The sequence below is a fragment of the Burkholderia sp. MSHR3999 genome, assembly GCF_000833595.1.
GTDB lineage: Bacteria > Pseudomonadota > Gammaproteobacteria > Burkholderiales > Burkholderiaceae > Burkholderia > Burkholderia ubonensis.
Genome location: NZ_JRFO01000007.1, coordinates 2,450,592 through 2,508,262 on the forward strand (window position 1 = coordinate 2,450,592; position 57,671 = coordinate 2,508,262).

Here is a 57,671-nt window from a genome sequence, read left to right on the forward strand (position 1 = left end):
CCCGTCCTGGCCGTAGTCCGTCCGTTCGACAAGATCGCCCGCCGCGTTGTATTTGCAGCTCTGCCGACGACCATCGAATCCGATTTGCTCGATCAGTCGCGACCTGCTGTCGTAAAGGAAGGTAGCAACGTCGCCATTCGCATTGGTCAATTTCGTCAGCCGACCGGATTCGTCGTATTCGAACCGCCGTTCCCCATTGGCCGGATCGACAATCTTCACACATTGGTCGTATGCATCCCACTCGGTGAGCGTCACGCGTTCCAGCGGATCGACCTGGGCGACCATACGCCCGGCCGTATCGTAGCGAGCTTTCCAGGAGCCCATACCGGCGGGCTGCACGCCCGCGATCCGCGCCGCCTCGCTATTGGTCAGTCGGGTCACATTCCCGAGCGCGTCGGCGATCTCCGTTAGCTGACCGAACCGATCGTACGTGTAGCCGGTCGTGTTCCCCGAACAATCAGTATGCGACACGAGCTGACCGACAGGGTCCCACTGCAACTTCGTTACGTTGCCAAGCGCATCAGTGCGAGTCACCGGCAAGCCGTTCTCATAGGTATATGCCGTCACATTGCCAAGTGGATCGGTCTCGCTCAGGAGATGCCCCGACTCATCGTAGGCGCGTAGCCATATCTGACCTGCCGGATCGATGATCTGCTCGGGCTGATTCAACGCGCCATAGACGAGTCGCGTTAATTGCCCCGCGGGATCGATAATCGTAGTCGGATTACCGCGCGCATCGTTGACGATTCGCGTTTTTCGCCCCAACGCATCCGTATAACCGGCGAGACTTCCCGTCTCATCGAAGTGAGTCTCTTCAACGCTGCCATCCGGATGAACGATTCGGTCAACTGCCCATAGGCCGTTATAGTGGTATTCGGTTGTGTGGCCCAATCCGTCCGTCATGCGCGTCGTACGCAATGACGGTGAATAAGAGAAGCGCACGTCGCGCGTCACTTGCTGGCGGCCGTTCGAGTCCTCCGTATAGGCGTAAGTTCTCGAACATCTGGATTGCGGCGTGTCACTGTCCCACTCTGAAACATGCACCGCCCCCGACGGCGTGCGATACATCGTCAGCAGATGGTGCTCGTAGGCATAACGCCACGTGAGATCCGAGCGATCGGTCGCTTCCACCATATCCCCGTACTCGTTGTACACGTAAGCGGCCAAGCGACGTTCCGTGCTGCCCGAGTCCTGCACGCTCACCACCGCAACGATGCGTCCCGTGTCATCCAGATTGCAGCGCACCGCATGCTGGTCGTTGCGGACCTCGCAAAGCCAACCTTGCGGTGTGTATCCCAGTTTCAGGCTCTGGCCGTCGCGCGTGGCAATACGATGCAACTGCCATCGATCTTCGAAAATCGGGTGCCGCGCATAATGTTCTTCGTAGCCGTCGGTGAATCGCACTACGTAGACGGCCCCGGCATCGTCATCCTCTGGCCGGGACAAGATGATTTTCTCGATTGGATGAAAGTGCTCGTCACCGGCCGCAAGAACGGGAAACTGCAACTGGCGTCCATCGGCATCAAAGTAGATCAACCCTGCATCCGTCGAGCGCACCTCGGTCGCATACGGCAATTTCCAGGCGACCCCGAGACTACCCGTTCGCTGATCGGCACTGCGGTAGCTTCGCGTCCAGTTGATTGGCAGGCGCCCCGGCAGCATGAAATCCTGATGGGCCAGCACTTTTTGCCCAGTCGCCACGTCAACCGGATTCGCACTGGTCGTTTTCTTCGCGCACTCCGCGCAGTCTGCCTCGGTCACGGGCGCCAGACTACCGGCATCGCCGTCTGTCATGCTTATCGTCGGCGCCTGGAGGAAGATTGCACTGCCCTTCAGGTGGATGCCCGCTTCATCGATCGTGACGGTTCCGCCGGGACCGACGAGTTGAGCTTGCTTCGCGCCGGACAGGCAGCTTTCTCCAGTGTCAGCGAGACGCAATTGATTGGCGTCCGAACTCGATACGGGCGCAGGCAGTTGCGGAGCGAAATCCGTCGATGCTTGGATCGGATTCTGTTGGTCCGACTTCACCGCGTCGCCGACCGCTTTCCCGCGCACCGTCACGGTGTACGTATGGCCGACGTCAGCCGTCCAGTTCTGCACGACTCTGTCCGTGCGATTCAGGCCAACCGTACTCGCCATTTCCATTGCGACATTGCGCAGATACAGGCCGCCGACATTGACGTTGTAGGCCATGCCGACATTGACCATCGCGCCAAGGCCGACATTGTTGACTGACGCAAGCGCCACGGTCTCGAACTTGTAGCCCCCGGTACTCAGGGTCCAGTTCCGCCCGACCCTGCCGTGCTCGTCATTGCCGACGGATTTGCTTCGATCGTGGCCGACGCTCAGTGACTCGTTGTGCTCGACCTCAATGCGCTGGTCCTTTTCGGCATGAATCCAGATCTCCTCCTCGCCCCTCTTGTCTTCGATCCGGATGGCATTGGCCGTGTGGACGTTGCCCCCCTTGGTCGACCGCGAGAGAATCCCGCTTTGCGTCGAATTGGCCGGTAACGCCCAAGGCGGCATATTTGCCGAGTTGTAGACGCTCGAGATAATCAGCGGCCTGTCCGGATCCCCATCCAGGAAAATGACGACCACCTCGTTGCCAATTCTCGGTATCTGAACCATCCCGAACCCTCGCCCCGCCCACGGCTGCCCGACTCGAACCCAGCACGAACTGCCCTGATTCCGCTTGCCGATGCGATCCCAGTGGAATTGCACCTTCACGCGGCCAAGGTTGTCGGTATAGATTTCCTCTCCGTCCGGGCCGACGACGATCGCCGTCTGAGGCCCAGTGATGAGGGGGCGCTCAATCGTGAAGGCGGGACGATAAGGGATCTTCTTTCGAATGCACGTAAAGCTGCAGCGATACGTCGCCGCGCCACCGGCGGCCTGATAGTTGTTCGTCCCGCTGTGCGTGACCGTGGTCAGCAGAAACTGCCGGTCCTCGGGCTTCGCGCTGTCGTAATCGTAGTGATCGAACAACTCGAAGTATCTGCAAGGCGCCAACCGCCGGCTGGTCGTCGTCCCGATGAAGACCTTGCTGTGCGCTGCCAGCGCCTCCGTCCTGAATCGAACGAGCTCTTCCCCGCGATCGCTGTCAGGGAAACCGTATTCGCCGAGATAATCGTAGATTTCATACGCCGGCACCTCCCCTTGATTCGCATCCGTCCCTCCGGACACGAAACGACGCGCATGGGGCGCCTTGTAGTCGAACGTCTTTAGTCCAACGCTGCCGGATTCCAACTGACGACTCGCCTGGAACGACGTGACGACGGCCATGTCGTCGAGCGCCTCGCCTTTCGAATACTGCAATCGCGAATAGGGGCCCTCTATCGGTTCTGCCACCACCGAATTGTCTGCGAGGATCAACGTGTGCCCGTCTGTTGCATGCTCGAAGAAGAAGTACAAGCCGTCTTCCCTCATCAAACGCTCGATGAACTCGAGATCGGTTTCCCTGTACTGGGTGCAGTAACTACGATGCTTCGTCGGCTTCGACAGCCGAAATTCGAATGACGCGATGCGGCCGTATTCCTTGAAGACGCTCGATAGAATGGCTTCCGTGGTCTCTTCCTGAAAGATCCTGACATCGCGACGGCGCGAGAGCATCCACAGCCACGGCTGAATCGTGGCGTGATAGAGGGCAAAGCCCCCGTCGTTGTCGAGATGCGAAAACGCCGTGACGTAGCCGTGGAAATATCTCTCTTCCGAGCTCGCCAGCGCATCGCTCAATTTCAGCGTAATCGTTACCGCCTGTCCGATCAGCCGTTTCAATTCAATGTTCGGGTCTCGGGATGCAAGACGGGCGCGGATCTCGAAGTTTTGGGACAGGCCTTCCGAACACTCAAAATCAACGAGCACAAGATCGGACGCTCCATCCAGTGGCGTCAGAATCGTAAAAAGCCGGTTGTTTTGAAGCTGAAAAAAGCTCGCGATTTCAGACATTTGCATGGCAGCCTCGGAATCTCCGCAGAGGGAAATGCGTTTGCGTTATATATTTGTAATATACTTAACACATTGTAACGTTTCGCATGCGCACAAACAAGGCGATTTCCGCGACTCGAATGGTGAATGGAAGAACTGCTGCCCCACTACGAATACGAGGTCGGCCTGCTTTCACGTGGCCTGATGGAATTTGCCGAGCGCCATCCCAAGATCGGTGCGCGGCTCGGTGTGACTGCTCAAGGCGACCTCCATGCCGAGCGGCTCATTCAAGCCTTCGCTCTGCTTGCCGCGCGTGTTGACGCAAGACTCGAGGACGATTATTCCGAATTCACCGAAGCGCTGCTTGAAACGCTATATCCGCAGTACCTGCGTACGGTTCCGGCCTGTGCGATCGCCCAATTCGACCCGGCCGCCCTCTTCGGCCAACAGACCGAACCCATCGCGGTACCGCGCGGCACGATGCTCGACGCCAACGCTGAACCATGCCGGTTCCGGACCGTCTATGACGTCACACTATGCCCGCTGCGGGTTCATTCGGCACGCGTCGGCTCCGCGACATCGGCCCCGGCGTCCGTCAAGTTGCCGGTCGACACAACCGACATCATCTCGGTCACTTTCGGCAGTGACACGCTTTCGGGCACATTCGATGGAACGATTCCTCCCGGGCCTCTACGCATCTACCTGTCTGGCAACCGGCCACTCGTCGCCGCGCTCACCGATTCGTTGTTATTGCGCGCATGCGCCGCGTACGTCGAGGTCAACGAAAATGGGCGGTGGGCGACGCTATCGAAGGTGCCGATCAAAGCAGCCGGATTCGACGAAAAGGATGCGCTGCTACCGGAAGAGCCGGCCGCCGCCCCGGCCGCATTTCGAAGTCTGATCGAGTACTTCGCATTCCCGGAAAAGTTCCAGTTCCTCGATATTGACCTGGGGCGGATTCAGCGTGCGGCGCGCGCGACCGATGTCAGGTTGCTGACGCTGCACATCGCGACAAGAGGCGGACAAAACCGGCCGGCCACGACACAGGCGCTGAGCGAACTGGACGTTACAGCTTTCAGATTGTTCTGCACCCCAGTGATCAATTTGTTCAAGCGCGCTGCGATGCCCATCCAGACGACCGGAAATGCCACGGGTTACCCCGTCATCCCTCGGCCACTGACATCGGCCCATTCGCTCGACGTGTACTCGATCGACACCGTCCGCCTGGGCGAGCGAACGCCGTCCGGTCAGGTGGCGTTCTCGCCGAGGCCAGGACGTCATCCGGACATCGCAGTGAAACCGTACGCGGATTTCAGTCACGGCAGCGCGCCCCTGCCGCCGACCATCTACTGGAGAACCTCGAGAACGCCGTACTCGGAAGATCATGCGACTCGTCGGGGGCTCCTGTTATCGCTGATCGACATACACGGAGAAATTGCCCGCCCCGATCATCCACAAATTGATGTCGACGTCACCGCAACCAACGGGGATCTGCCGTCCCGGCTACCCATCGGTGCGCCGGACAGCGATCTGGTGCACGAAGGCTCGGCACTTGCCTGCCCGATCACGCTGCTGACACGACCGACCCTTCCCAGTTCCCTGCCGCGCGGACGGAACATCTTGTGGCGTGTGCTCGCCGCCATGACGGCACAACCACTCGATCTGACGCAATCGGGCCTGCACGCACTGAAGGAGTTTCTCGGATTGCACTTGCCGCGCACAACTTCGATCGCGCGACGCAACGTAGACGCAATCTCGCGGCTGGAACACAAGCCTGCCGTCAGATGGATGAGCGTCGACAGTCATTTTCCGTCGTTCGTGCGGGGCATCGAAATCTTCCTGTTCGTGGATGAACACACCCTGCGCGATATCGCGCTCAGTACGTTTGCACAGGTACTCGACAGGCTTTTCGCGCCTTACGCGCCGGCGAACAGCTACATCCAATTGATCGTCCGCTCCGTGCAGACCGGCGCGGACCTTCTTCGCTGCCCGCCTCGCCCCGGGACACGTGCATTGATCTGAATCACGACGGATATCCGGTGAACGGCGGGAATCGCGCCAACGCACTTCCGGCACATTGGCAACACACTGTGCGTCTCTGGCACGATCGGCCGCACTCGATGACCGGTCATCCACGATCCCGTGGCTCCGGTTCGCAGGTGGATCCAGCGCCCGTCGCGCGTATCGATGCTCGTGAAACGCGGTTTCGTCGAACATCCCCGAAATGACGCGCAATGCCCGGCCGTTGATTTCCCCCTATTGCGCCGGACTCTTGTACCCGCCACACCACCACTATTGCAAATGATTCTCATTACCAATATCATGCCACCGCCATCCACGCCGAAGCCCCGCTTCCGGCCGCGCATTCCTTAGCACTCCATCGGTCATCGATTCATGCATTCACGCCGAACGCCCCGCCGCGCCCAGACGCTCCGTCCATGGCGCGCGAGCCTGCACACCCTGATCACCCTCTGCGTCGCGAGCGGCGCGCATGCGGCCGCCGGCGACCGCACCGAATTCGAGCCCGCCGCGCCGGCATCGCCGACGGCGCGCTCCGCGTCGACCGCCGCCCCCGACCTGCCGACGATCAGCGTCAACGCGTCGGCCGTCGCCGACCCGACCATCGGCTACCAGCCACGCACCTCGTCGGTCGCGGGCGCGCAGGACACGCCGCTTTCGAAGATTCCGCAATCCGTCGCCGTCGTCAGCAGCAGCGTGATGCAGGACCAGCAGGCCCGCTCGCTCGACGACGTGCTCGGCAACATCAGCGGCGTCACGCAGACCAACACGCTCGGCGGCACGCGCGACGCGTTCATCAAGCGCGGCTTCGGCTCGAACAACGACGGCTCCGTGCTCGTCGACGGCATGCGCACGCCGGTGCTGCACAGCCATCTCGCGACGATCGACCGCGTCGAAGTGCTGAAGGGCCCCGCGTCGCTGCTCTACGGCATGCAGGACCCGGGCGGCGTGATCAACCTCGTCACGCGCAAGCCGGAAGACACGTTCGGCGGCTCGATCTCCGCGACGCGCACGAGCCACGGCGGCGCGGGCGCGGCGTTCGATCTCACCGGCCCGCTCGGCAAGCCCGGCCAGGTCGCGGGCGGCACGCTCGCGTTCCGCCTCACCGGCGAATACGACACGAGCCGCTACTGGCGCACCTTCGGCCGCACCCGCGATGCGCTGATCGCGCCCGCGCTGTCGTGGCGCGACGCGAATACGTCGATCGACGTCAGCTACCAGTACGTCGACTACACGACGCCGTTCGATCGCGGCACGGCGCTCGTCAACGGCCGCCTCGACGATGCGCTGCGCGATCGCCGCTACGAGGAAGCGTGGTCGCAGAGCAGCGGCATCCAGGAGACGTTGCGCGCACGCGTCGAGCATCGCCTGTCCGATGCGTGGCGGCTGCGCGCGACCTACGGCTGGGGCCGCGACCGCTACCAGCAGTTCATCACGCGCGCCACCAGCCTGAACAGCACGACGGGCGCGATGATGCGCTCGTCCGACGCGAACCTCGGGCGCAACGATTCGGACCAGATCGCGACGCTCGGCCTGCTCGGCAACGTGACGCTCGCGGGGATGAAGCACGCGCTCTACGTCGGCGGCGAATACGAGCGGCAGCGCAGCTTCCGCGGCGACACGATCCGCGGCAAGGCGACGCCGGGCTTCAACCTGTTCGATCCCGTCTACGGCCTGCTCGCGCCCGGCGGCACGCCGAGCAAGACGCAAAGCGACAACCTGTCTAGAGCCTGTTATGAACCTATATGAATGAGGTCGATGATTTTGGGCAGCATTAGACAGGCGAAGGCGAGGAAATGGAATCCGGCCAGCGTGTGAGGTAAGCGTTCATAGTCGCGCGCGAGGCGTCGAAAGCGCGCGGCCCATGCGAAGCTGCGCTCGACCACCCAGCGTCTGGGCAGCAACACGAAACCGCGTTTGGCCTCGGTGTGCTTGACCACCTCCAACTCAATGCCGTGGCTTTGTGCTGCCTGACGAGCCGCTTCGCCGGTATAGCCCTGATCCACGTACGCAAGCGCCACGCTCTGGCCGGTCAATTCTTGTACCGCATGCGCCAATTGCTCGACCTGTTCGCGATCCTGCTCATTGGCCGGTGTCACATGCAGTGCCAGCAACTGACCCAGAGTATCGACCGCCAGATGCACTTTCGAACCCTTGCGGCGCTTCGCGCCGTCGTAGCCGGCGCGTGCACCGGATTCCGGTGTCGATTGCAATGTGCGGCTGTCCAGGATCATGGCACTGGGTTGCGCTTTGCGTCCATCGCACACGCGCAACAGTTCTCGCAGATCATGCACGATCGCCTCGAAACAGCCCGCTCGCATCCAGCGCTGCGTCTGTTGATAGACCGCTTCCCACGGGGGCAGGTCATTAGGCAACATGCGCCACGGCGCGCCGCTTCTGATCAGCCAGCGCAGCGCATTGAAGACCTCGCGAAGCTCGTGGCGGCGTTGTTCACTGTCTTCTCGCACCAGCGCCAGATACGGCACTACGAACGACCATTCTTCGTCGCTTACATCGCTCGGATAAGGCTTGCGGGTTTTCATCCCGACATATTGCCTTATCAGCGGCAAAGTTCATAACATCCTCTAAGGTGCACGCGTATTCGATCGTCCTGCAGGACTCGGTGAACCTGACCGAACGGCTCACCGCGGTGGCCGGGCTGCGCTGGGAGGACTGGCAGCAGGAATCCGGGATGGGGCGGCCGTTCGTGTTCGCGGACCGCTCGCACGGAAACGTTTGGCTGCCGCAGTTCGGGCTCGCGTACGCGCTCACGCCGGCGCTGACCGCGTATGCGAACGTGAGCCGCTCGTTCAAGCCGAACGTGTCGTCGAACGCCGCCGCGCCGCTCGCGCCGGAATTCGGCCGCGTGGTCGAAGCGGGCCTCAAGTTCAGCCTCGAGCCCGCGATCACCGGCACGCTGGCGGTCTACCAGATCGACAAGCGCAACGTCGCGGTGACCGTCGACAACGTGACGTCGACGATCGGCGCCGCGCGCTCGCGCGGGATCGAACTCGACGTCGCGGGGCAGCTCACGCGCCACTGGAGCGTGATCGGCAGCTATGCGTATACGAACGCGAACGACCGCGAGGCGAACCAGCCGCTGATCAACGTCGCGCACCACACCGGCAGCCTGTTCGCGGTGTACGACACGGCCATCGCGAACCTGCCGGGCCGCTGGCGCTTCGGCGGCGGCGCGCGCTTCGTCGGCGCGCGGCCCGGGGATACGGCGAACCGCTTCACGCTGCCCGGCTACGTGAGCGTCGACGCGTTCGCGGCCTACGAGACGACGATCGGCAAGTTCCCGACGCGCATCCAGCTCAACGTGAAGAACCTGCTCGACAAGACCTACTACCCGTCGAGCAACAGCAACCTGATCGTCGCGGTCGGCGAGCCTCGGCTCGTCACGCTGACGACGACCGTGTCGTTCTGACGGTCTCGAATGGCGCCCACGCGCCATTCGTCCGAACAATCATCGGGCCCTCGAATAGCTTCCATCCGATCTTGCGATTTCCGCTCGCGATCGCGCCCCTCTAGACTGGCTACGCAGTAGCGACTGCCAGACAACCACCTCATCGGGGGATACGTCATGTCCGAGCGGCATGCGCGCCGCAGCGCGCTGAAGACTTTCGGCCTCGCGGCCGGCACGGCCGTCCTGGCGGCGGCGAGCCGAACGCGGGCAGCGCAGTCCGACACCGGATCGCTGCTGCCCGGCGGCGGCGCCCGCCTCGCCGGCCTCACGCGGCGGCTCGCCGCCATACCGAGACGGCGCGACTTCAAGACGGTGCCGATGATCCTCGAGCACCCCGACCAATGGGACCACGCGGCATTGTCCGAAGTAATCGGCTATCGCGGCGGCCCGAAGCAGGTCTGGGACAACACCGAGCTCGGCGGTTCTTGGCTGAACCTGATGCGCAATGCGCTGAACGCGCAGGTCTGGTCGTTCCGGCACCCGGATTTCCTGGTCGTGTCGGCAACGCACGGCAGCGCGCAGCTCGCGCTGTACGACCAGGCCGCGTGGGACAAATACGGGCTCGCGAAGCTGGCCGGCCACGCGTTCCCGGCCAACACGCTGCTCGACGCGAAGCCGGCGCAATCCAAAGGCGCACAGGATCACGAAAGCGCCGGCGGCGCGTTTTCCGCGCACGACAACAGCATCGCGACGCTGCTGCAGCGCGGCGTCGTGTTCCTCGCGTGCCACAACGCGATCTGGGAACTCGCGGAACGGCTCGACGACGCGAACGCGAACCCGGACAAGCTGCCGCTCGACGCGCTCGCCGCCGACCTGACCAACCACGTGATCCCGAGCGCGATCGTCACGCCCGGCGCGGTCGGCACGCTGCCCGAGCTGCAGCGGGTCGGCTTCTCGTACGCAAAGTGAGGATCGACATGGCATCTCCTCTCATGACCGCACGGCCGCGCCGGACCCGCCGCATCCTGCATGCGATGCTGGCGGGCTGGCTATGCGTCGCCGCCCCTGCCGCGTTCTCCGCACCGGCCGACATCTTCCCGCCGTGGCAGCACGGCCGGAACAACGACGCGCTGCATCGCGGCCTCGAATTCACGGTGCCGCAAGTCGACGTGCTCGCCGATTTCCACGGCGACCTGACCGCGCCGAAGCTGGTGCTGTTCGTCGGCGGCAACTACTTCTTCGTGATGGCGCCGCTCGTCGCGAAGTTCGAGGAGGATCACCCCGACTATCGCGGCAAGATCTTCTGGGAAACGATTCCGCCCGGCCTGCTCGTCACGCAGATCAAGGCCGGCGGCACGATCACCGTCGGCAACATGACGTGGACGGTCAAGCCCGACGCGTATTTCGCCGGCCTCGCGCAGGTCGACGCGCTGATCGCCGACGGCACGCTGACGGGCCCCGCCGTGCCGTACGTGACGAACCAGTTGACGATCATGGTGCGCGCGGGCAACCCGGAGCGCATCGCGTCGCTGAACGATCTCGCGAAGCCGGCGCTGCGGCTCGCGATGCCGAACCCCGCGTTCGAAGGCGTCGCGCGGCAGATCAAGGCGTCGCTCGTGAAGGCGGGCGGCGACGCGCTCGCGCGCGCCGTCTACGAGGACAAGGTGCAGGCGGGCACGGCCGAGCTGACCCGCATCCACCATCGCGAGACCGCGCTGTTCCTGATGCAGGGGCGCGCCGATGCGGGCGTGCTGTGGAAATCCGAAGCAATCTTCCACGAACAGGCCGGGCATCCGCTGGCGCACGTGGACATTCCCGCCGGCCAGAACACCACCGAGATCTATGCGGGCGCGCTGGTCAATGGCGCGCCGCATCCGGAAGCGGCCCGCGAATGGCTCGCGTTCATCCGGTCGCCCGACGCGTTCCGGATCTTCCAGCGGTACGGCTTCGGCCGGTACGATGCTGCATCGGCCACGCGCACCGGCCCGGGGGCGAGCACGGATACGGCTACGGACACCGGCACGCAAACATCGCCGCGCAATCAAGCCGACTCGAACTGAGCGCCCCTCGCCGCACAACAACACAACGCGACCCCGCAATGGAGGAGACTTGAACGATTCGATCGTGAAGCCGCGCCGCCGCTTCGCCGCCGCGTGGCTGACCGCGGCGGGCCTGCTGTCGGCCACGCCCGGCGCCCATGCCGACGATGCGGCGCTCGGCAAGACCATCGCGGCCCAGGGCACGGCAACCGGCGTCGCCGCCTGCATCGGCTGCCACGGCGCGAACGGCGAAGGCAACGCGGCGGCCGCGTTCCCGCGCCTGGCGGGCGTGCCGGCTGCGTATCTGTCCGCGCAACTGGCCGCGTTCGCGGACGGCAGCCGCCCGAACCCCATCATGCAGCCGATCGCGAAAGCGCTGTCCGCCCATGAGCGCGACGCGGTGGCCGCGTACTTCGCGTCGCTGCCCGCGCCGCCCGGCATCTCGGCCAGGGACGACGCGCCGGCCGCGCCGTCGGACACCGGCGCATGGCTCGCGACGCGCGGACGCTGGACGCAGGGGCTGCCCGCCTGCGCGCAATGCCACGGGCCCGGCGGCATCGGCGTGGGCAGCGCGTTTCCGCCGCTGGCCGGCCAGCCGGCCGCCTATCTCGCGAACCAGTTGCACGGCTGGCAACACGGCGCGCGCCCGCCCGGGCCGATGGCGCTGATGCCGCTCGTCGCGAGCAAGCTGTCCGACGCCGACATCGACGCGGTGACCGCCTACTACACCCGCGCCGGCGCGCCGTCGGCCGGTTCGGCATCGCAAGGAGGCCAGCCATGACCGATCGATTCCGCCCGGGTCGCCATCCTTATCGGCACGCGCTTGCCGTGCTGCTGAGCGCGGCCGTCTGCGGCCCGGTGTTCGCCGCGGCCGATCCGTCGGCCGCGGCCGCACCCGCTGCGACTACCGCAGTCGCAGCCGCAACGCCAACGACCGCGCAGCCGTTCGCCCCACCCGCCGAATCCGCGCTGCCCGACGACGACTTCGGCAAGACCGTGAAGCTCGGCGAACGGATCTTCATGCACACGCCCGAGTTCGCGGGCAAATACGTCGGCAACCCGCTGACCTGCGCGAGCTGCCATCTCGACGCCGGCCGCCGCGCGGATTCGAGCCCGATGTGGGGCGCGTATCCGCTGTATCCGGCCTATCGCATCAAGAACGGCCACGTGAACACGTTCGCCGAACGCCTGCAGGGATGCTTTCGCTACAGCATGAACGGCAAGGCGCCGCCGAACGGCGACCCGATCCTGGTCGCCCTCGAAACCTACGCGTACTGGCTCGCGCAGGGCGCGCCGATCGGCGGGAAGCTGCCCGGCCAGGGCTTTCCGAAGCTGCCGCCGCCCGCGCAGAAACCCGACTATGCGCGCGGCGCCGCCGTCTACGCGCAGCATTGCGCGCTGTGCCACGGCGCGGACGGGCAGGGGCAGTCGAGCGGCGGCAAGACGGTGTTCCCGCCGCTGTGGGGCGCGCGCTCGTTCAACTGGGGCGCGGGCATGGGCGACATCCGGAATGCGGCCGGCTTCATCAAGGTCAACATGCCGCTCGGGCTCGGCGGCACGCTGACCGACCAGCAGGCGTGGGACGTCGCGACCTTCATGGACAGCCACGAACGGCCGCAGGACCCGCGCTTCACGGGGTCGGTCGAGGCCACCCGCGCGCGCTTCCACGACAACCCGGACTCGATGTACGGCCGGACCGTGAACGGCCGCGTGCTCGGCGCGCCCGGCCCGCGCTGACGCGGCCGCATGGCCGCGCGGACGCGATCACGGAAGCCAGCGATACACGACGATGCTGGAGCCGTTGTAGTTGTCCTTCGTGATCACGTACTCGCCGGTCGAGCGGAGATACGCGCGGATTCCGTACATCGAGTCGACGTCGTTGCCGACGTCCATCGCCGCCGGGTTCGAATTCGTCAGCGTGGCGACGAGGCTGCCGGTATTGAGATCGAACACGTCGATGTTCGGCACCGTGTGCACGTAGCCGACGAACAGGTAACGGCCGGCCGCCGCAATCGATTTCGGGTTGGGGCTCGTGAGCGTGATCACCGGGTTCGGCGCGCTCGTGTTGCCGGCCTTCCAGCCGTGATAGACCTCGATGTAGCCGTTCATCGCCGTCCAGTCCCAGTTCCCCGCGAGGCCCTGCGCGAGGATCATCGTGTCGCTGTCCGACTGGTAGACGATGCGCGTGACCGGCGCGACGGTGGCCGGCACCGGAATCGTCGTCGGCTTGCCCCATGACGGCTTGCCGGTCGCGTCGAAGCCCGTCATCAGATAGTGGGTGATCGCGTTCGTGCCGTTGAGGCCGGCCCACACGTCGCCGTTGCCGTCGATCGCGAAGCCCGCGGTGACCTGCAGCGTCGTGTTGAACGGCTTGCCCGGCAGCGAGCCGGCCGGAATCGCGATGTAGCCGCTCGCCGCGTTGAAGTAGTAGAAGTTGAAGTTGGCGGGGTTCTGGCCGGACGCGACGAGAATCCGGTTGCCGCCGACCGTCACGAGCTGGCCGAAATGCTGGCCGCGCTGATAGTCCCTTATGTCGAGGCGCGGATCGCGCGGATAGGTGAACGGATCGATCGTGTTCGCGACGAACGTGCCGCCCGCGGTGCCCGTATAGATGTTGGCGCCGCTGTAGAAGAACGCGCCGTCCGTCGCCGGGTCCGGCGCGGCGACCGCCTCGAAGTTCAGCGCCTGCAGCTTCCACTGCAGCGCGCCCGCCGGGCTGTACGCATGCAGGTCGGTGCTGCCGTTGCGCCCGAGGTCCCAGCCGCCGCCCCACGCGTTGTTCAGCACGTACAGGTTGCCCGCGGCATCCTTGCCGATGCCCGCGACCCGCGTGAAGCGCTTGTCGCCGACCTGCCCCTTGATGCCCGACGTGGTGTCGAGATAGCCGCCCTGCACGCCGAACGTGCCGACCTGCGCCGGGATGCCGACCAGGCCGTAGCTCTTGATGTTCATGTCGGGGCCTTCGTCGCCGACCATCAGCAGCCCCGTCGACGCGTCGAAATACAGCGCCGACGGCCGCGATGCGGCGCCCATCTGAATCGTGTTCATCAGCGTGCCCGCCGGGCTGTACTGCACGACCACGCCCGCGCTCTTGCGCGCGACCCACAGGTTGCCCGCGGCGTCGAGCGCGAGCGCGCCGGGGCCCGTCACGTTGATGTCGCGCTGCCAAACGCCGTTGGTCGTGAAGACGCGCACGCGATTGCCGTAGAAATCGCTCACGTACAGCAGCGTGCCGGCCGTCGCGAGCCCGGTGATCACGTCCGCGTACTGCACGCCCGTCCACACGCTGACCGGAATGCGCAGGTCGCGGGTGTTCGTCGACCGGTTGTAGCGCCCCACCGACCCGCTGCCGAACGTCCGGTTGTAGCCGAGCGCGACGAACAGCGACGACGCGTTGCCGGTAATGGCCCCGCCCTGGAACTCGTCGTGCAGCCCGATCGTGCCGATGCCCTGGCCGTTCTGGTACATCGCGACGCCGCCCGCGTTTTCGTCCCAGCGCGACGACGTATAGATCACGCCTTCCGGCGCGACCCACATCGACCGCGCGCCGTTGCCGACGTGCGCGGCGATCGTGCCGAACGTATTCGCGATCCAGTCGGTCGAGTATTGCGCGTGAACGGCCGACGCGATCGCCGCGAGCCATGCGCCGAGCAATGCCGCGCGAATTAGTTTCATGGACATGAATAATTCTCCCGTGACGACCGTCCCTCGACAATGTAAAGCGCAGGACATGAACCATCGGTGATTGGCCGCGCATCACGCGCCGGTGGCGCAATGCATTGTTCACCATGCGCATCCGGCCATGCCAGGCTTTTTCGTCCGGCCGCCGGGCAGCCGCATTTCAATGCCGATTTTTCGGCACTTTCTCCCGGATCGTTCGAAAGCGACGCGTCATTTTTTCGCACTGCCACGCGCTTTTACGATTTCGACGAAGCCTGATTCAATCATTGCGGATTGAAATTCGAATGCAAGCAAAAATTGATCTTCGAGTATTTTTATTTCTTGCGGAAATGCATTCTGCTGCGGCCGGTGACCGGCTGCGAAGGGGGCGGGAATCGCGTGCGAGCGCCGCGACGGCATCCCGCCCCGGGGACGATCAGCTCGCGGCTTCCAGCGTCGGGCCGTCCCAGCCGTCGAGATACTTGGGCAGCGGATCGACGACGTCGATCACCCGCTGGCGATAGAACAGGTGCATCGTCGGCTGCAGTTCGCCGGGCAGTTGGCCATCGTGCGCGCGGGCGTTCAGGCTGTTGGGCACGACGCGCATCCCGAGCCGGTTCGTGCCGAACACGATTTCGCCGCACGACGCGCAGAACGTGCGCGACATCGCTTTCGTCGGATGCGCGAACGTCGCATTCGCGCCGGCGACGGCGAGTTGTCCGCTGCCCCACGCGGTGGCCGACAGCATGGATGTGCCGTAGAAGTCGCGGCACGTCTGGCAATGGCAATTCGCCCTTGCCGCGGGTTCGCCCTGCAGCGTGACGGTCACCGCGCCGCACAGGCAGCGCACGGAACGCTCTCGAGTCATTTCGCCTCCTTGTGAAGAGGCCCGAGTATAGGCCGGCCGTCAGAACCGCTGACGCATGCCGACGCTGACGATCGCCTGCGAACGCGCATCGGACGAGTGGCTGTTCGCCTTGTCGGACACCGACGCGGTCGCCGCCACCGGCCGCCCTTGCGCGTCGAGCGTCGTGCCGCACGCGTGCTGGTAGGCGCCGAGCAGGTACACGCTGGTCCGCTTCGACAGGTCGTAGACTGCGCCGAGCGTCACGTTGTGATACTGCGCGCGGCCGTCGGCGCCCTCGATCTCGCTGCCGCGCGTGTAGCTGTAGCCGGCGAACAGCTGCGTCTGCGGCCGCACCTTCCAGCGCGTGAAGACGCCCGCGACGTTGAAGGTCGCGTGACCGGAGAACAGCGAGCGATCGCCGCCGCGATACTGCACGTTGCTGTAGTTCACGCCGACGAGTGCCGGGCCGAAGTCGTAGGTCGCGCCGGTCGCGATGACCTGCTGCGACTGCGCGCTCGCGTAGCCTTCGTTGATCGACGAATTGAACAGGCCGTCGTCGGTGCTCTGCCATTTGCCGACCGTCTTGTCGTTCGCGCCGGTCTTGCTGTTGTCGGCGCGCTCGTAGCCGATGCCGACGCGCAGCGGGCCCGCCGCATACGCGGCGCCGACGCTCCACGTATTGCGCTGCTTCATGCTGCCCGGCTGGCCGCCGAAGCCGTACAGCGCGCCGAACGTGAAGCCCGCGTAGTTCGCGCTCGTGTACTTGATCGAGCTGTCGACGCGCGCGGTCTGGTCGAGATCGTCGATGTCGCCCGGATGCGCGCCGAACCCGCCGATGTAGGCCGACGGCCCGACCGGGCTTACGAAGTCGTCGAGCGACGTGTACTGGCGGCCGAGCGACACCGTGCCGTAGCGGTCGCTGCCGACGCCGACGAACGCCTGGCGGCCGAACTGGCGGCCGCCCTGCCCGGACGTGCCGTTGGCGATGTCGAAGCCGTTTTCGAGGACGAACAGCGCGCGCAGGCCGCCGCCGAGATCCTCCATTCCCTTGATGCCCCAGCGGCTGCCGGACAGGTTGCCGGTCGTGAGCCCGACGTTCGAGTGGCCCGCGTAGTTGCCCACGTAGTTGCCCGCGGCGCCGACCCGTTCGTTGCTGCGATAGGTGATGCCCGCATCGACGATGCCGTACAGCGTGACGGCGCCCTGCGCGCAGGCGACGCCCGCGAGCGGAAGCAGCAGCGAGGCTGCGACGAGTTGCTTGTTCATGGTCATGGCTTGTCTCCGGGCGTGAAACCCGTTGTTCCAAGTGCGAGTTGACAGGGTGCGCGGCGATGCTTGGTCGCCGGCTTCTACGAACGTGACGCGCGTCAGGCATGCGGTCGCGCGCCCGAAACGGCTCGCAATGGTAAATGGAACCGATTTCATTCGAAAGCAAAAGAATGAAAAGAGTTTCTTGTGGAAAATGAGATAGTCCGCAGCGACGCGCGGGCGCGACCGATTTCACAGCGAATTCGATTGAATGGGCGCGATCGTTTTACGTATGGCGGACAAATCATCATCGCCATCCGCCGATAACGTTTACCGCAAGAAATGACGGGTTTCGGCGGACGCGGTGTCGAGTACACTGGCTGGCTCGTCGATACGTCCTCGATACCGTCCATTACGCGTCGAATAAAAGCGGGCATTGAGCCGCGCGTCGACGCTTATACCAATCAATCAAAACCGCACGTTCACGCTGGAGCCGACATGCCGCAACTTCTGGCTGATATTCCCGCAGGAAAGAACGCGATCCAGGGGCCGCACCATCGCATCGCAGCGACCATCGCGACGCTGATCAGGAGTTGCAACGGAGGCCAGAGCATCCGACTGGACGGCAACTGGGGCGTCGGCAAGTCGACCGTCGTGAGGCTGCTCGCGCACGAGTTCGAATCGCAGCAGGCCAATCCCCCCGGCGCGAACGATCCGGATGTCGTCGTGTTCGAATACGACGCGTGGGTGCATACGGGCGACCCGCTGCGGCGCGCGTTCTTCGAAGCACTGGTCGCAAAGCTGCGCGGACGATGGCTTCCCGACCTCCAGTCGCACGACGAAGCCGACGAATGGACCGAGCGGATCGAGTTCCTGGCGAAGCGGCTCAAGAAAACGTCGAAGCACAGTGAACTCGTCTTCAACGACAGCGACCAGACGATCATTACGTCGCTGCTCTGCGTCGGGCTGCTCGCGCCGCTGCTGAATTCCGCGATCTCGTCGCTGGCGCAGGGCAAGGGCTTCTTCGCTTCCGTCACATGGGCCGCCGTGCTGGGCTTCGGCGCTTACAAGCTGCTGCGGCCGCTGACCGGCCGCACGCTGAGTCTCTTTCTGCGACGGCAACCGGACCGCGAAACCGTGACGGTAACCGAAGCCGGGGAACCGACGTCGCTTGAATTCCAGAGCGCTTTTCTCGCGCTGCTCGGCTCGGTATTGGGCAATCCTGCACGGCCCAATCGCAAGCTGGTGATCGTCGTCGACAACCTCGATCGCGTGGACGCCGCCGAAGTGCAGGCGACCTGGGCGCTGCTGCGTTCCTTTCTCGACAATCCGACGTTCCGGAAGGAGCCGTGGTACGAACGGCTGTGGCTGCTCGTGCCGATGGCGCGGGCCGACAAGGTCAATCCGGAACGCGCGGGATCGGAGCGGGACCAGGCGAGTGCGCTCGAGAAGGTGTTTCAGGTTCGCTTCACGGTTCCCGACATGACGACGCATTTCTGGCGATCGTTTTTCGAGGATCGCATGGCTATCGCGTTCGACAAGCTGAACAGGAAGAGCCGGAACACCGTCATCGATCTGTATGCGGAAGATCTGGACACGAGCAAGCTCACGCCGCGCGCGATCATCAGCTTCATCAACAGCCTGGTCGCGCTCTATGTCGAACGCGGCCTGCAGGAGGAGCAGGAAGGCTCCGACAAGGATGCGATCAGCATCGAAGTGCTGGCCGCCTATCTGCTTTGGGAGCGGGGCTTGAACGCCGACGGCACCGCGCTGGACGTATCGGACTCCATGAAGCGCCTGACGGGCCGCGACGACCTTGAATCGACGTTCAACGTCATTCGACTCGGCGTGCCAGACCGGAAGCATATCGGCTACATCAATGCGCAACAGAACCTCGCGGAAATCTTCTCCGGCGAGTTGACCAATGAGGCGCTGGATCTGCGGCTCAGAAACGTCGAAGCATTCATTGACGACACGCTGAACGCGGACCGTGAGTTGCGGCGCTTCGCGGTGCATGAATGCACTGCGTTTCCCGGCCCTCTTGCCGCATTCGCCCAGACTGCGAGGACGTTCATCGATCAGAAGCGCAGTGCCGACGAAGCGCTCAATCAGGTATTCGAAGACATTCTGATCACGCTCGCGGACAACGCCATGCGGGCTATCTTGCCATACAAGAATCTGCCGCTCGCGAACGCGTCCGCAATCGAGTCCGTGACAACAGCGCTTTCATCGTTCGCACAACCTGAATCCATCGCGCAGGAAATTTGCAGAAAACTGGAGGCCGAGGGTGCAAATCCTCCAGAATTTTTCAGCGGCGATTTGCTCACCCTGAAAAACCTCGCCCGTCTTTTCTCGAACACGGCCGTCGCGGATTCGATACTCGACCATCCTCGGCTGATCAGCCTTCCGCTCAGCTCGGAGGCTTATGCGTCGCTCGTCAAGGAATTGAACGGAACGCAAGATCATCGAGAAGTACTCGAGAACTGCACATGCCGAGGCGGTGATCGCGAGCTCGGCAGACTTCTGCTCAATTCCGCCGATGATCGTCAATGGAACAAGGATTCCCGATACATTCTGCGCCTGCTCGGCATGCGCGATCATGACGAATTCCGCAGGGTGAGTGAGAGAGTTGTCGAATATTTTAAGAATGTAGGCGATGACAACGATCGAGCCGCGATATCGTGCATCGAGTTGGTGGGCGCACTTGTCCGTGCGAATCCCGAGCTTGCCAAGCCCTTGATCCGTTCACTTTCCAAAGAGGGATATCTCACGAAACTCGTTGGACTGATTGCCCCCCGCTCGACCGACAGAAGCGCATGTTTCACTGCGGCATGGCTCGTGCTGTGGTCCTGGAACGATGGCGTCGCGAACGGCCAAACGGAGGATGATGGCTTGCGCCACATTCGCGATTGGCTAGCCAATGCGGCCAACCTGGAAGTGACCGACATCGATTCGATGTGCGACGCATTGGTCAACCTCACTGTATTCGAGACGCTGAACGGGCTGACCGATCACATCGCGTTCGTTCACCGGATATTGGACCGATTGCCGTCGACCATCCAGTTCGAATACCGTTCATTCCACGGCGAAGGCAGCAAGCAAGATCAGGCTGAACGCTTCGCCGCGGAGAGGTTCGCAAACGAATCGCTCCGCGACTATTTCCTGGAATCCTATTCCAGGCATCAGCGTGACAAATCAACGAACGTTGCCGACAGAGAAGACAGCGCGCAGGTCGAATGATCTGCCCGGCACGAAGATGCTCCACCATGCAAATCGATACGCCGCCACGATTGCCCTGTCCGGGCCTGTCGCTCCGCCAGCTCGCTCGCCCGGACCTCGACGCGTGGTACGCGTATCTGTCGACCCCTGACGTCGTCCGGCACACGAGCTGGAACCTGCGCTCGCGCTACGATCTGCTGCCGCTGTTCGACGGCTTCGAATCGCCGGCCCTGGACTCGATCCGGCGCCTCGCGATCGTCGACGACAACGCCGGCGGCGCGCTCGTCGGGACGATCGGGCTGCACACAGTTTCCGACGTGCACCGCTCGGCGGAAATCGCCTACGATCTCGCGCCGTCGCATTGGGGGCGCGGCATCGCGAGCGCAGCATGCTCGGCCGTCACTGAATGGGCGTTCGCCGAGTACGGCTTCGTGCGAATCCAGGGCGTCGTCCTCGCGACCAACGCGCGCTCGGCGCGCGTGCTGCAGAAGTGCGGCTTCCGCTACGAAGGACTGTTGCGCGCGTACCGGATGGTCCGCGGCACGCCCGGCGATTTCGCGATGTACGCGCGTGTCGCGAGCGACTGACGCGCGGCGCCCGCCAGCCATTGGACGGCCCGCACCGATCTCACGGCCGGATGTGCTGGCCAGGCATCGAACCGGCATAACAATGGCCAGCGGACACATATTGAGAGAACACGATGCACATCGATCACCTGGTACGACATCCTGAACTTGTTCCAACTATTGCGGCATGGCACCACGAACAATTCGGTTACCTGAATCCTGTCGTCACGCTTGAACAACGGGTGGCGCGCCTTAGTCAACTTACCGACGATTCGTTACCCTTGACGTTTTTGGCGCTGTCGGACCATGGCGAAGCACAAGGAACCGCCAGCCTGGTTCAGAGTACATTGACGCACAAGCATCTTGGCCCCTGGCTATCCGCGGTGTTCGTTCCACCCGCTCATCGCGGCAAAGGCATCGCTTCGGCATTGTCGATGCGAGCGCGTATCGAAGCATCACGCATGGGGCACTGCAAGATTTTCCTGTTTACGCCCCGCAATGAGTCCCTGTACGCGCGCCTTGGTTGGCGAACCATGGACACGGCGCAGATTGGCGTCACTTCTGTCGTCGTGATGGAGGCGGACACCGGCGCCTGATGGACGGAGCGAACGACACCCGCGCAGTCCTCACATCGCTTCAATCATCGGAGATCAAACCGACATGCCGATTCCATCGCAACTGCTTTTCCTGCCGGGCGCCTCGGGCAGCACCGCATTCTGGCAGCCGCTGATCGACAACCTGACACATCCGGCCGAGCGGCGCGTCGTCGCCTATCCCGGCTTCGGCGACGAGCCCGCCGATCCGGACGTCCGCGACTTCGACGGCCTCGTGCGGCGCGTGCTGCGGCACATCGACCGGCCCACCGCGGTGATCGCGCAGTCGATGGGCGGCGTGATCGCGCTGCGCGCTGCGCTCGATCGGCCCGAGCAGGTCACGCACCTGGTGCTGACGGTCACGTCCGGGGGCCTCGACATGCAGGGTCTCGGCGCGCAGGACTGGCGCACCGGATTCGTCGCGGCGAATCCGCGCCTGCCCGACTGGTTCGTGTCGTTTCACGCCGACCTGTCGGCGGAGCTGGGCCGGGTCGCGCAGCCGACGCTGCTGCTGTGGGGCGACGCGGACCCGATCAGCCCGGTCGCGGCCGGCCGCCGCCTGCTCGAACGGCTGCCCGATGCGCAGCTGCACGTCGTGCCGGGCGGCCAGCATGATCTCGCCTCCGTGCATGCGCGCGCGCTCGCACCGCTCGTCGACGCGCATCTGCCGCGGATCTGATCCGCTGAACGGCCCGCGCTAGAGGATGTTATGAACTTTGCCGCTGATAAGGCAATATGTCGGGATGAAAACCCGCAAGCCTTATCCGAGCGATGTAAGCGACGAAGAATGGTCGTTCGTAGTGCCGTATCTGGCGCTGGTGCGAGAAGACAGTGAACAACGCCGCCACGAGCTTCGCGAGGTCTTCAATGCGCTGCGCTGGCTGATCAGAAGCGGCGCGCCGTGGCGCATGTTGCCTAATGACCTGCCCCCGTGGGAAGCGGTCTATCAACAGACGCAGCGCTGGATGCGAGCGGGCTGTTTCGAGGCGATCGTGCATGATCTGCGAGAACTGTTGCGCGTGTGCGATGGACGCAAAGCGCAACCCAGTGCCATGATCCTGGACAGCCGCACATTGCAATCGACACCGGAATCCGGTGCACGCGCCGGCTACGACGGCGCGAAGCGCCGCAAGGGTTCGAAAGTGCATCTGGCGGTCGATACTCTGGGTCAGTTGCTGGCACTGCATGTGACACCGGCCAATGAGCAGGATCGCGAACAGGTCGAGCAATTGGCGCATGCGGTACAAGAATTGACCGGCCAGAGCGTGGCGCTTGCGTACGTGGATCAGGGCTATACCGGCGAAGCGGCTCGTCAGGCAGCACAAAGCCACGGCATTGAGTTGGAGGTGGTCAAGCACACCGAGGCCAAACGCGGTTTCGTGTTGCTGCCCAGACGCTGGGTGGTCGAGCGCAGCTTCGCATGGGCCGCGCGCTTTCGACGCCTCGCGCGCGACTATGAACGCTTACCTCACACGCTGGCCGGATTCCATTTCCTCGCCTTCGCCTGTCTAATGCTGCCCAAAATCATCGACCTCATTCATATAGGTTCATAACAGGCTCTAGCCGGCGAGATTGCGCAGCGTCAGCCGCGCCTCGAGCCCGCCTTCCGGCCGGTTCGCCAGCGTCAGCGCGCCGCCCATCGCGAGCGCGAGCTGCCGCGCGATCGCGAGGCCGAGCCCCGTGCCGCCCGTCTCGCGATTGCGCGACGTCTCGACGCGCCGGAACGGCTCGAACACCGCGTCGAGCTGATCGTCCGGAATGCCGGGCCCGCGGTCCAGCACCGCGATGACCGCGCCGCCGTCGGGGGCTACCGTCACGTCGATCTCCGCCGCGCCCGAGAACTTCAGCGCGTTGTCGACGAGATTGCCGACGATGCGGCGCAACGCCTTCGGCCGCGTGACGAGCGCGATCGGCGCGCGGCTGTGCAGCGTGACGGCCTGCCCCGCGTCCGCGTAGTCGCACACGATGCTGTCGAGCAGCGCATCGAGATCGGTGCGCCGCGCGGCTTCCTCGGTGCCGTGCAGCGTCTTCGCATACGCGACGCCCTCCTTCACGAGATGCTCCATCTCGATCAGGTCCTGGCGCAGCTTCGCGCCCTGCGCGTCGTCGTCCATCACGTCGACGCGCAGCCGCATCCGCGTGATCGGCGTCTGCAGGTCGTGCGAGATCGACGCGAGGATCTGCATGCGCTCCGCCATGTACTGCGCGATGCGGTCCTGCATCGCATTGAACGCGCGCGCCGCGCGCGCGACCTCGGACGGGCCGTCCTCGCTCAGGCGCTCCGCCTTCAGGTCCGGGCCGAGCGCATCGGCGGCCTGCGCGAGCTGCTTGAGCGGCCGCGTCGCGAGCCGCACCGCGAGCCAGCAGCATGCGGCCAGCACCGCGAGCTGCAGCGCGAGCACGAACGGCAGCCAGCCCGACAGCGGCACCGTCGACATCGGATGGATGTCGATCGTCAGCGGCGACCCGTCGGTCAGGCGCAGATGCACCTGCAGATGCTCGCGGTCGCCGGGCATCGCGTTCGCCGTCAACGGGTACTCGCCGCCGATGCCGTCCGAGATCGACCGCTCGACGCGCGCCGACAGCCGCGCCTGCGGCGGCGTGCCGGTCTCGCCCGGCCCGAGGATGAACTGATAGCTGCGCCGCGCGAGCCGCGGCAGCCACTCGGCGCGCTCGGCAGGCGACAGATGGTCGAGCAGCGCCACCGAGCTCGCGACTTCGCGCTCGATGTACCCCATCATCAGGTTGGTGGTGGCCTGGTCGCGCTCCGTCAGCGTCAGCCAGAACGACAGCGTCTGCGCGAGCGCGAGGCCCACGCACAGGATCAGCGCGAGCCGCGCGAACAGCGTGCGCGGCCACCGCCCTATCGCGCGCGGCGTCATGACGTGCCTTCGATGACGGTCACCGCCGCCGAGAACACATAGCCCTCGTTGCGCAGCGTCTTGATGTAGCGCGGCTCGCGTGCGCCGTCGCGCAGGCGCTGCCGCAGGCGGCTCACGAGCAGGTCGATCGAGCGGTCGAACGGATCGGACTGCCGCCCCTGCGTCAGGTTGAGCAGCTGGTCGCGGGTCAGCACCCGCTGCGGATGATCGAGGAACACGCGGAGCAGCCGGTACTCCGCGCCGCTCAGCGCGACCAGCGTGCCTTCGGCGTCGAGCAGGTGCCGCCCCGTCGTATCGAGGCGCCATTCGCCGAAGCCGAGCATCCCGGCCGCTTCCGTCACCTGCATGCCGGGCGGCAGCATCCGCGTGCGCCGCAGCACCGAGCGGATTCGCGCCAGCAGCTCGCGCACCGCGAACGGCTTCGCGAGATAGTCGTCGGCGCCCATCTCGAGGCCGACGATGCGGTCGGTTTCCTCGCCGCGCGCGGTCAGCATCAGCACCGGCACCGCGCGGAACTTGCCGACGCGCAGCTCGCGGCACAGCACGAGGCCGTCCTCGCCCGGCATCATCAGGTCCAGCACGATCAGGTCGGGGGCGCCGCTGTCGAGCACCGCGCGCATCTCGCGGCCGTTCGCGGCCAGCGACACGCGCATGCCGTTCTTCTCGAGGTAGTCGGCGATCAGTTCGCGAATGCCGCGGTCGTCGTCGACGATCAGTACGTGGTCGGTCTTGTCCATGAAGGCGATCGAGTGTGCGGCGCGTGCCGCGGGATTCCGGATGTTCGCTTTATACCGCAAGCCGCGCATCGGTTTGTATCCCAGTGTATCCGGCCCGGGCGCGGACACACGACATTGCAAACAGGCGGGGTGACGGACACATGCCGGATACGGCCGCACGGCCCAATACGCTCTGTCGAAACCCGAACGACCGCGGCCCGCACCGGGCCGGCCGGGGCCCCGATCCATGGAGGATTCACCATGTTCAGCCGATTCAAGACCGCCGCCGCCGTTACCGCCTTCGCCGCTGCCGCCGCATTCGCGGCGTTCGCCGAGACGCGCGGCCAGACCGTCCCGCCGATGGCGGAAGCCGGCGCGCCGGCGCCCGAGCTCGCCGGCATCGAGCGCTGGCACAACAGCGCGCCGCTGACGCTCGGGCAGTTGCGCGGCAAGGTCGTGCTCGTCGATTTCTGGACGTATTCCTGCATCAACTGCATTCATACGATTCCGTATGTCAACGATTGGTATCGCAAGTATCGGGATCAGGGGCTGGTCGTGATCGGCGTGCATACGCCCGAGTATCCGTTCGAGCGCGATGCGCGCAATGTTGCGGATGCGTTAGGTCGCTTCGGTATACGTTATCCGGTTGCGCAGGACAATCGTTACGACACCTGGCGAGCATACGGCAACCAGTACTGGCCTGCGTTGTACCTGATCGACGCAAGCGGGAAGGTCGTCTATACGCGGTATGGCGAGGGCGGGTATGACAAGACCGAGGCGGCAATTCGGAGCGCGCTCGCGCATGCGGGAGTGGCGCGGACGCAGTAGATGGTTGGCACACGTTCGTCGGAGCAGCTCTCGTCGAACCGGCTCACTCACTCCGTCTTGCCGGGCGGAATGTATTTCTTCACGTCGAATTTCACATCAAGCCCGTGCCGCTCCGCATACGCGACAAGGCCGTTGTCGAGCAGGCGAATGCGCTGCCCGGGTTCGATGCCCGGGTAAATGTCCGAATAGGAGAAGTCGAGCTCGTACGCAGCCAGCCGGGTTCACTGCAAAGATCCTCACTAGTGGACGAAAAGATGAAGTCGTTGCCACGCCCAGTATCGAAACGACACACACAAACGACAGGATGGCGCCGACAACGACACCCCACCCTATCGGGATGAAAAGGACAACAAACAGTGCCACCGTCACGTCGAACGACTGCGGCGGCAATTGCACGACCGCGCCGACGAACTGGCGAGCAAGTCCCAGGCAGATCGGCGCAAGCAGCGTGCTCACCACAACGATCGGCATCGTCCCGATCTGTGACCGGCCGAACACAAGCAGTTTCGGCACGAACCAGATCAGGAATCCGGCCATGAACAGCAACAACGGGACCGCCATAAACAACGTCAGCGCGCGTTGTGCCGTCCACGGGATCGTCATGAGCACGCCCATGACGAGCATCAACGCGGCGTTGCCTGATGTGTAGAGTTTCCCGGAAATCGATTGCGCCTTCCATTTGTCGAGCAGATTCTTGAGCAGGGTCATGGTGCAGGATGAAGGTGTGAAGTTCGAGCGCGGAGCGCCGCCTTCCGTCACGAAAGGCGCGCGGCCGCGCGATCCCACGATACCCCCCTCCCCGGTACGGGCAATATCGCCGCGACGCGTCAACTCTCGGCGAATCCCATGTCACGCTCCTGGCCGCCCCGGCCATCGCGCGATCCGCGACGACCTCACCGCACTACCCACGCCGCACCGCTCATTCGCGCTTCGCGTCGGCCGCCGCCAGCATCGCTTCGCCGATCTTCGCGTTGCCGCCAGCGACCAACGCCTCCCCCGCCCCGCGAATATCCTCCACCGCCTTGTTCTGCCCCAGCTTGCGGTTCCCGACCAGCCGCGTGATCTCGATCTGCAGCCCGACGATCGACTGCAGCATCGTATCGATGTAGTCCTGCGGCGCATCCCCCATCTTCCACGGCTTGGGCAGCGCTGCTTCGTGCGTGCGCGTCAGCCGCGCGACCACGCCGCGCACGAAGCGCTCGTCGTCGCGCACCGTGACGCGCCCGTGCGCATGCACGGCGACGTAGTTCCACGTCGGCACCTCCCGGTGCGTCGCGTGCTTGCTCGGATACCAGCTCGGCGAGATATATGCATCGCCCCCACGGAAAATCACCAGCACCTCGTCGCCGTCCGCGACGTCCTGCCAGACCGGATTCGCGCGCGCGACGTGCGCATGCAGCTCGCCGAGCCCGCCGTCGCCGGCGATCAGCTCGAACGGCAGGTGGTTCGCATCGAGCCCGCTCCTGCCGTGCGTGACCAGACTGCCGAACGGGCGCTGCGCGATCAGCGCGTGCAGCGTCTCGATGCGGGGTTCGTCGAAATGGGCAGGGACGTACATGGCGGCTCCACGGTCGGGTAAAGGTCAAGAGGCTCACGGGATCGCCCCGTGACGCCCGATTGTGGCCGCAAACTGGTTTATGCTGTAGATCCGGTTTGACACAATTTCAGCGAACCAGAATCATGGCGCGAACCACCCGCCACATCGAAATCCCTTCGCTCGGCGCCCTCGACCGCGCCGCCGGCAACCTGAGCCGCCAGCTTGCGCAGGCGCTGCGCGATGCGGTCCACAACGGCGACATCCGGCCGGGCGACGCGTTGCCGTCCACGCGCCTGCTCGCGGCGTCGCTGCGGATCGCGCGCGGGACCGTGGTCGACGCCTATGCGCAACTGGTCGCCGAGGGCTTCCTGGAATCGCGCGGCGGCGCAGGCACACGCGTCGCGCAGGCGCTGGCCGAGCCGCCGCCGCTCGCCGCGCCGGCCGCCGCTACTGCACGCGGGCGCCCGGCCCGCGCCGGCCGCACGCGCGGCCTGCCGGAGCCGGCGGCGGCGTTCGCGCGGATCGCGCAGGAATTCAGCCCGCTGCCGGCGGTGCCGTTCGCGATCTCGGTGCCCGTCGGCCCGACGGCGCCCGACGACATCTGGCGCCGGCTCGGCAACCGGCTGCGCGCGCGGGGCGCGGGCGCGCCGTCCGGCTACGCCGATCCGCTCGGCGCGCTGCCGCTGCGCGAAGCGATCGCCGACCATGTGCGCAAGTCGCGCTCGGTGCGCTGCGAACCCGGCCAGGTCGTGATCACGAGCGGCACGCAGCAAGGGCTCCATCTCGCGTGCCAGGTGCTGCTCGGCGCGCACGACCAGACCTGGGTCGAGAACCCCGCGTACCGCGGCATCACCGCGCTGCTGGAAAGCACCGGCCGGCGCGACGCGATGGTGCGCGTGCCGGTCGATGCGGACGGCATCGACGTCGAGGCCGGCATCCGGATGGCGCCGCACGCGCGGGCCGCGTTCGTCACGCCGTCGCACCAGTATCCGCTCGGCATGCCGATGAGCATGGCGCGCCGCAACGCGCTGCTCGCGTGGGCACGCGAGAACCACGCGTGGATCGTCGAGGACGACTACGACAGCGAGCTGCGCTACGAGGGCTATCCGTTTCCTTCGCTGCAAGGGCTCGATCCCGAGCGCGTGGTCTATCTCGGCACGTTCAGCAAGATCCTGTTCCCGTCGCTGCGGCTCGGCTACGTGATCGCGCCCGACGACCTGATCGCCGCGTTCTGCGGCGCGCGCGTGCTGATGGATCGCCACGCGCCGACCGCGGACCAGCACGTGCTCGCGGCGTTCATCGCGCAAGGCCATCTCGACCGCCACATCCGCCGCGTGCGCGGCGTCTACGCGGACCATCGCGCGCAACTGATCGACACGCTCGGCGCACGACTGCCGAGCGCGCTCGCGTGGCTGCAGCCGGGCGATCAGGGGATGCACATCGTGCTGTGGCTCGCCGCGCATCTCGACGATCGCGAGGTCGTCGCGCGGGCGGCCGACGCCGGCGTCGCGGTGCGCGCGGTGTCGCCGATGTTCGCGCCGGGCACCGGCCGCCCAGGCCTCGTGCTCGGCTTCGGCGGCTTCGACCGCGCGCAGATGGAGGCCGCCGCGCAACGGCTCGCCGACGTGATCGCCATGGTGGCGGCGGCCAACGCACAGCCGTCGCGGCGCTGACCATGGCGGGTGCGGCGCGCGCTCGCGAACCCGGCAATTCGTCAGGCAAATCGCCATCGATCGCGAGCCGAGACGTTGTCGGCGGGAAACAAGTGTAATCGTCTGTAAATCCTGCAAGCGGGAGCCGGTTTTGGCCGTCGGCGCGCCGGTTCCGTTTGCTACGATCGCGCCTTTTCCGCCCGCGCCCCGCCAACGTGAATCGCCGAACCGTGACGTTTTTCCGCGAGCAGTGCGCAAGGTGGCTCGCCCGCGTCCGGCCGCCGGCAGCCGCCTGCGCTGCCGCCGTCCGCTCCGCCCTCGCCGCCGGCCAGCGCCGCCTGCGGCATCCGACGCGGCGCGGCATCGCGCTGACGTTCGCCGCGATGCCCGTGCTGGGGCTGCTGGCGTTGCTCGCGTTCGTGCCGTTCACGCCGAGCATCGGCGACATCCGCAAGGCGCGCATCGACCGCCCCGCGCAAATCATGTCGGCGGACGGCCAGGTGATCGCCGAATTCCGGCCGGTGAACCGCGAATGGGTGCCGCTGTCGCAAATCTCGCCACACATGGTCGACGCGCTGATCGCGACCGAGGACCGCCGCTTCTACGATCACCACGGCATCGACTGGCGCCGCACGCTGGGCGCCGCGCTGCATACGTTCTCCGGCGACCGCCAGGGCGGCTCGACGATCACGCAGCAGCTCGCGCGCAACCTGTATCCCGACGAAGTCGGCCGCGCGCCGACGCTCACGCGCAAGCTGAAGGAACTGGTGACCGCGTTCAAGATCGAGAGCGTGTACACGAAGGACCAGATCCTCGAGACCTACCTGAACACGGTGCCGTTCCTGTACAACGCGTACGGCATCGAAATGGCCGCGCGCACCTACTTCGACAAATCGGCCGCCCAGCTCGACATCCTTGAAAGCGCGACGCTCGTCGGCATGCTGAAGGCCAACAGCTATTACAACCCCGTGCTCAACCCCGAGCGCGCGCTGCAGCGGCGCAACACCGTGCTCGGCCAGATGGAGAAATACGGCAAGCTGCGGCCCGACGCGTATGCGGCGCTGACCCGCCGGCCGCTGCGCGTCGATTTCGAACCGCAGGCCGCGTCGCCCGGCCTCGCGCCGCACTTCACCGTGCTGTTGCGCAAATGGCTGATCGCGTGGGCCGACCGCAACAACTACAACATCTACTCGGACGGGCTCGTCGTGCGCACGACGATCGATTCGCGCCTGCAGGAGATCGCCACGCAGGCGGTCGAACGGCAGACGGACCGGCTGCAGGAAATCGCGAACGACGCGTGGCGCGGCCCGAACGGCTGCGGGCTGCGCAACGACCTGTTTCGCAGCTTCATCCGCCAGACGCCCGACTACCGCAGCGCGCGCGATGCCGGCCTGACGGACCCGGTCGCGCTGCACAGGCTCGGCGCGAATCGCGACTTCATGCGCGCGCTGTGCCGGAGCAAGACGCAGGTGCAGGCCGGCTTCGTCGCGCTCGATCCGCGCAACGGCCAAATCCGCGCGTGGGTCGGCAGCCCCGACTTCGGCGACGAACCGTTCGATCACGTGCAGCAGGCGCGCCGCCAGCCGGGCTCGACGTTCAAGCCGTTCGTCTACGGCGCGGCGTTCGCGGACGGCCTGCGGCCGGACGACACGTTCGTCGACCACAATGTCGCGATCCCGCTCGACGCTCACGCGGTGTGGCGGCCGACCGACGCGGAACCGCCGACCGGCTTGCCGATGACGCTGCGCGACGCGCTCGCGCATTCGCGCAACCGCATCACCGCGCAGCTGATGCAGCACGAAGGCCCGGCGAAGGTGGTGCGGCTCGCGCGCGCGATGGGCGTGCGCGAGAGTCCGCTCGACGCGGTGCCGTCGCTCGCGCTCGGCACGAGCCCGGTCACGCTGAAGGAGATGGTGTCGGCCTACGGCACGATCGCGAACCGTGGCATGTACGTCGAACCGCAGATGGTCACGCGCATCGAGGATCACGACGGCAAGGTGCTGGCCGCATTCGCGAGCCCGCCGCCGGAACGGGCGCTGCCCGCGAACGCGGCGCTGACGCTCGTCGACGTGATGCGCGACGTCGTCGATCGCGGCACCGGTGCGGACATCCGCGCGCGCTACGGCATTCGCGCCGACGTGGCCGGCAAGACGGGCACGACGCAGGACAGCGCCGACGGCTGGTTCATCCTGATGCATGCGCAACTGGTAGCCGGCGCGTGGGTCGGCTTCGACGACGGCCACGTGACGCTCGGCAGCGACTACTGGGGAGAGGGCGCGCACAGCGCGCTGCCGATCGTCGGCACGTTCTACGATGCCGCGTTGCGTGCACGCGTGATCGATCCGCGCGCGCAGCTGTCGCCGGATTTCCGGCCGAGGACCTACACGCCGCCGCCGAAGCGACATCCGCGTCCGGGTCTGTTCGACTGGCTCAGGCTGTTCCGGTAACGCAACGTCACCGGTGCGGGTCGGCTCGACCGTCCGCGTACAGCCACACCGGCACGCCGTCGTCGCGCAGCGCGGCGACCGGCTCGTCGACGCTCCAGCTCTGCGCAAGCTCGACGCGCCGGACGAACCACGGTTGCAGCGTCGCGTCCGCTGCGTGCTGCCCTTCGTCGTCGAACAGCGCCGCATCGCCGATCCGCGTATAGCGCGCGGGATGCAGCACCGTGCCGTCCGCACGGAACACCGCCGCGCGCACGTCGTCGCTGCCTTCCGCGTATCGGCAGGCGAGCCAGCCGTGATCGGCGCCCCAGTGCAGGCCCGCCACTTCGTCGTACTGACCGAGCGCGATCGTCGCGCCGGTGTCGAAGTCGCAGACCGCCAGCGACGCCGGTTCGCCCGGCATCACGCCGACCGCATGGCGCGTGAACAGCTCGGCCGGCACTTCTTCGTCGTCGGGCAGCCACTGGAGCGCACCCGCGTTCGTGAAATCGAACGGCGTCAGCGCCCGGCCGTCGCCGTCGACGATCGCGCAGCGCGCGTCGTCGCGTTGCACGACGTAGCGCATCGCGCCGAGTTCGTGCAGCGTCTCCATCCGGTTTATATCCGCCAGCGGCGCCACCCGTGCATAGCGCGGCTCGATGACGACCCGGCCCGTCACGTCGACGAGGCCCGCATGACCGTCCCGCTGCGCGAGGTACGCGTTGCACTCGGCCGACCATTCGAGCGACGTCCATTCCGGCCGCGCGCGCCATTGACCATCGCGGCCGACGAGCCCCCAGCGGTCGCCATCGCATACCGCCGCCCCGTCGAGCACGAATTCCTGCGCGGCGTCGAAGCGCGGCGGGATGACCCACGCGCCGCGCCTATCGACGAAGCCCCAGCGGCCGTCGACGCTTGCGGATGCGAGCCCGCCGGCGAACTCGCCGAAATCGTCGAGCGACGGTTCGAGCACCCATGTGCCGTCCATCCGAACGAGCCCGAACTTGTCGCCGACGCGCACGCACGCAACGTCGTCGTCGAAATCCCACACTTCGTCGAACGACGGTTCGCGCACGATCTGCGGGCCGTCGTCGAACCGTATCAGCCCGACACGGCCGTCGCGCGCGGCCCAGATCAGGCTCCAGTCGCGCGCGCCGCTGCGCCACAGGCCCGTCCATTCGGGCGGCAGGACGATCTCCCACGCGTCGCCCGCGTCACGGCGCGCGCCCCACAACCCATTGCGCGCCCGGAAGCTGTAGAGCGCATGGTCGAGATAGTCGCCGTGCACCTCGCCTTCGCCGGCGAAGTCCGCGTAGGCGACGCCACGCGGCGGGTTCTGGCGCCCGAAGTAGACGTGCGACATCCCGCCGAACCCGAAATGCCACGCCCACGCGCCCCAGCCGGACGCACGCTCGATCTCCAGCGCGTCGCGCACGCCGCGCACGTCGCGAAAGTCCATGCAGTTTGCGACGCGCCACCACAGGCGCGTGCACGCATCGCGCTCGGCATCGATGTAGTCGTTCGGGCCGTGCTCGTCGCACCACGACAGTTCGTCCAGGTTTGCGGACAACAGCGGCGCGCCGTGCGCGCCGCCGAGCGCGTCGATCTGCTCGCCGAGGTGGCGCACGACCGCGTCGAACTGGCGCGCGAGCGCCGGGTCATCGCCCTTCAGCGGATACGCGGCAATGAACGCCGCGAGCCGGCTGATCCGCGCATGCGCGGCGCGTGCGTCGCTGACGAGGTTCGGCGTGCCCGCGTCGCCGAACACGCGCTGGTACGTGATCGCTTCGCCCGCATCGCCGCGGGCGAGCAGCACGCGCCACAGCACCGGAAAGTGGTTGTTGGCCTCCGCGAACTCGATCGTTCGCGCGTCATCTCCCGCGCCTGCCTGGAGGTACAGCCATGCTCGATTGCCCATCGGAATGCTTGTCCTTGTTGTAGTTGACGATCCGGTATCGCATGCGGCCGTTACGGTGTCAGCGCGCTGCCGCCGCTCGCGGCAGGCGCCGGCTCACCGGCTGGCCGCGCGAGGCCCTGACCGATGCTCGATCTAGGGTCTGTTTACATACGGAACGCGCATGCGAATGCCCGAAATCGCTCGTAGGGCAAGGAGCAAGGAGCGCCGTTTGGCCGAGCCAAACAAGCGACGCGCGACGCCGCCATACGGGCGATTTCGGGCATTCCCCTGGAATGGGTTTTCAATTTGGGGTTGCCACGAGAACGGCCGCTCGCCGCGTTGCGCTCCTTGCGAATACGTCCAGTATTCGCGGCGTCGCGCGCCTCGCGAGCGGCCGTTCTCGTGGCAACGCATGCGCGTTCCGTATGTAAACAGACCCTAGCGCCCCGCCGCGGCCTTTGCGGGCGACGCCGGCGAATCGCCGCTGCGGGCGACCGGATACAGCTCGGCGCCGTCGACCTGGAAACCCTGCATCGACAACAGCAGCACGCCGGTCGTCGAATGCTTCGTGGTCCAGCCGTTGCCGGTGATCGACGTGACCTGATACGGCGCGCCCACCGGCATCCGGATCAGTTCGCCGCCCGGAATCATCAATACGCAGGCGCCTGCGGGCCGCCCGGCCGCGCCGTCGGGATCGGGCGGGTCTTCGCGCGCGGGCTCGGTTTCGGCGGCCCATTGCCCGGCATCCCTCACGCGCAGCGCGAATTCGCCGCCGATCTTCTCGACGCGCAACGTTGCGGGCTTGTCCGGCGCCGGCGCGTAATCGCCGAGCAGCGCGTAGCACGCGCCGCCCGCTCGCGCGGAAACGGACACGAACAGGAGCAGGCAGAACAGAAGAATCGGCACGACGGGTTCCTCGATATTCGAATTGTTGTCTTGAAGTCCGGCGCGCACGCGTCCGGAAGCGGCGACACGGCCGGTCGCCGCCAGGGTGGCAAATATAACGAAGACCGGTGATGCGCGCCAGCCGCCCCGGCCCTGCGCGAACGCTCGCAGCCGATGCCGAGGCTGCAAGCCTTGCTGAAGCCGTACTGCGCGGGCCGATGAAGTCGTGAATCGCGTCGTCCTGACGGTCGAGCGTCAGCGTGCCGCAGGTGCGGCCGAACGAGGCCGGCATACGCCGGGCGCCCGAACCTGCGCCGGCGGCCGGGCCGGCCGTCAATCCGCGGTATCCCCGCCCTTCGGCACCTTCGCCCACGCGTTGCGGCCCGGCAGCGGCGCCCACGCCGGGCGCGTCTTGCGCGCGGTATCGATGACGACGAGATAGCGGCCCTCGTTCGGCGTGATGTCGCGCCCGGGGTGCAGCACCCAGAACGACTTGCCCTCCTCCGCGCGCGCCTCGTAGTCGGCATCGAGCATCCCGTGACGGTCGATGAACGTGTTCAGCGACGCCGGAATCCGCACGCAGCCCTTCGAATGGCGGACGCCGAGCAGCGGTTCGAGGCGCCCCGGGTCGGTCGCATGCATCTGGAAGCGCATCGCCGACACGCCGCCCTTGCCCCAGCCGCGCTCGCTGTCCACCCAGCCGAAGTCGTAGATCCGCATGTCGCGGCGGCCGTAGCCGCGAATGCCGTTGTCGTTCGTCGTGCCTTCCGCGCGGAAATCCATGTTGTCCGGCGTGTGCGTGAACACGCCGAGCGGCGTCGTGAAGTGGTCGTACTTGCCGGGCAGCCCGGTCGCGACCGGCGCCGCGCCGATCATGAGCCACGCGTTAGCCGACGTCGCGCGGAAGTAGATGAAGAGCGCCTGCACGGCCGGCGCGCGATCGACCATCACCACGTATTCGCCGGCGAGGTCGGCGAGTCCGTTGGCCGCCAGCGCCTGCTGCAGACGCTGGCCATAGGCGCGCTGCTCGCCTGCCGGCACGTTCAGGCGGCGCGTCACTTCCTGCGCGAACCGCTTGCGCATGTCGACCGCGCGCGCGGTCGCGCTCGCGGCGTCGGCGGGAGACAGCGGCGGATGCATGCGCGGCAATGGAATCGCCACCTCGCTGGCAGGCGTGCCGGAGGAGGCGGGCGCGGCGGATGATGCGCCCGATGCAGCAGACGATGGTGCAACAGTTGCCGTCGGCGACACTGCGGACGCAGGCGACGCAGCGAGAGCGGGAAGTGCCGAAACCGCGGCGCATGCGCACGCGGCAAGCGAAGCGGCAAGACAGCGCGGCCACATGAAGCGCCGCGTTACGCGAGGAAACTTCATACGATCGATGCCATCGGCCGAAGCGGCCATCGCGCGTGCCGAACGAGCGCACAGTCCGCGCGAGGCCACGACGCATCGAACGCCGACGCCTCGCCGCTGCGCGCCCGGCCGCGCGCAGCGCGATCAGGCCGATGGGGGTGCGAGAGTCGTCTGACTTTTCATTCTACGCGCGTGGGACATGCGGCGCTTGCGCGCCGCGCGGCCGCTACTTCGAGATCGCTTCGAGCGCGATGCCCCTGGTGCGCGGCCCCATCAGCCCGATCACCGCCATCACGACCGCCATCGCGCCCGCGATGAACACGAACACGCCGGCGGTGCCGAAGCCCTTCAGCACGGCGGCGATCGCGAACGACGTGAAGATCGCCGAGAAGCGGCTCCACGAATAGACGAAGCCAACCGCGCGCGCCCGGATCGCGGTCGGGAACAGTTCGGCCTGGTATGCGTGGAAGCTGTACGACATGATGTTGTTCGCGAGCGTGAGGCCGATGCCGAGCACGATCAGGAACGCGGCCGCCGTCGTCTGGCTGAACAGCAGCCCGCAGACCACCGCCGCGCCCGCCATCGCGACGATCACCGACTTGCGCTCGAAGCGGTCGGCGATCAGGAGTCCGATCAACGGGCCGATTGGCGCGGCCAGCGCGATCACGCTCGAATACGCGAGGCTCGTCGTGATCGTGATGCCCTGCTTGATCAGCAGCGTCGGCACCCAGTTCGCGAAGCCGTAGAAGCCGACCGTCTGGAACACGTTGAAGATCGTCATCATGATCGTGCGGTTGCGGTACGGCGGCACCCACATGTCCCGGAAGCTGCCGCGCGCGGGCACCGGCTGGGCAGGCGCGGGCGGCGGCAGCGGGCGGCCGTATTCCGCCTCGACCTTCGCCTCGAGCGCGCACATCACGCGGTCGGCCTCGTCGAGCCGGCCCTGCTGCGCGAGCCAGCGCGGGCTCTCCGGCAGTGCGCGGCGGATCCACCAGACGAAGATCGCGCCGTGCGCGCCGATCAGCACGACCCAGCGCCAGCCGTCGAGGCCGAGCGGCGCGCGCGGGACGAGCAGGTATGCGAGGAACGCGACGACCGGCACCGCGGCGAACCCGACCGCCTGCTCGCACGCGAATGCGCGGCCGCGGATCTGCTTCGGCACGAGCTCCGAGATGTACGTGCCGATCGTCACCATCTCGACGCCGAGCCCGAGGCCGACGACGAAGCGCCAGAAGTTCAACCCCGCGGCGGTGTCCTGGAACGCCATCACGACATTCGCGGCCGTGTACCACAGCAGCGACCACGTGAAGATCGCTCGGCGTCCGAAGCGATCGGCGAGGAAGCCGCACGCGATCGTGCCGATGAAGAGGCCCGCGAACAGCGCGGCGATGAAGCTCGCGACGCCGGTGGTGCCGAACAGTCCGTGGGTCGTCGCGGTCAGGACGCCGCTCTTGACGAGGCCGGGCGCGACGTAGCCGCTGTACAGCAGGTCGTAGAGTTCGAAGAAGAAGCCGAGGCTCAGCAGCACGACGAGCTTCCAGACGCTGCGGGTCGGCGGCAGGCGGTCGAGGCGGGCGGAAATCGAGCCGGCGTCGAGCGTGGAGTTCGGCGTCGCGGGCGCCCGTGGAGAAGTTTCCGTTGAAGCCATCGTGTGCGCGTCTCCTGATGTTGTCTTGTCGTGTTGTGTCGTCGTCAGGCGGCCGTCGCGCGGCCGTCGTGCGAATCGGTTCCATTGTACCGGCCCCGCACATTGTGTAAATTTCGTAACCATCTGTCGGCCGGCGCGCTGCCGCGCCGCACGGCGGATCGACCGCCGCGCAACGCCGCGCAAGCGCGTCACGCCAGTCTGCGCATGGCGCAACCGCCCCGCCGCCGCACATCCTCGACACATCGCGCCCTGCATCCCGCTATGCTCGGAAGATTCCGCGGCAGCGGCCGACGCCGGCGCACACCGGTAACATGCCGTCTACCCAACCGTGACAACCCGTGGACGATCTGCCGGCAGCGGCCATGTCGGCAAATCGTAAGGATTCCATGCGCATACAACAATTTTCCACTTTCGCACGCCGGGTCGCGCTGATCGCGTTGCTGGTCCTGATTCCGGCCGCAGCGGCGTCCGCGTTCCCGTCGCCGGCTTCCGGATCGGGCGCGGCGACCGCCGACGGCGCGTCCGCCCCGACGATTTCGTTGAGCGACGCGGTCGCCGAGCTGAAGCAGATGCAGGTCGAGCAGGACCGCATCAAGCAGCAGACGTCCGCCACGACGAACGGCAAGGTGCTGGACTCGCTGGCCGACTCGACCCAGGCATTGAGCGCCGCCGTCGACAAGCTGAGCGCGCAACTGGTCCCGCAACGCGCGAAGATCCAGGCGCAGCTCGACGTGCTCGGGCCGCCGCCCGCGCCGGGCGCGGCGCCCGAAACCCCGGCCGTCGAGCAGCAGCGCGCGACGTTGAACGCGCGCAAGGCGCAAATCGATGCGGCGCTGAAGCAGGCCGCCGACCAGAAGGGCAATCTCGCCAACCTGACCGACCAGTTCTCGAAGCTGAATCGCAGCCTGCTGAAGAACCAGCTCGTGCTGCGCTCGGGCAGCATCTTCGGCGCGCAATTCTGGCTGCCGCTGTTCCGGGTGCCGCCCGGCGACGCGCAGCGGCTCGGCGATTTCGACGAGCAGCTCGTCGCGATGCTGAAGTCGGCCTGGCAGCCGGGGCAGCGCATCGTGACCACGCTGCTGCTGCTTGCCGCGCTCGCGGTCTGGATCGTGGGCCGGCGGCTCGTCGAGCGCGGTCTCGCGTGGTTCTGCGTGAACCGCCTGCCCGAAACCCGCCTGCGCCGCAGCGCGCTCGCGCTGTCGACCGCGGTCACCACGCTGCTGACCACCGGCATCGCCGTGCAGCTCCTCTATGTCGCGCTGGCGCGCCGCTACGATCTCACGCCGACGCTCACTGACCTGTGGGACGAGTTCGCGAAGCTGGCGCTCACCTGTGCGCTGATCGCGGGCCTCGGCCGCGCGCTGCTGTGCACGCGCCATCCGTCGTGGCGGCTGCCCGCGCTCGCCGATCCGGTCGCCCGCGCGATGCGGCCGTTCCCGGGCGTGCTGGCAGCGCTGCTGCTCGTGTCCGGCACGCTCGAGGAAATCAACCGGATCGTCGACACGAGCCTGTCGGTCACGCTGTTCGGCCGCGGCATCGTGGCGCTCGTCGTCACGCTGACGGTCGGCGCGTCGCTGCTGCGCGCGAACCGCGTGCGCAGCGCGCTCGCGGCGGCCGGCGAAGCGCCCGAGCAACGCTCGACGCTCGCGGGGCTGATCCACGCCGGCGTGTCGCTCGCGATCGTCGTGTCGCTGCTCGCGCTGATGATCGGCTACATCTCGGTCGCACGCTTCATCACCTTCGAGCTGGTCTGGTTCGAGATCGTCCTGTGCAGCGTGTACGTGCTGACGCAACTGACGCGCGACGCGTGCGCCACGCTGTTCAACGCGAACCTGTCGAGCGGCAGGCAGATCAAGCACCTGTTCGGGCTCGGTGACAAGCATCTCGAACAGGCGCAGACCGTGCTGTCGGGCCTCGGCACGAGCCTGCTGATGCTGCTCGCGGTGATCGCGCTGCTGACGGGCGGCTTCGGCACGACGCCGGGCGACCTGCTCGACAGCCTGGTCGCGGTGGTCGGCGGCCAGAAGCTGCAGAGCCTGAACATCATGCCGGACCGGATCATCAACGCGGTGATCGGCTTCGCGATCGGCGTCTACCTGCTGCGCGCCGTGCGGCGCTGGCTCGACAACGAGTTCATGCCGGCGCTCGGCATGGACCCCGGCATGCGCGCGTCGCTCGTCACGCTGTTCAGCAACGTCGGCTATGCGCTGATCGTGCTGATGACGCTGGCGCTGCTCGGCGTGCGGTGGGACAAGCTCGCGTGGATCGTCAGCGCGCTGTCGGTCGGCATCGGCTTCGGCCTGCAGGAGATCGTGAAGAACTTCGTGTCGGGGCTGATCCTGCTGACCGAGCGGCCGGTGAAGGTCGGCGACATGATCAGCATCAGCGGCGTCGAGGGCGACATCCGCCGGATCAACGTGCGCGCGACCGAGATCCAGCTCAGCGACCGCTCGACCGTGATCGTGCCGAACTCGCAACTGATCTCGCAGAACCTGCGCAACGTGACGATGGGCAACAGCACGCAGGGCGTCGCGACGCTGGTGCTGACGTTCCCGCTGAACACCGATCCGGAGCAGGTGCGCGACCTGCTGCTCGATGCGTACCGCGAGCATCCGTCGATTCTGGAGAAGCCCGCGCCGTCGGTGACGTTCAGCCAGCTCACGCCGGACGGCATCACGCTGAGCGTGACGGGCTACGTCGCGAGCCCGCGGATCGCGGGGTCGACGAAGAGCGACCTGCTGTTCGAGATCCTGAAGCGGCTGCGCGCCGCGCAGATCTCGCTGTCGAGCCCGCGGATGCTGATGGTGCAGAACATGCCGGCGGGGGAGGCGTCGCCCCGCTGAAACGCAAAGGGCGTTTGCGACGACCGCAAACGCCCATTTCCCGGTGCCGGCGCGTTGGCCGCCGAGCGGCGGCGCCCCGCATCACACGTCGAACTTCACCCCCTGCGCCAGCGGCAGCTCTCGGCTGTAGTTGATCGTGTTCGTCGCGCGGCGCATATACGCCTTCCACGCATCCGAACCCGACTCGCGCCCGCCGCCCGTCTCCTTCTCGCCGCCGAACGCGCCGCCGATCTCCGCGCCGCTCGTGCCGATGTTCACGTTGACGATCCCGCAATCGCTGCCCGCCGCCGACATGAACTGCTCGGCCTCGCGCATGTCGTTCGTGAAGATCGCCGACGACAGGCCCTGCGGCACCGCGTTGTGCACGTCGATCGCCTCCGCGAAGTCGTCGTACACCATCACGTAGAGAATCGGCGCGAACGTCTCGCGCTCGACCACCGCCGTCTGCTTCGGCATCCGTACGATGGCCGGACGCACGTAGTACGCATCCGCGTGGCCGAAGTCGACGCGCTCGCCGCCCTTCACCTCGCCGCCCTGCTCGCGCGCATCGGCCAGCGCCTTCTGCATCGCGTCGAACGACGCGCGGTCGACCAGCGGGCCGATGAGCGTGCCGGCTTCCAGCGGGTTGCCGACCGTCACCGACGCATAGGCCTTCTCGAGGCGCGGCAGCAGTTGATCGACGACGCTGCGGTGCACGATCAGGCGGCGCAGCGTCGTGCAGCGCTGGCCGGCCGTGCCCACCGCGGCAAACGTGACCGCGCGCACGACGAGATCGAGATCCGCGCTCGGCGCGACGATCATCCCGTTGTTGCCGCCGAGCTCGAGGATGCCGCGGCCGAGGCGCTGGCTCAGCACCTTCGCGACTTCCTGGCCCATCCGCACGCTGCCCGTCGCGCTGACGACCGGCACCTTCTTCGACGACGTCAGCACCTCGCCGACGTCGCGCATGCCGAGCACGAGCTGGCTCAGGCCTTCCGGCGCCACGCCCGGGTGCGTCTTGTCGAACTCGCGCAGCGCCTTGCCGAGCAGCACGTGGCACGCGATCGCGGTGAGCGGCGTCTTCTCGGACGGCTTCCACACGACCGGATCGCCGCACACGAACGCGAGCGCCGCATTCCACGCCCACACCGCGACCGGGAAGTTGAACGCCGAAATCACGCCGCACACGCCGATCGGGTGCCACGTCTCCATCATCCGGTGGCCCGGGCGCTCGGACGCGATCGTCAGGCCGTACAACTGGCGCGACAGGCCGACCGCGAAATCGCAGATGTCGATCATTTCCTGCACTTCGCCGAGCCCTTCCGACGTGATCTTGCCGGCTTCGAGCGTGACGAGCCGGCCGAGCGCGGCCTTGTGCTCGCGCAGCACGTTGCCGAACACGCGCACCAGTTCACCGCGAACCGGCGCGGGCACCGTGCGCCACTTGAGGAATGCCGCGTGCGCGGCGTCGATCTTGCGCTCAGCGTCGGCAGGGCTGTCGACGGCCAGCGTCGCGAGCGTCGCGCCGTCGAGCGGCGAGCGCGCGGTCAGCGCATTGCCTTTCCACTGGGCGAGATCGATGTCGAGCGCGGCAAGAATGTCGTTGAATTGCATCACTTCCTCTTCAGGGACAGATTGATCGGTGCGGCGGCAACGCCGCCCGCGTGATTCGATTGGAGCGCGTTCGCGCGCCCTGTGCAAGCGGATGCGCGCCCGGCGGCCGTCCGGCGGCCCGGCCGCGCCGCCGCGCGTCTCCTCGGGCCGCGGCGTGCGATCCATGGCCAGCATTGTCGATGGCCACAAGTCGGGCGGCTATTGATATTAACTCACGACTTCATTCCCAAAACGCATCACGGCGCCGGGTCCGGTCCGACCTTTCCCGAGCGCGGATCGGACGCGTCAAAAGCCCTGCGGCACGGCCGGCCGCGCAACCTCGGCGCACGCTGCGGTGCGTCATCACTTGATGACGAGGACGCATCAACTAGTTCGGAAATATCGTTTGCCGCTTGCGCTTCGACCCCACACAATTTGACCAGCGTCAAGGCGTGCGGCACAGCACCCGACGCACCGACGGCCGCCATGCCCCGCGTTGCCGGGCGCGGCCTGACCCCAGACGAAGTCGACATGCTCCCGGCCCGACACCCCGGGCACCGCGCGTGTCGACGCCGCCCGGCAGGCGGCGGGCGGACATGCCGCGCTTCGTCTCCTCAAAACAATCCCGGAGACAGCGCCCAACACCCATGCGCCCAGATTCCCACCCCGCTTGCGCGAGCCCGGCCGGCTCGCGCGCATCCCAGCCCCATCTCCACCGCAGCCTGCAGGCGCGCCACCTGCGCATGATCGCGATCGGCGGCTCGATCGGCACCGGCCTGTTCGTCGCGTCCGGCGCGTCGATCTCGCAGGCCGGCCCCGGCGGCGCGATGATCGCGTACATGGTGATCGGCCTGATGGTCTATTTCCTGATGACGAGCCTCGGCGAGATGGCCTCGTTCATGCCCGTGTCGGGCTCGTTCGCGACCTACGGCGCGAAATTCGTCGACGAAGGCTTCGGCTTCGCGCTCGGCTGGAACTACTGGTACAGCTGGGCCGTGACGCTCGCGGTCGAACTGGTGGCCGCGCAGCTCGTGATGAACTACTGGTTCCCGCACGTGCCGGGCGTCTGGTGGAGCGCGCTGTTCCTCACGCTGATCTTCGCGCTCAACGCGTTGTCGGTGCGCGGCTTCGGGGAGGCCGAATACTGGTTCGCGCTGATCAAGGTGCTGACCGTGCTCGCGTTCATCGGCGTCGGCCTGCTGATGATCTTCGGCATCATGCAGGGCGGCCCGAGCACCGGCTTGGGCAACTTCACGATCGGCGACGCGCCGTTCGCGGGCGGCTGGGCGACGATGCTCGGCGTCGCGATGATCGCGGGCTTCTCGTTCCAGGGCACCGAAATGATCGGCGTCGCGGCCGGCGAATCGGAGAACCCGCGCACGACGATCCCGCGCGCGGTGAGCCAGATCTTCTGGCGAATCCTGCTGTTCTATGTGCTCGCGATCTTCGTGATCGGCCTGCTGATTCCGTACACCGACCCGAACCTGCTGAAGAGCGACGTGACCGACATCGGCGTGAGCCCGTTCACGCTGGTGTTCCGTCATGCGGGCCTCGCGTTCGCGGCCGGCGTGATGAACGCGGTGATCCTGACCGCGGTGCTGTCGGCCGGCAACTCGGGCATGTATGCATCGACGCGGATGCTGTACAACCTCGCGGTCGAGGGCCGCGCGCCGAAGCTGTTCGCGAAGCTGTCGCCGGGCGGCGTGCCGCGCAACGCGCTGTACGCGACGACGGCGATCGGCGCGCTGTGCTTCCTGACCTCGCTGTACGGCGACAAGACCGTCTACATGTGGCTGCTGAACTCGTCGGGAATGGCCGGCTTCATCACGTGGCTCGGCATCGCGGTCAGCCACTACCGGTTCCGCAAGGGCTTCCTGAAGCAGGGCTACCGGCTCGACCAGCTGCCCTATCGCGCGAAGTGGTTTCCGTTCGGGCCGCTGTTCGCGTTCGTGCTGTGCGTCGTCGTCGCGCTCGGCCAGGACTATCAGGCGTTCCTCGCCGCCCGGATCGACTGGATGAGCGTCGCCGCGACCTACATCGGGCTGCCGTTCTTCCTCGCGATCTGGCTCGGCTACGCGCTCGTGCGCAAATGCCGGCTGGTCCGCTACGAGGACATGGAGATCGCGCCGTGGGTCGAGCGCAATGCGGCGCCCGAGCCGGCGCCTGCCGTCGCGTCCGCCTATCCGGCCTACGTCGCCGGGCCGGCGAACCCGACGCCGGGCGCGTGACCTTGCCCGCCGCGTCGGCTGCCGCATGACGGCGGCCGGCGCGGCGCCGCCCGCATTCGACGCGGCGCGCGCGCGTTCAGGCAAGATCGACGCGTGCCGTATGTGTTTCCGTCGTTCCTCCGTCATCGAATCGCATGCAGAATTTCTACGAAGCCACCGTTTCCCGCCAGCCCTACGCGCAACTGACCGACACCGTCGACACGCAGGTCTGCATCGTCGGCGGCGGCCTCGCCGGCCTGTGCACCGCGCTCGGGCTCGTCGAGCGCGGCGTGCGCGACGTCGTCGTGCTCGACGGCGAACGGGTCGGCTACGGCGCGTCCGGCCGCAACGGCGGCTTCGTGTTCGGCGGCTACAGCCTCGACAACGCCGACCTGCTGCGCACGCTCGGCCGCGACGAAGGGCGCCGCCTGTACCGGCTGACCGTCGACGCGGTCGAACTGATCCGCGCGCGCATCGCGCGCTACGGCATCGACTGCGACATCGTCGACCGCGGCGTGATGCTCGCGAACTGGTTCGACGATCCGTCGCGGCTCGACGGGCTGCGCACGCTGATGAAGACGGAATTCGACGTCGACTGGGAGCCGGTCGCGACCGACGCGCTGCGCGCGCGGCTGAAGACCACGCGTTATCACGGCGGCCTGTTCGAGCCCAACGCGTTCCATTTCCACCCGCTCAAGTACGTGCTCGGCGTCGCCGCGGCCGCGGCGCGCGGCGGCGCGCGCATCTACGAGCAGTCGGCCGCGCTCGGCATCGCCCGCGACGGCGCGGGCTACGTCGTGCGCACCGCCCGGGGCACGGTGCGCGCGAAGGACGTCGTGTTCGCGGGCGGCGGCTACGCGCGCGGCGTGTCGCCGCGCATCGAGCGCGCGGTGCTGCCGATCGCGACCTACGTGATCGCGACCGAGCCGCTCGGCGCGCGCCTCGCCGACGCGATCGACGCGCCGTACGCGATCTACGACACGCGCTTCGCGTTCGACTACTACCGTCCGCTGCAGGACACGCGGATCCTGTGGGGCGGCCGGATCTCGGTGCTCGACCGCGGCCCGGACGCGATCGCCCGCCTGCTCAAGCGCGACCTCGCGCGCGTGTATCCGCAGCTCGCGGACGTGAAGGTCGAATACGCGTGGGGCGGGCTGATGAGCTACGCGCGGCACAAGATGCCGCAGATCGGCCGTGACGCCGACGGCGTCTGGCACGCGATCGCGTTCGGCGGGCACGGGATGGCGCCGACCACGGTCGCGGGCGAAACGCTCGCCGCCGCGCTGGCCGGCGAGCGGCCGGTGCCGGCAGGCTTCGCCGCGTTCGGCCTGACCCGCACGTTCGGGCTCGCGGGGCTCGCCGCCGCGCAGCTCACGTACACCGCGTACCAGGCGCGCGACGCGCTCGCGGCATATCGCCACTGAGCGCCCTGAGCGCAACTGAGCGCCCGCGCGGCGGCCCGCCGGGCGCTGCGCGGCGCTGCCGGACATATCCGGACTAGAACGAAAGGTCGGCAAAACGGCGAATTTCCACATGCTAGAATGGCCCGTCCAAGCCGCCGTGAAGCCACCAATAAACGTCACATGAAAACAGGAAGCAGGGCCGCCACGTCCGACAACCGCGCGGTTCCGTCCGAGGCGCGGCGCAAATACGATCCCGAGCAGACCAAGCGCAACATCCTCGACGTCGCCACGCAGGAGTTTTCCGCGATGGGGCTCGCCGGCGCGCGCGTCGACGCGATCGCCGAGCGCACGAACACGACGAAGCGGATGCTCTACTACTACTTCGAAAGCAAGGAAGGCCTGTACGAGGCCGTGCTGGAGAAGGTCTACGGCGACATCCGCGCGCTCGAGCAGGAGCTGCACGTCGGCGACATGGAGCCGCGTGAAGGCATGCGCCGGCTCGTCGAGTTCACGTTCGACTATCACGACAAGCATCGCGATTTCGTCCGTCTCGTGTCGATCGAGAACATCCACGGCGCGAAGTATCTCGAACAGCTCAAGTCGTTCAAGAACCGCAACGTCAGCATCATCAAGACGCTCGAGGAATTGCTCGAGCGCGGCGCCGCGAGCGGCGCGTTCCGCAAGGACGTCGACGCGTTCGACCTGCACCTGCTGATCAGCTCGTTCTGCTTCCATCGCGTGTCGAACCGCTACACGTTCGGCGCCGCGTTCGGCCGCGATCCGTCGGCGCCGCGCCTGCGCGCGCGGCATCGCGACACGATCGCCGAGGCCGTGCTGCGTTACGTCGCCGCCGAATAGCGCCGCGCGACGCGCGCATCAGCCCTTCGGCGCGGGCGCGGCCAGTGCAACCCGCGCCTTCTCCTCCGGGCTTCCCGCCACGAAATACTTCTTCGCCCAGCTCGCATCGGGCGCCAGCGCGAGCCGCGGATGCGGCGACGCGCCGCGCGTCTTCGCGTCGATGGCTAGCGCCCGCGCGCGGTAGTGCTCGTACAGCCGCAGGAATTCCGCCAGATAGGTCGCGGCGATGCGCGCGTCGCGAATCTCGAGCAGGTTCTCGTCGTTGTATTGCTCGGAATTGCGGCTCATGTTCGCCGATCCGCTGTAGACGACCGGGTTCGCGCCCTCCGCGTCGATCACGATGAACTTGTGATGGATCACGACCGGCGGATACGCGGGCGCGGGCTCGCCCGGAAACAGCCGCAGTTCCGGTTCGAAGCCTTGCGGCGCCGTCGCCGGCGAAAAATACCGCGCGTCGATCACGTCGCGATGGTCGCGGCCGCGGTGGTACAGCTCGAGGTTCGCGAGCGTCGCCGCATCGAGCGCCTGGCCGTTTTGCTGCGCGGCATCGGCCTTCGTCGCGCTGTCGATGCTGATCCGGTTGACGAGCCCGAACATCATCAGCCCGCGGTCGCCGGCCGCGAAGCACGCATCGCGCAACGCGGCGTCGGTCGGCATGAACAGGCAGAACGCGACCGAATGCTGCGCCGCCTCGATTGCCGCGACGATCGTGTCGATCTGCGTGCGCTGCCCGGCCGGCTCGGGCGAGAACGACACCCGCACCCGCGCGCCGCCGACCGTCACCGGCTCCGACCATCCCGGCGACAGCCGCGCCGTCTCGGCGATCGGCGGATTCGCGGCGAGCGCACGCGCGCGATCGTTGTACAGCGCGGCGAGCGCCGGCGAATCGAACGTGTGCAGCACGTTCGCCTGCTCGGTCAGGCCTTCGGTCGTGAAGTTCGCCGAGCCCGTCAGCAGGCGCGCCGGCGCGGCGCTCCCCGGTGCGTCGGTCACGATGAACTTGTCGTGCATGATGTGCGTCCGGTCGCGCGGCGCGAGCGTCGCGAGCCCTTGCAGCGCGTCGACGGCCGGCTGGTTCGGCGACGGCAGCGGCGGCCGGCCCTTGCGCGCCGTCACATGCGCGTCGTAGACGATTGCGAGCGACGCGTCGCCGTGCGCGCGGCCGAACGCGTCGAACGCGGGCAGCGCCCACAGCGTGTCGGTCAGGTGATAGACGGCCGACACCGCGCGCGACGCGGAATCGAGCATCTGTGCGAACACCTGCTCCATGTCGTTCGCGAGCCACGTGCGCAGCTTCAGCGCCTGGTCGGCGGCGGGCGCCTCGCCGGGCGCGAGATGCAGCGCCGCGACCTGCTTCGCGAATGCCTGCGAGCTGACCACCGCACGGTTGAACCACGTGCCGACGCCATCCTCGACGTGCGCGGGCAGCACGACGTCGCACACGCCGCGTTCCGCGTCGAGCACCTGCAGGCTCGCCGGCGTGCCGACGACCGGGTACACGTCGTAGCGGAATGCGCCGCCGCGGTCCTGCGGGTCGATCCGCGCGTCCCACCACATGAATTTCTGGATCGGCGCCTGGTCGGTGGGCGCGTCGCCCTGCGTGTCGGCGGCCGGGCCGTCGAACGTCAGGCGGTTCGGCAGCCAGCTATAGGGCGCGCGCGTTCTCCCGTCCGCCGACCAGAAGCCCGGCGTGCGCCTGATCGCGAAACCGAGGAAGTCGTCTCGCGCCGGCGCGCCGGGCCAGTCGAAGGCCAGCAGCACCAACGTCGGGGAAAGATAGCTGCGCACGCTCACGGACATCGTCGTTCTCCTTGGCTTTATCGCCTGACCAGGTCGAACGGGTCAGTCTTCCGCGCGGCTTTGCCGTGGAAATGACGCTTCGATGAATCTTGTGTGTCGCGGGACGCGCGTCAGTCGCAGACGAGCAGCTCGATGCCGCGCGCGACCAGCGTGCGGCGCACTGCTTTGTCGGGCGCGCGCTCGGTCACGAGATAGCGCGCCGCTTCGGTGCCGTTGATCCGCACCGGCGTCACGCGGCCGAACTTCGAATGGTCGGCGACGACGATCGCCGTGGCGGCCGCGGCGATCATGCGGCTGCGCACTTCGGCGGCAAGCCGCGAGTAGTCGGTGAATTCGCCGTCGGCCGTGATGCCGCCCGCGCCGACGAACGCGAAGTCGACGTGGTATTGCGCGAGCTGCTGGATCGTGTCGAGCCCGAACGTCGCATCCTCGTCGTCCGACAGCTCGCCGCCGAGCAGCGTGACGCGATTGCCGTTGCGGCGCGCGAGCACCAGCGCGGTGCGCCAGTCGTTCGTATACACCGCCAGCCGGTGCTTGTCGGCGAGTGCGAGCGCGACCGCATGCGGCGTGCTGCCGGAATCGATCAGCACCGACGCGCCGTCGGGCACGAATTCGGCCGCGCGCCGCCCGATCGCGCGCTTCGCGTCGGCGTTGGCCGCCTCGCGCTCGGACAGGCTCGGCTCGCGGCGGTCCGCGGCCAGCGCGCCGCCGTGCGTCATCACCAGCAGCCCGCGCGCCGCCAGCGCGTTCAGGTCGCGCCGCACGGTCTCCCGCGACACGTCGAGCGAACGCACCAGTTCCGCGACCGACAGCGCGCCCGACCTTCCGAGTTCCGACAGGATGAATTGGTGACGTTGTTCCGCCAGCATCTCGCGACGCGCCCGAGGCGACCAGTGAATGAGTAGCGCGCCATTGTAGTACGGCCGTTTGACGGCCGCGTGTAAGCCGGCCGGTCATCGCCGGCGGAGAAATTCTGAATTGCCGGCGGCGCGGGAATCGGCGCGCCGCGCATTGCTACACTTTGCGCTTCGCCGAACGAACGACCATCCAGGGGAGCTTGCGCGATGTATCGCAAAGGCATAGTGCTCGAAATCCAGTTTCCGCCCGAACGACTCAACGACGCCGCCGGCGATCCCTACTGGGTCGACCTGACGCTCGACGAGGCGCGCCGTCTCCATCAACAGCTCGCCGCGCGCTTCGCGAACGAAACGAGCGCGAACCAGCCGCTCGACACCTTCTCGCTCGACTGATCCCTGCCCGCTTAGTGCCGCGCGCGCGACTGCAGGATTCGACAAGACACCGCCGCCGCGCCGCCGGATACTGCCGGACTTCGTGATTCCATCCGGCCGTCCGCGGCCCGTCCTGCATGCTGACCTCGATCGTCGCCGCGGCCTTCGTCGCACTCTGGTCCACCGGTTTCATCGTCGCGCGGGCGATCAAGCCCTACGCCGATCCCAACCTGTTCCTGCTCGCGCGCTTCGCGGGCACCGCCGTGCTGTTCGGCGCGGTCGCGCTCGCCGCGCGCGCGCCGTGGCCCGCGCGCCGCGAATGGCCGCGCCACCTGATCGCCGGCGCGCTGCTGCAGGGCGTGTACCTCGGCGCGAGCTACTGGGCGGTCGCCCAAGGGCTGAACGCGGGCGTGATGGCGCTGCTCGGCGCGCTGCAGCCGCTCGCGACCGCCGTGCTCGCGGTGCCGCTGTTCAACGAACGGCTGCCCGCGCGCGGCTGGCTCGGGATGGCGCTCGGCCTCGCCGGCGTCGCGCTGGTGCTGGCGCCGAAGGTCACGGGCGGCGTCGCGCCGCCGCCCGGCGCCGCGCCGGCCTGGCTCGTCGTCACGGTGTCGGTGCTGGCGGTCGGCTCGATCACCGCCGGCTCGCTCTATCAGAAAGGCAAGCTCGCGCAGAGCGACCTGCGCACCGCCGTCGCGGTGCAGAACCTCGGCGCGGCGCTCGTCGCGGCCGTCTTCGCGGGGCTGCTGCACGAGACGCGCTGGACCGGCGCGCCCGCGCTGTGGGTGTCGCTCGTGTGGGGCGTCGTATTCCTGTCGGGCGGCGCGGTCACGATGCTGATGTGGATGCTCCGGCGCGGCAACGCCGCGCGCGCGACGTCGCTGCTGTTCCTCGCGCCGCCGCTGGCCGCGCTGCAGGGCTACCTGCTGTTCGGCGAGACGCTCGCCGCCGTCCAGCTCGCCGGTTTCGGCGTGGCACTGGCCGGCGTCGTGCTCGCGCGGCGCTAGGTTCCAGGTTCGCCATTTACGCAGCAGACGGCCCGCCGCGAATGCGCTTATGATGAGCGCCTCGCATCTTGTACCGGAACCCTTTCATGACCTCCGCCGATTACGCCAGCCGCCAACGCGCGATCATCGCCGAACTGAACGTCGCCCCGCATTTCGATGCCGATGCCGAAATCGCGCGCCGCGTCGACTTCCTCGCCCAGTACCTGCGCTCGACCGGCCTGCGGACCTACGTGCTCGGGATCAGCGGCGGCGTCGATTCGTCGACGGCCGGGCGGCTCGCACAGCTCGCGGTCGAGCGCCTGCGCGCGGAGGATTACGACGCGCGCTTCGTCGCGATGCGCTTGCCGAACGGCGTGCAGAACGATGAAGCCGACGCGCAGCGTGCGCTCGCGTTCGTTCGCGCGGACGAGGTGCTGACGGTCGACGTGAAGCCGGCCGCCGACGCGATGCTCGCGTCGCTCGTCGCCGGCGGGCTGGCGTTCGCGGATCACGCGCAGCAGGACTTCGTACACGGCAACATCAAGGCGCGCGAGCGCATGATCGCGCAGTACGCGGTGGCCGGCGCGCGGCGCGGGATCGTGATCGGCACCGATCACGCGGCCGAATCGCTGATGGGGTTCTTCACGAAATTCGGCGACGGCGGCGCGGACATCCTGCCGCTCGCGGGCCTGAACAAACGGCGCGTGCGCGCGGTGGCCCGCGCGCTCGGCGGCGAGGAGACGATCGTGATGAAGGTGCCGACCGCCGATCTCGAGGAGCTGCGTCCGCTGCGCCCCGACGAGCACGCATACGGCGTCAGCTACGACGAGATCGACGATTTCCTCGAAGGCAAGCCGGTCAGCGATCACGCGTACGAGACCGTGCTGCGCTTCTACGACGGCTCGCGGCACAAGCGCGCGCTGCCTTACACGCCGTTCGACTGGCCCGCGCGCCGCGACTGACGGCGCGCGGCCGGCCGCACACGCGGGTCACGCGTGCCCGGCCGCCTCGGGCGCCGCTTTCTTCGCCTGCAGTGCGCGAATCCGCAGCTGCGCGCCGGTATCGGCAACCGTCCTGTCGTACATCGCCGCGAGATCGTGCTTGAGCGCGGTGCGCGAGCCGCCGTCGAGATACACCATGTGCCCCGACGGATAGAAGCGCGCCGACAGGTTCTGCCGCACCGTCGCATCCTCGAGCGGCATCTGCTGCAGGTCGAGCACGGTCTGGTAGAACGGCGTGACGAAATCGTAGAAGCCGTTCGCCGACAGCACCTTCAGGTCCACGTTGAGCGCCATCACGGCGGCGAGGTCGCCCGCCGTGTAGAGGATCACGTTGCCCTGCGCATCGACGCCCTGCTGCGCGCCGGTCGGGTCGATGTGGCTGAAATCCCAGTTCTGGAACGCCTGGTCGTTCAGGTCCGTGAACGACGAGTTCGACGTGAACTTCAGTTGCTCGTTCAGGTAGCTGTTCCACATCGCCGTATAGACGCCGGACACGGCCGTCATCGTCGGATCGTTGCCGCCCGAATTCGGATCGATCTTGCCCGCGATGCCGGTCTCGATCCCCGTCACGCGGCCGTCGTACTCGCCGAGCGCCAGCCCGCGCGCGCGCAGCAGCGTGGTCAGGAACAGCGAATTGCCGCGCGCGTCGGCGCCGGCAATATTGAGGCGCCACGACAGCAGCGTCGCCGTGTCGATTCCCGTGTAGTCGGCGAGCTTCCGCACCACGGCCGGGTCGGGGTGCGGCAGCTTGCGCAGCGCGTTCAGGTAGTCGGTGCGCGCGAACTGCGCGACTTCCTCGACGAACGCGCCGAGGTCGGTCGGCGCCGGCGACACGCCGAGCCGCTGGTGATACCACGCGTCCGCCGCCGCGGTCGGCAGCACGCCGACCGGGTTGCCTGCCTGCCGGTAGTCGAGGATCGACGACTGCAGCGTGATGCCGTTCAGGTCGACGCCGTCCTCGTGCAGCTTGTACGCGAGCACGCAGCTGCGCGCGGTGCCGTACGATTCGCCGAACAGGTATTTCGGCGAATTCCAGCGGTTGTTCTTCGTCAGGTAGCGCTTGATGAACTGCTTCAGCGAGTTCGCATCCTGGTCGACGCCCCAGAAATCGCGGTTCTTGTGCGGCGCGACCGCGGCCGAGTAGCCGGTGCCGACCGGGTTGATGAACACGAGGTCGCTGCGGTCGAGCAGGCTGTCGGGGTTGTCCTCCATCTGGAACGGCGCAGGCGGCGTGAAGTCCGGCATCGACGTCTTGATGCGGCGCGGCGCGAACGAGCCGAGCAGCACGAACACCGACGACGAGCCCGGCCCGCCGTTATAGAAGAACGTCACGGGGCGCGCTTCCTCCTTCTGGCCGTCCTCGGTGAACGCGACGTAGAAAATCTTGGCGTCCGGCAGCGAGCTGCTCGGGTCGACCGTCACGAGATGCCCGACCGTCGCGGTGTACGCGATGCGCCGCCCGCCGATCGTGACCGCGTGATGCGTGACGGCGGCCGCCTCGGTCGTGTCGGTCACCGAATCGTCCGGCCCGTTGCCGTAGGCGACCGGATCGAAGAACGGCTGGTCGCGGCCGTGGCTCAGCGCGACCGGATTGACGGTCGGCGGCACGGCGTGCGAATTGTGATCGCCGTGATGCAGCGGATACACGCCGCCGGAAGATGCGGAATCGTTGCCCATCGTGCTGCTCCTCGAGGTAAAGGGGGAAGCAAGAAACCCGTGACAACCTGATGCGCGGCAACCGCCGCCGTCAACTCGACGGCTTCGGCGGCAGGATCGCGGCCAGCCGCGCGCCGTTCGGGCTGCCGAGCCCCGTGCACGCGTCCCAGCCCGGCGCCGCCGCGTACGCGCCGTTGCTGCCTTCGGTGATGTCGCGCAACGCGTCCGGATGCTTGTACAGCGTCGGGTTGATCCAGCCGACGGACGTGTTCGCCGCCGCGTTGATGCGCGCGATCAGCGCCGCCCACAGCGGCGACACCGCGCTCGTGCCGCCCATCACCGCGGGCGTGCCCGCGACCGAGACTTCGTAGCCGGTCTGCGGCGATGCATCGCCTGCGACGTCCGGCACGCCGCGCTTCGCGAGCGGCGCGCGGCTGCCGTCGGCGAGCGTCGCGGCCAGCCCCTGCTGCCACACGGGCACGTCGAACAGCGTGCTGACGCCCCCGCCGCCCGAGCCGCCGCCCGACGCCTCGTCGTTCCACGTCACCTCGCGGCGGATGCCCTGCCCCGGCAATGCGTCGAGCTGCGTGCCGCCGCACGCGAGCACGTACGGGCTCGACGCGGGGAAATCGACGTGCTGCGCGCCGTCCTGCAGCCCGTCGCCGGAGCCGCTGTCGCCCGACGCCGCGCACACGGTGACGCCCAGCGCGGCCGCCGACTGCAGCACGCGGTCGAATGCCTGCGCGGACTGCGCCTGCCAGATCGCCTCGGGCCCGCCCCAGCTGATCGAGATCACCGACGGCCGGTTGGTCGTGTCGTGCACCGCCGCGTTCACGGCCTGGATGAAGCCTGCGTCGCTGTTCGGCGCGAAATAGACGGCGAGCTTCGCGGCGGGCGCGATCGCGCCCGCGATCTCGAGGTCGAGCGCGACTTCGCCGTCCGGGCCGTTCGCATCGCCGGTCGGCACGTTGCGGCCGCTGCCGACGTTCACGTCGACGAGCGCCGGCGGCGTCGTGATGCCGAGCCCGCGGAAATACTGCTGGATGTCGGCCGCGCGATAGCCGCCGCCCAGTTCGATGATGGCGATGCACTGCCCCGCGCCGTCGCCGGGCGGAAAGCCGTAGAGCGACGCGAGCTGCGGCGGCGTGAACGTGACGGCCGCGCCGCCGCGCGCGGGCCTGAACGGCGGCCGCAGCCGGAAGTGCGGCCGCGCCTGCGGCCGGCTGTCGAGGCCGAGCACCGCGGTGACCGCGTCGCCCAGCTCGTCGGGCAGCACGATCGGGCCGGACCGGCCGCGATACTGGCCGATCGACCGATGCTCGAAGCGTTCGAGCGTGACGCCGAACGCGGCCTCGAACTGCCTGATCGTGCCGGACAGCACGACGACGCTTTCCGCGGGATCGACCCGCTCCACCTTCAGCTGATGGCGGTGCGCGAAGTCCTCGGTCTTGCGGATGTCGTCGGGATTCGCGGAAAAGCGCTGCGCGAACGCTTCGCGCGACAGCGGCTTCGCGGCCGCATCGCCGCTCGCGAGCTGGTGAAGCAGTGCATCGAGATGTGCTTCCTCCTGCCGCCGCAACATGATCGTGACGTGGATGCGCTCAGCCGGATCGCACGGGCCGAGACAGGTGGACTCGGCGACGATTCGGGGTTCACGGTCGGCGTGAAGGTGCCTTGCCATGTGTTGACCTCCTTGGTACCGCGTTGCACGGAACAGCCAGAAAATCGGATATGGCAGACGAAAGAAGGTTCCGTCCGGTCAGCCGCGCAACAGCAGCGCGGCGACGTACAGGAAGTTTAGAACAAGTCAGATGAATCGCGGTTGCGGTATGTCACTGCGGGCAGGTGCGAGGGGGAAGGCGGCGAGGGTGACGCGCGTCGCGGACGGCGAATCCGCGACGTCCGGCTCAGTCCATCGACAGGCGCAGCGCGAAGCCGATCAGCGCCGCGGAGAAGGTCCAGCGCTGCACGGTCTGCGCGAGCGGATGCGCGCGCATCCACGCGGCGATCCGCGACGCGCCGAACACGCACGCGAGGTCGAAGCACACGCCCGCCGCCACCAGCAGCGCGCCGAGCTCGAACATCTGCCAGACGACCGGGCCCGCGTCGGGCCGCACGAACTGCGGCAGCAGCACCGAGCAGAACAGCAGCGCCTTCGGGTTCAGCAGGTTCGTCAGCAGCCCCTTCACGAACGCCTGCCGCAGTTCGCCCGCTTCGGCGGCGCCGTCGCCGAGCGCGAACACCGGCGAGCGGAACACCTGGATCGCGACATACGCGAGATAGAGCGCGCCGCCGTAGCGGATCACTTCATAGAGCCACGGCGCGCTGCGGATCAGCGCCGCGACGCCGCACGCGGACAGCGTCACGTGCGCGGTGCGCGACAGCGACAGGCCGGCCGCCGCGGCCATCCCCGGGCGCACGCCGCGCCCGATGCTGGTCTGCAGCACGAGCGCCATGTCCGGCCCCGGCACCGCGTAGATTGCCGCCAGCGCGGCCAGGTAGATCAACAGCAAATGCGTGGAAATCATGGTCTGCCCCCGTCCATCGATGACGATATGGTGCCGCCAACGGGTGAGGGATTATTGGCCATATTCGGTCCCCTTCTGGCCATGAAGAGCGGATTCCCCCAAAATTGCCCCGGCAAACCACGGATTCCGCCCATATGACCGAACTCGACAAAACCGACCGCGCGATCCTTGCCGCGGTGCAGCGCGACGGCCGCCTGCCGATCGCGCGTCTGGCCGACAGCGTCGGCCTGTCCGAAACGCCGTGCGCGCGGCGGCTGAAGCGCCTCGAAACCGATGGCTACATCGAGCGCTACCGTGCGCAGCTGTCGCGCAAGGCGCTCGGTTTCGGCGTCGTCGCGTTCGTGCTGGTGCGGTTCGCGACGCACGACCGCAAGGTTGCCGACCGGTTCGAACGGGAGGTGCTCGGGATCGAGCGGATCCTGTCGTGCCACAACGTGTCCGGCACGGCCGACTACCTGCTGCAGGTCGTCGCGCACGATCTCGACGACTACGGCACGTTCCTGCGCGAATCGCTGCGGACGCTGCCGGGCGTGACGTCGCTCGAATCGGCGCTGTCGCTGCGCGAGGTCAAGCGCGAAGGAGGCTTTCCGGTGCCGTGAGCCGGCGCCCGCTCAGGCGTCGGGCGGCTGGTGCGCGTGCTCGAGATCCTCGAGAAACGCCTGCACGAGCGGATTGCCTCGTGCGTTGCGCGCGACCACCATGTGGAACGTGACGTCGTAGTGCAGCCGCTCCGGGTTGAGCGGCGCGAGCAGCCCCTGCGCGACGTACGGCGCCGCGAAGTGCTGCGGCAGGTAGCCGAGATGGTGGCCTGACAGGATCAGCAGCGCGACCGCCTCCATGTTGTCGGCGGTCGCGGTCACGCGGTCGGGCGTCGTCGACATCTGCGCCTCGGGCAGCGGGTACGAGCGCCACGCCCATTCGAAGCCGGCCACGTCGGCCGGCTTCAGCGCGCCGGCGCGCGCGAACAGCGGATGGCCGCGGCCGCAGTACGCCACCTGCCGCTCGATGAAGAGCGGCGTGTAGTGCAGCGACGGCACCCGGTGCCAGAAATAGCCGACCGCGATCTGGATCTCGTCGCTCAGCAGCTTTTCCTCGAGATCGCCGGGCGCCCGCACCGAGATCGAGAAGCGCACCGCCTCGTCGCGGGTGCGGAACGCGGCGATCGCCTCGGCGATCCGCGCGTTCTGGCTGATCGGCGTATGGCCGATCAGGCCGATGTTCAGCGTGCCGACCAGTTGCCTGTCCATGTGCCGCGCCGCCATCCCGAATTCGTCGAGCGCCGTCAGCAGCTTGCGGCTCATCGCATGGAAGCGCTCGCCCTTCGGCGTGAGCCGGAAGCCGCTGCGGCCCCGCTCGCAGAGCCGGTAGCCGAGCCGGGTCTCGAGCGACGACAACTGCGCGCTGATCGTCGATTGCCCGACGTTCAGCACCGTCTGCGCGGCCGATACGCCGCCGGCGTCCGTCACCGCGAGAAACACGCGGATCAGCCGCAGATCGAGAGTCGACAGATTCCCCAGCACGCCATTCCCCTTCCATACATCGATGGAGATCGATGTTTACGTCGATATCTTCGCATTCTTCTTTCCGGCCGGAGCGCGTACAACTACGAGCCAGGCCGCGTCGCATGATACGGCAACCCCCCACTGGAAGAGACGCAAGATGAACGACCATACCCATTTCCAGCCGCTCGGCGGCAACGAAATGCCGCGCTGCGGCGGCATCGCGACGATGATGCGCCTGCCGCACGTGCCGAGCGCCGAAGGGCTCGACGCGTGCTTCGTCGGCGTGCCGTTCGATCTCGGCACGTCGAACCGCACCGGCGCGCGCTTCGGTCCGCGCCAGATCCGCACCGAATCTGTGCTGCTGCGCCCGTACAACATGGCGACGCGCGCCGCGCCGTTCGACTCGCTGCAGGTCGCGGACATCGGTGACGTGGCGATCAATCCTTACAATCTGCACGATTCCATCGCCCGAATCGAAGTCGCGTACGACGCGATCCTCAAGCACGGCTGCAAGCCGATCACGCTGGGCGGCGACCACACGATCGCGCTGCCGATCCTGCGCGCGATCCATCGCAAGCACGGCAAGGTTGCATTGATTCACGTCGATGCACATGCGGACGTGAACGATACGATGATGGGCGAGAAGATCGCGCACGGCACGCCGTTCCGCCGCGCGGTCGAGGAAGGGCTGCTGCACGGCGACAAGGTCACGCAGATCGGCCTGCGCGGCACCGGCTACGC

Annotated in this window: 42 protein-coding genes and 3 pseudogenes (2 of these 45 cut by a window edge); 24 read left to right on the forward strand and 21 right to left on the reverse strand. The window is 67.2% G+C overall.

Features of this window, described 5'->3' with window-relative positions; translation table 11 throughout:
• Positions 1 to 2,145: the 5' portion of an RHS repeat-associated core domain-containing protein gene (locus tag KY49_RS38945; RefSeq protein ID WP_415877470.1), read on the reverse strand. It extends 1,956 nt beyond the left edge of the window; 2,145 of the gene's 4,101 nt are visible here — the first part of the coding sequence; its start codon is at positions 2,143 to 2,145; the stop codon falls past the left edge of the window.
• Between the two features lie 15 nt (positions 2,146 to 2,160).
• Positions 2,161 to 3,951 (reverse strand): annotated as a pseudogene (locus tag KY49_RS38950) (type VI secretion system Vgr family protein); the annotation flags it as partial.
• Positions 3,952 to 4,071: 120 nt separating this feature from the next.
• On the opposite strand from KY49_RS38950, the gene tssF reads away from it, so the two are divergent.
• Entirely contained in the window at positions 4,072 to 5,946 is a 1,875-nt protein-coding gene (tssF, locus tag KY49_RS34150; RefSeq protein WP_042588625.1) for a type VI secretion system baseplate subunit TssF, read from the forward strand.
• A 372-nt stretch (positions 5,947 to 6,318) separates the two neighbouring features.
• A pseudogene (locus KY49_RS34155) lies at positions 6,319 to 7,668 on the forward strand (TonB-dependent siderophore receptor); the annotation flags it as partial.
• 8 nt (positions 7,669 to 7,676) lie between these two features.
• Here KY49_RS34155 and KY49_RS36710 read toward each other — a convergent pair.
• Positions 7,677 to 8,486: an IS5 family transposase gene (locus tag KY49_RS36710; RefSeq protein ID WP_042584131.1), complete on the reverse strand. Its 810-nt coding sequence runs from the start codon at positions 8,484 to 8,486 to the stop codon at positions 7,677 to 7,679.
• Positions 8,487 to 8,527: 41 nt separating this feature from the next.
• On the opposite strand from KY49_RS36710, the pseudogene KY49_RS34165 reads away from it, so the two are divergent.
• The 5 genes and pseudogenes from KY49_RS34165 to KY49_RS34185 form a co-directional block, all read left to right on the forward strand.
• A pseudogene (locus KY49_RS34165) lies at positions 8,528 to 9,373 on the forward strand (TonB-dependent siderophore receptor); the annotation flags it as partial.
• 156 nt (positions 9,374 to 9,529) lie between these two features.
• Positions 9,530 to 10,321, forward strand: a complete 792-nt coding sequence (tetH, locus tag KY49_RS34170; RefSeq protein WP_042588627.1) for a thiosulfate dehydrogenase — start codon at positions 9,530 to 9,532, stop codon at positions 10,319 to 10,321.
• Positions 10,322 to 10,329: 8 nt separating this feature from the next.
• Complete coding sequence (locus tag KY49_RS34175; protein WP_052495830.1) at positions 10,330 to 11,412, forward strand: molybdate ABC transporter substrate-binding protein; 1,083 nt, start codon at positions 10,330 to 10,332, stop codon at positions 11,410 to 11,412.
• 49 nt (positions 11,413 to 11,461) lie between these two features.
• Positions 11,462 to 12,172 (forward strand): c-type cytochrome, encoded by a 711-nt coding sequence (locus tag KY49_RS34180; RefSeq protein WP_042588628.1) that lies wholly within the window; start codon positions 11,462 to 11,464, stop codon positions 12,170 to 12,172.
• A complete protein-coding gene (locus KY49_RS34185; RefSeq protein WP_042588629.1) occupies positions 12,169 to 13,128 on the forward strand; it encodes a c-type cytochrome in 960 nt (319 codons plus the stop codon). The genes KY49_RS34180 and KY49_RS34185 overlap by 4 nt, the downstream gene beginning before the upstream one ends.
• A 27-nt stretch (positions 13,129 to 13,155) precedes the next feature.
• Here the strand turns inward: KY49_RS34185 and KY49_RS34190 are convergent, their stop codons facing one another.
• From KY49_RS34190 to KY49_RS34200, 3 genes are all read right to left on the reverse strand, one after another.
• Complete coding sequence (locus KY49_RS34190) at positions 13,156 to 15,072, reverse strand: SMP-30/gluconolactonase/LRE family protein (protein WP_042588630.1); 1,917 nt, start codon at positions 15,070 to 15,072, stop codon at positions 13,156 to 13,158.
• Positions 15,073 to 15,487: 415 nt separating this feature from the next.
• The gene (locus KY49_RS34195) at positions 15,488 to 15,919 is read right to left on the reverse strand and encodes a GFA family protein (RefSeq protein ID WP_042588631.1); all 432 of its coding nucleotides are present in this window, start codon (positions 15,917 to 15,919) and stop codon (positions 15,488 to 15,490) included.
• Positions 15,920 to 15,958: 39 nt separating this feature from the next.
• Positions 15,959 to 17,164 carry a porin gene (locus KY49_RS34200; protein WP_042588959.1) on the reverse strand — a complete coding sequence of 402 codons (1,206 nt, stop codon included), beginning with the start codon at positions 17,162 to 17,164 and terminating at the stop codon, positions 15,959 to 15,961.
• Positions 17,165 to 17,644: 480 nt separating this feature from the next.
• Between KY49_RS34200 and KY49_RS34205 the strand changes: the two genes are divergently transcribed.
• The 5 genes from KY49_RS34205 to KY49_RS34220 all read left to right on the forward strand — a co-directional run bounded on the left by KY49_RS34205 (position 17,645) and on the right by KY49_RS34220 (position 23,077).
• Positions 17,645 to 20,386: a P-loop NTPase fold protein gene (locus KY49_RS34205; RefSeq protein WP_042588632.1), complete on the forward strand. Its 2,742-nt coding sequence runs from the start codon at positions 17,645 to 17,647 to the stop codon at positions 20,384 to 20,386.
• Between the two features lie 26 nt (positions 20,387 to 20,412).
• Complete coding sequence (locus KY49_RS34210) at positions 20,413 to 20,952, forward strand: GNAT family N-acetyltransferase (RefSeq protein WP_042588633.1); 540 nt, start codon at positions 20,413 to 20,415, stop codon at positions 20,950 to 20,952.
• 113 nt (positions 20,953 to 21,065) lie between these two features.
• The gene (locus KY49_RS36715; RefSeq protein WP_080402372.1) at positions 21,066 to 21,527 is read left to right on the forward strand and encodes a GNAT family N-acetyltransferase; all 462 of its coding nucleotides are present in this window, start codon (positions 21,066 to 21,068) and stop codon (positions 21,525 to 21,527) included.
• Between the two features lie 64 nt (positions 21,528 to 21,591).
• Complete coding sequence (locus KY49_RS34215; protein ID WP_042588634.1) at positions 21,592 to 22,203, forward strand: alpha/beta fold hydrolase; 612 nt, start codon at positions 21,592 to 21,594, stop codon at positions 22,201 to 22,203.
• Positions 22,204 to 22,267: 64 nt separating this feature from the next.
• On the forward strand, positions 22,268 to 23,077 hold the full coding sequence (locus KY49_RS34220) for an IS5 family transposase (RefSeq protein ID WP_042584131.1): 810 nt from the start codon (positions 22,268 to 22,270) through the stop codon (positions 23,075 to 23,077).
• Positions 23,078 to 23,083: 6 nt separating this feature from the next.
• Here the strand turns inward: KY49_RS34220 and KY49_RS34225 are convergent, their stop codons facing one another.
• On the reverse strand, positions 23,084 to 24,406 hold the full coding sequence (locus KY49_RS34225; RefSeq protein WP_042588635.1) for an ATP-binding protein: 1,323 nt from the start codon (positions 24,404 to 24,406) through the stop codon (positions 23,084 to 23,086).
• Positions 24,403 to 25,143, reverse strand: a complete 741-nt coding sequence (locus KY49_RS34230; protein ID WP_042588636.1) for a response regulator — start codon at positions 25,141 to 25,143, stop codon at positions 24,403 to 24,405. The genes KY49_RS34225 and KY49_RS34230 overlap by 4 nt, the downstream gene beginning before the upstream one ends.
• A gap of 240 nt (positions 25,144 to 25,383) precedes the next feature.
• On the opposite strand from KY49_RS34230, the gene KY49_RS34235 reads away from it, so the two are divergent.
• A complete protein-coding gene (locus KY49_RS34235; protein ID WP_042588637.1) occupies positions 25,384 to 25,950 on the forward strand; it encodes a thioredoxin family protein in 567 nt (188 codons plus the stop codon).
• Between the two features lie 96 nt (positions 25,951 to 26,046).
• Here the strand turns inward: KY49_RS34235 and KY49_RS34240 are convergent, their stop codons facing one another.
• Both KY49_RS34240 and KY49_RS34245 read right to left on the reverse strand, forming a co-directional pair.
• Positions 26,047 to 26,658: a hypothetical protein gene (locus KY49_RS34240; protein ID WP_042588638.1), complete on the reverse strand. Its 612-nt coding sequence runs from the start codon at positions 26,656 to 26,658 to the stop codon at positions 26,047 to 26,049.
• A gap of 211 nt (positions 26,659 to 26,869) precedes the next feature.
• Positions 26,870 to 27,508 (reverse strand): FMN-binding negative transcriptional regulator, encoded by a 639-nt coding sequence (locus KY49_RS34245; RefSeq protein WP_042588639.1) that lies wholly within the window; start codon positions 27,506 to 27,508, stop codon positions 26,870 to 26,872.
• Positions 27,509 to 27,630: 122 nt separating this feature from the next.
• On the opposite strand from KY49_RS34245, the gene pdxR reads away from it, so the two are divergent.
• Together pdxR and KY49_RS34255 are read left to right on the forward strand one after the other, a co-directional pair.
• Positions 27,631 to 29,160: a MocR-like pyridoxine biosynthesis transcription factor PdxR gene (pdxR, locus tag KY49_RS34250; RefSeq protein ID WP_042588640.1), complete on the forward strand. Its 1,530-nt coding sequence runs from the start codon at positions 27,631 to 27,633 to the stop codon at positions 29,158 to 29,160.
• A 194-nt stretch (positions 29,161 to 29,354) separates the two neighbouring features.
• Positions 29,355 to 31,586: a penicillin-binding protein 1A gene (locus tag KY49_RS34255; RefSeq protein WP_231636634.1), complete on the forward strand. Its 2,232-nt coding sequence runs from the start codon at positions 29,355 to 29,357 to the stop codon at positions 31,584 to 31,586.
• Between the two features lie 7 nt (positions 31,587 to 31,593).
• Here KY49_RS34255 and KY49_RS34260 read toward each other — a convergent pair whose 3' ends face one another.
• The 4 genes from KY49_RS34260 to KY49_RS34275 all read right to left on the reverse strand — a co-directional run bounded on the left by KY49_RS34260 (position 31,594) and on the right by KY49_RS34275 (position 37,345).
• Positions 31,594 to 33,480 carry a WG repeat-containing protein gene (locus tag KY49_RS34260; RefSeq protein WP_042588642.1) on the reverse strand — a complete coding sequence of 629 codons (1,887 nt, stop codon included), beginning with the start codon at positions 33,478 to 33,480 and terminating at the stop codon, positions 31,594 to 31,596.
• 417 nt (positions 33,481 to 33,897) lie between these two features.
• Positions 33,898 to 34,365: a hypothetical protein gene (locus KY49_RS34265; RefSeq protein WP_042588643.1), complete on the reverse strand. Its 468-nt coding sequence runs from the start codon at positions 34,363 to 34,365 to the stop codon at positions 33,898 to 33,900.
• Positions 34,366 to 34,677: 312 nt separating this feature from the next.
• Positions 34,678 to 35,718 carry a hypothetical protein gene (locus tag KY49_RS34270; RefSeq protein WP_442854665.1) on the reverse strand — a complete coding sequence of 347 codons (1,041 nt, stop codon included), beginning with the start codon at positions 35,716 to 35,718 and terminating at the stop codon, positions 34,678 to 34,680.
• 205 nt (positions 35,719 to 35,923) lie between these two features.
• Entirely contained in the window at positions 35,924 to 37,345 is a 1,422-nt protein-coding gene (locus KY49_RS34275; RefSeq protein WP_042588645.1) for an MFS transporter, read from the reverse strand.
• A gap of 386 nt (positions 37,346 to 37,731) precedes the next feature.
• On the opposite strand from KY49_RS34275, the gene KY49_RS34280 reads away from it, so the two are divergent.
• Complete coding sequence (locus KY49_RS34280; RefSeq protein ID WP_042588646.1) at positions 37,732 to 40,188, forward strand: mechanosensitive ion channel family protein; 2,457 nt, start codon at positions 37,732 to 37,734, stop codon at positions 40,186 to 40,188.
• Between the two features lie 81 nt (positions 40,189 to 40,269).
• On the opposite strand, the gene amaB is transcribed toward KY49_RS34280, so the two are convergent.
• Positions 40,270 to 41,781, reverse strand: coding sequence for an L-piperidine-6-carboxylate dehydrogenase (gene amaB, locus KY49_RS34285; protein WP_042588647.1), 1,512 nt, complete (start codon positions 41,779 to 41,781; stop codon positions 40,270 to 40,272).
• A gap of 626 nt (positions 41,782 to 42,407) precedes the next feature.
• Here amaB and KY49_RS34290 point away from each other — a divergent pair.
• The 3 genes from KY49_RS34290 (at position 42,408) to KY49_RS34300 (ending at position 46,228) form a co-directional block, all read left to right on the forward strand.
• Positions 42,408 to 43,988 (forward strand): amino acid permease, encoded by a 1,581-nt coding sequence (locus KY49_RS34290; protein WP_042588648.1) that lies wholly within the window; start codon positions 42,408 to 42,410, stop codon positions 43,986 to 43,988.
• A gap of 134 nt (positions 43,989 to 44,122) precedes the next feature.
• On the forward strand, positions 44,123 to 45,391 hold the full coding sequence (locus KY49_RS34295; RefSeq protein ID WP_042588649.1) for an NAD(P)/FAD-dependent oxidoreductase: 1,269 nt from the start codon (positions 44,123 to 44,125) through the stop codon (positions 45,389 to 45,391).
• 159 nt (positions 45,392 to 45,550) lie between these two features.
• On the forward strand, positions 45,551 to 46,228 hold the full coding sequence (locus KY49_RS34300) for a TetR family transcriptional regulator (RefSeq protein ID WP_042588650.1): 678 nt from the start codon (positions 45,551 to 45,553) through the stop codon (positions 46,226 to 46,228).
• Positions 46,229 to 46,246: 18 nt separating this feature from the next.
• On the opposite strand, the gene KY49_RS34305 is transcribed toward KY49_RS34300, so the two are convergent.
• Both KY49_RS34305 and KY49_RS34310 read right to left on the reverse strand, forming a co-directional pair.
• A complete protein-coding gene (locus KY49_RS34305; RefSeq protein WP_042588651.1) occupies positions 46,247 to 48,028 on the reverse strand; it encodes a phospholipase D-like domain-containing protein in 1,782 nt (593 codons plus the stop codon).
• Between the two features lie 110 nt (positions 48,029 to 48,138).
• Positions 48,139 to 48,897 carry a DeoR/GlpR family DNA-binding transcription regulator gene (locus KY49_RS34310; protein ID WP_010089307.1) on the reverse strand — a complete coding sequence of 253 codons (759 nt, stop codon included), beginning with the start codon at positions 48,895 to 48,897 and terminating at the stop codon, positions 48,139 to 48,141.
• Positions 48,898 to 49,092: 195 nt separating this feature from the next.
• Here KY49_RS34310 and KY49_RS34315 point away from each other — a divergent pair, with 195 nt between their 5' ends.
• The 3 genes from KY49_RS34315 (at position 49,093) to nadE (ending at position 51,205) form a co-directional block, all read left to right on the forward strand.
• Positions 49,093 to 49,278, forward strand: coding sequence for a hypothetical protein (locus tag KY49_RS34315; RefSeq protein WP_042588652.1), 186 nt, complete (start codon positions 49,093 to 49,095; stop codon positions 49,276 to 49,278).
• Between the two features lie 116 nt (positions 49,279 to 49,394).
• Positions 49,395 to 50,264, forward strand: coding sequence for a DMT family transporter (locus KY49_RS34320; RefSeq protein WP_042588653.1), 870 nt, complete (start codon positions 49,395 to 49,397; stop codon positions 50,262 to 50,264).
• 86 nt (positions 50,265 to 50,350) lie between these two features.
• Positions 50,351 to 51,205: an ammonia-dependent NAD(+) synthetase gene (nadE, locus tag KY49_RS34325; RefSeq protein WP_042588654.1), complete on the forward strand. Its 855-nt coding sequence runs from the start codon at positions 50,351 to 50,353 to the stop codon at positions 51,203 to 51,205.
• A 27-nt stretch (positions 51,206 to 51,232) separates the two neighbouring features.
• On the opposite strand, the gene KY49_RS34330 is transcribed toward nadE, so the two are convergent.
• From KY49_RS34330 to KY49_RS34340, 3 genes are all read right to left on the reverse strand, one after another.
• The gene (locus tag KY49_RS34330; protein WP_042588655.1) at positions 51,233 to 52,921 is read right to left on the reverse strand and encodes a S10 family peptidase; all 1,689 of its coding nucleotides are present in this window, start codon (positions 52,919 to 52,921) and stop codon (positions 51,233 to 51,235) included.
• A 70-nt stretch (positions 52,922 to 52,991) separates the two neighbouring features.
• Complete coding sequence (locus KY49_RS34335; RefSeq protein WP_042588656.1) at positions 52,992 to 54,581, reverse strand: S53 family peptidase; 1,590 nt, start codon at positions 54,579 to 54,581, stop codon at positions 52,992 to 52,994.
• Positions 54,582 to 54,807: 226 nt separating this feature from the next.
• A complete protein-coding gene (locus KY49_RS34340; protein WP_042588657.1) occupies positions 54,808 to 55,428 on the reverse strand; it encodes a LysE family translocator in 621 nt (206 codons plus the stop codon).
• Positions 55,429 to 55,562: 134 nt separating this feature from the next.
• Here KY49_RS34340 and KY49_RS34345 point away from each other — a divergent pair, with 134 nt between their 5' ends.
• Positions 55,563 to 56,027: an Lrp/AsnC family transcriptional regulator gene (locus tag KY49_RS34345; protein WP_042588658.1), complete on the forward strand. Its 465-nt coding sequence runs from the start codon at positions 55,563 to 55,565 to the stop codon at positions 56,025 to 56,027.
• A gap of 12 nt (positions 56,028 to 56,039) precedes the next feature.
• Here KY49_RS34345 and KY49_RS34350 read toward each other — a convergent pair whose 3' ends face one another.
• Positions 56,040 to 56,948: a LysR family transcriptional regulator gene (locus KY49_RS34350; protein ID WP_042588659.1), complete on the reverse strand. Its 909-nt coding sequence runs from the start codon at positions 56,946 to 56,948 to the stop codon at positions 56,040 to 56,042.
• A gap of 139 nt (positions 56,949 to 57,087) precedes the next feature.
• Between KY49_RS34350 and speB the strand changes: the two genes are divergently transcribed.
• On the forward strand, positions 57,088 to 57,671 hold the 5' portion of the coding sequence (gene speB, locus KY49_RS34355) for an agmatinase (RefSeq protein ID WP_042588960.1). 373 nt of this gene lie beyond the right edge of the window; only the first 584 of its 957 coding nucleotides appear in the window; its start codon is at positions 57,088 to 57,090; its stop codon lies beyond the right edge, outside the window.

What these genes read in the sequence shown, in the direction of transcription:
- amaB (WP_042588647.1), bottom strand. Translation starts at nt 41,781, where the DNA reads ATGCAATTCAACGACATTCTTGCCGCGCTCGACATCGATCTCGCCCAG.
- KY49_RS34175 (WP_052495830.1), top strand. Translation starts at nt 10,330, where the DNA reads ATGGCATCTCCTCTCATGACCGCACGGCCGCGCCGGACCCGCCGCATC.
- KY49_RS34195 (WP_042588631.1), bottom strand. Translation starts at nt 15,919, where the DNA reads ATGACTCGAGAGCGTTCCGTGCGCTGCCTGTGCGGCGCGGTGACCGTC.
- KY49_RS34290 (WP_042588648.1), top strand. Translation starts at nt 42,408, where the DNA reads ATGCGCCCAGATTCCCACCCCGCTTGCGCGAGCCCGGCCGGCTCGCGC.
- KY49_RS34330 (WP_042588655.1), bottom strand. Translation starts at nt 52,921, where the DNA reads ATGGGCAACGATTCCGCATCTTCCGGCGGCGTGTATCCGCTGCATCAC.
- KY49_RS34260 (WP_042588642.1), bottom strand. Translation starts at nt 33,480, where the DNA reads ATGGGCAATCGAGCATGGCTGTACCTCCAGGCAGGCGCGGGAGATGAC.
- KY49_RS34275 (WP_042588645.1), bottom strand. Translation starts at nt 37,345, where the DNA reads ATGGCTTCAACGGAAACTTCTCCACGGGCGCCCGCGACGCCGAACTCC.
- KY49_RS34305 (WP_042588651.1), bottom strand. Translation starts at nt 48,028, where the DNA reads ATGTCCGTGAGCGTGCGCAGCTATCTTTCCCCGACGTTGGTGCTGCTG.
- KY49_RS34340 (WP_042588657.1), bottom strand. Translation starts at nt 55,428, where the DNA reads ATGATTTCCACGCATTTGCTGTTGATCTACCTGGCCGCGCTGGCGGCA.
- KY49_RS34270 (WP_442854665.1), bottom strand. Translation starts at nt 35,718, where the DNA reads ATGAAGTTTCCTCGCGTAACGCGGCGCTTCATGTGGCCGCGCTGTCTT.
- KY49_RS36715 (WP_080402372.1), top strand. Translation starts at nt 21,066, where the DNA reads ATGCACATCGATCACCTGGTACGACATCCTGAACTTGTTCCAACTATT.
- KY49_RS34235 (WP_042588637.1), top strand. Translation starts at nt 25,384, where the DNA reads ATGTTCAGCCGATTCAAGACCGCCGCCGCCGTTACCGCCTTCGCCGCT.
- pdxR (WP_042588640.1), top strand. Translation starts at nt 27,631, where the DNA reads ATGGCGCGAACCACCCGCCACATCGAAATCCCTTCGCTCGGCGCCCTC.
- KY49_RS34205 (WP_042588632.1), top strand. Translation starts at nt 17,645, where the DNA reads ATGCCGCAACTTCTGGCTGATATTCCCGCAGGAAAGAACGCGATCCAG.
- KY49_RS34245 (WP_042588639.1), bottom strand. Translation starts at nt 27,508, where the DNA reads ATGTACGTCCCTGCCCATTTCGACGAACCCCGCATCGAGACGCTGCAC.
- KY49_RS34225 (WP_042588635.1), bottom strand. Translation starts at nt 24,406, where the DNA reads ATGACGCCGCGCGCGATAGGGCGGTGGCCGCGCACGCTGTTCGCGCGG.
- KY49_RS36710 (WP_042584131.1), bottom strand. Translation starts at nt 8,486, where the DNA reads ATGAAAACCCGCAAGCCTTATCCGAGCGATGTAAGCGACGAAGAATGG.
- KY49_RS34335 (WP_042588656.1), bottom strand. Translation starts at nt 54,581, where the DNA reads ATGGCAAGGCACCTTCACGCCGACCGTGAACCCCGAATCGTCGCCGAG.
- nadE (WP_042588654.1), top strand. Translation starts at nt 50,351, where the DNA reads ATGACCTCCGCCGATTACGCCAGCCGCCAACGCGCGATCATCGCCGAA.
- KY49_RS34280 (WP_042588646.1), top strand. Translation starts at nt 37,732, where the DNA reads ATGCGCATACAACAATTTTCCACTTTCGCACGCCGGGTCGCGCTGATC.
- KY49_RS34185 (WP_042588629.1), top strand. Translation starts at nt 12,169, where the DNA reads ATGACCGATCGATTCCGCCCGGGTCGCCATCCTTATCGGCACGCGCTT.
- KY49_RS34210 (WP_042588633.1), top strand. Translation starts at nt 20,413, where the DNA reads ATGCAAATCGATACGCCGCCACGATTGCCCTGTCCGGGCCTGTCGCTC.
- KY49_RS34320 (WP_042588653.1), top strand. Translation starts at nt 49,395, where the DNA reads ATGCTGACCTCGATCGTCGCCGCGGCCTTCGTCGCACTCTGGTCCACC.
- tetH (WP_042588627.1), top strand. Translation starts at nt 9,530, where the DNA reads ATGTCCGAGCGGCATGCGCGCCGCAGCGCGCTGAAGACTTTCGGCCTC.
- KY49_RS34190 (WP_042588630.1), bottom strand. Translation starts at nt 15,072, where the DNA reads ATGTCCATGAAACTAATTCGCGCGGCATTGCTCGGCGCATGGCTCGCG.
- KY49_RS34300 (WP_042588650.1), top strand. Translation starts at nt 45,551, where the DNA reads ATGAAAACAGGAAGCAGGGCCGCCACGTCCGACAACCGCGCGGTTCCG.
- KY49_RS34215 (WP_042588634.1), top strand. Translation starts at nt 21,592, where the DNA reads ATGCCGATTCCATCGCAACTGCTTTTCCTGCCGGGCGCCTCGGGCAGC.
- KY49_RS34230 (WP_042588636.1), bottom strand. Translation starts at nt 25,143, where the DNA reads ATGGACAAGACCGACCACGTACTGATCGTCGACGACGACCGCGGCATT.
- KY49_RS34295 (WP_042588649.1), top strand. Translation starts at nt 44,123, where the DNA reads ATGCAGAATTTCTACGAAGCCACCGTTTCCCGCCAGCCCTACGCGCAA.
- KY49_RS34315 (WP_042588652.1), top strand. Translation starts at nt 49,093, where the DNA reads ATGTATCGCAAAGGCATAGTGCTCGAAATCCAGTTTCCGCCCGAACGA.
- KY49_RS34220 (WP_042584131.1), top strand. Translation starts at nt 22,268, where the DNA reads ATGAAAACCCGCAAGCCTTATCCGAGCGATGTAAGCGACGAAGAATGG.
- KY49_RS34200 (WP_042588959.1), bottom strand. Translation starts at nt 17,164, where the DNA reads ATGAACAAGCAACTCGTCGCAGCCTCGCTGCTGCTTCCGCTCGCGGGC.
- KY49_RS34345 (WP_042588658.1), top strand. Translation starts at nt 55,563, where the DNA reads ATGACCGAACTCGACAAAACCGACCGCGCGATCCTTGCCGCGGTGCAG.
- tssF (WP_042588625.1), top strand. Translation starts at nt 4,072, where the DNA reads ATGGAAGAACTGCTGCCCCACTACGAATACGAGGTCGGCCTGCTTTCA.
- KY49_RS34310 (WP_010089307.1), bottom strand. Translation starts at nt 48,897, where the DNA reads ATGCTGGCGGAACAACGTCACCAATTCATCCTGTCGGAACTCGGAAGG.
- KY49_RS34240 (WP_042588638.1), bottom strand. Translation starts at nt 26,658, where the DNA reads ATGACCCTGCTCAAGAATCTGCTCGACAAATGGAAGGCGCAATCGATT.